The sequence below is a fragment of the Clostridioides sp. ES-S-0108-01 genome, from assembly GCF_020662285.1.
In the GTDB taxonomy this organism is placed as follows: domain Bacteria; phylum Bacillota; class Clostridia; order Peptostreptococcales; family Peptostreptococcaceae; genus Clostridioides.
Genome location: NZ_JADGMN010000014.1, coordinates 57672 through 103682, shown reverse-complemented (window position 1 = coordinate 103682; position 46011 = coordinate 57672). Strand labels below are relative to the sequence as shown.

Here is a 46011-nt window from a genome sequence, read left to right as displayed (position 1 = left end):
GATCAAACTCTCAAATAAAAGTTTATCAGGCTCAGATACTATTGTTATCAAAATATCTGGCTTTATGGTTTGTTTCTTGTTTTATAAATTAACCTACTGTTTAATTTTCAAAGTTCATTTTTTATGTTTGCCCTTTTCTTAGGTACAAGTAATACTATATCATCTTAAAAACATTTAGTCAATACTTTTTTTGTTTTTTATTTTAAAAAAGGTTATAACTCTTTGTTTTTTTAATAAACTTAATTAAAACTAATAGATATAACCCTTGATATTACAAACAATACATGCATATACACTTTTACCTATTTTGCAATTTTATTTTCATAAGAATATGAATTAGCTCTAACTCTATCTGCCCAAACGTTTATACTCTTAACTTTATTAACATTAGTTGTACTTTCAAAAATATCCATTGCATCTTTACAAAAATATATCATAACATCAAGAACCAAAAATCCAATACAAAATAAACATAAAAAATTAATTACTTGAAACATTAGACATTCCCCCAATAATTTTTTATATATAGTATTCTCATAAATTATTCCTTTTACCTTCTCAAAAATTACTCTAAATATTTTCATAATAAATTACTTTCAATCATATTTTCTAAATATAAAGTCTCAATCAACAAAAACTAATATCAATTTCTAATGTTTGTTGGGAATTTATAAATTAAATATATAAAAGGCTCTTTAAAGCATATAAAAAGCATTCTACATTGACATTTTAAATAAAATAAAGCTATTTATTGCTAATTTAATAGCTAAACTTTATTTAAAATTTAGTAGAATGCTAATGTTTCTTAGTTCTCTTCTTCTTTATTTGGATTGTTATCAATAGGTTTCATAGTAGGGAATAATAATACATCTCTTATAGATGGAGAGTTAGTTAATAACATAATTACTCTATCTATACCTATTCCTAGTCCTCCTGTAGGAGGTAGACCTACCTCTAATGCTTTTAGGAAATCTTCATCCATTTCAAAAGCTTCATCATCACCTAATTCTCTTTTTCTCAATTGGTCTATAAATCTTCCTTTTTGGTCAATTGGGTCATTAAGTTCAGAGAATGCATTAGCTAATTCCCACCTATTAGCAAATGCCTCAAATCTATCAGTTCTTCTTGGGTCTTCAGCATTTCTCTTAGATAATGGAGATACTTCAACTGGATGATGAGTTATAAATGTTGGTTGGATTAATTTATCCTCTCCAAATTCTTCAAAGAAAGCATTTATTACTTCTCCTCTTCTCATTCCAGGTTTTATCTCTATACCTTTTTCTCTAGCAACCTCTAATGCTTCTTCATCTGTATTTATAGTAGAAAAATCTACCCCAGAATATTCTTTAACACAATCTTCCATACTCATTCTCTTCCAAGGAGGTGTAAAGTTTATTTCTGTTCCTTGATAGTTAATTATCATACTTCCTGTAGCAACTTCAGCCATATGTGCAATAACATTTTCTGTTATTTCCATCATATCAGTATAATCTGAATATGCTTGATATAGTTCTATTGCAGTATATTCAGGATTATGTTTTAAATCCATACCTTCATTTCTGAACATTCTTCCCATTTCATAAACTTTATCAAATCCACCAACAATAAGTCTCTTTAAATATAATTCATTTGCTATTCTTAAATACATTGGTATATGTAAAGTATTATGATTAGTTATAAATGGTCTAGCATTTGCTCCACCTGCTATAGTATTTAATATTGGAGTCTCAACTTCTAAAAATCCTCTATCATCTAAGTATGCTCTTAATGCTTTTAATGCTTTTGTTCTAATTAAGAAAGCATTTTTTACTTCTGGATTTACTATCAAGTCAACATATCTTTGTCTATATCTTAGTTCTTGATCTTTTAATCCATGATATTTTTCTGGTAGAATCTGTAAAGATTTACATAGCAATACCACAGATTTAGCCTTTACAGATATTTCACCCTTTTTAGTTTTAAATATTTCTCCTTCAATTCCAACTATATCTCCAATATCATATGTTGAAAATACACTATATTCTTCCTCTCCTATAGCATCTAGTCTTACATAAGATTGAATTCTTCCCTCTTGGTCTTGAATATCTATAAAACCAGCTTTCCCTTGTATTCTCTTGCTCATTATACGTCCTGCTATTTTTGTAGTTTTACCTTCAAGAGAATCAAAGTTATCTTTTATCTCCATAGAATAATGAGTTCTATCATATCTACTTTCTTTAAAAGGATCTCTACCTGATTCTTGTAATTTTTTTAGTTTATCTCTTCTTACTTGAAGTACTTCACTAAGGTCTTCTTGAATTTGTGCTTCTTCATTGCTTTGTTGATTATTTTTCATTTTTTTCCTCCAGATTATCTTCTTATTTCTAATATTTCAAACTTAGCAACTCCATCAGGAACTTGCACTTCCACAACCTCTTTTACAGCTCTTCCTAAAAGTGCTTTCCCTACAGGAGATTCGTTTGATATTTTACCATCATATGGGTCTGCTTCTGTCGAACCAACTATAGTATATTCAACATCTTCATCAAATTCTAAATCCTTAACTTTAACTATTGAACCTATTGTAACAACATTAAGGTCTATTTTGCTTTCATCTATGATAACAGCTTTTCTAACCATATTTTCTAATTTTAGAATTCTTTCTTCAACTTGTGCCTGTTCCTTTTTAGCCTCATCATACTCAGCATTTTCAGATAAATCCCCAAAAGATATCGCGACCTTTATTCTCTCTGCAACTTCTTTTCTCTTTACAACTTTTAAATTTTCTAATTCTTCTTCTAATTTATCATATCCCTCTTGTGTCAATAAAAACTCTTTATTCTCTTCCATTATAAATACAACTCCTTCACAAATTTCTTAGGAATTTTCCTAATTATATTTTAAAAATTTTATAATCTTTTTTTAATTTATGCGCTATATTATAAGTCACTATTATTTTTATGTCAAGGAGTCTTCCATATAGTACTCCAATTTCGACACAACTTCTTGATAATCTTCTATTTTATTAATCTCGTCTCTTAATCTTGCAGAGTTTCTAAGACCTTTTAAATACCAAGCGATGTGTTTTCTCATTTCCCTTACAGCTACATACTCTCCATGTTCTTCTACTGCAAGTTTTAAATGTTTAATGGCAGTACTTATTTTTTCGTTAAGAGTTGGCTCTGGCAAAATCTCGCCTGTATTCATATAATGGTTTATTCTTTTAAATATCCAAGGGTTCCCTTGAGCACCCCTACCTATCATTATAGCATCACAACCAGTTTTGTCTAACATATTTATTGAATCTTCTATTGTAAATACATCACCATTTCCTATAACAGGTATGTTTAAATTTTTCTTAATCTCTGCAATTATATCCCAATCTGCTTTACCTGTATAAAATTGCTCTCTAGTTCTTCCATGTATTGCTAAAGCACTTATTCCACAAGCTTCTGCTATCTTTGCTATCTCAACAGCATTTACACTATTGTCATCCCATCCTTTTCTTATTTTTAAAGTTACTGGCTTTTTTGAATTCTTTACTACTGCCTTTAATACCTTCTCTGCAAGCTTAGGATTTTTCATAAGTGCTGAACCATCTCCATTTTTAACTACTTTTGGAGCTGGGCATCCCATATTTATATCGAGAATCTCATTTGAATAATCATTCATTATCTCTGCTGCTCTTCCCATAAAATCTGGCTCTGAACCGAATATCTGAACCGCTACAGGATGTTCTTCCTCTTCTATCTTAAGCATTTTTTTAGTATTTTCATCATTATAGCAAAGTGCCTTACCATTTATCATTTCTGTATATAAAAGTCCACAGCCTTGTTCTTTACAAATTAATCTAAATGGAAGGTCTGTTACCCCTGCCATAGGTGATAGAAAAACTTTATCTTTCAATTCTAAATTTCCTATTTTCATTGTTTTTCTCCTATTTTTCCTTTATTTTGTAATTTAACTTTAAATTCATATTTCCTCATTATAATATACCACACAAATCTAAAAATCTATCATAAAAAGGGAATTGGATATATAACCCAATTCCCTGTATACTAATTATTCTTGGTTTTTTTCATATATTATTCTCAATCCTTCTAGTGTTAAAAAACCATCTACATAATCTATACTTTTCGTCTCTGAAGCAATCAGTTTAGCTAATCCACCTGTAGCTATAACCTTAACATCATCACAATTCAATTCTTTCTTCATCATACTTATTATTTTGTCAACTAAACCAACATATCCATAAATTATTCCAGATTGCATGGCTGATACAGTACTCTTACAAATAGTCATACCTGGCTTAGCTAATTCTACTCTAGGTAATTTAGACGCACTTTGAAATAACGCCTCACTAGATATTTTTATTCCTGGTGCTATTGTTCCACCTAGATATTCACCTTTTTCAGAGATAGCACAAAATGTAGTTGCTGTTCCAAAATCAACAAGTATACTTGGTGCTCCATACTTTTCTATCCCTGCTACAGCATTAACTATTCTATCTGCCCCAACTTGTTTTGGATTATCATATTTTATATTTAGACCTGTTTTTATGCCTGGACCTACTATTAATGGCTGTTTGTTACAGTACTTTATACAAAAGTTTTCAAGAGAATGCATAACATTTGGAACTACAGATGATATTATAACATCATCAATATCATTTATATTTACATTATCATAATCAAATAAGTTACTTATTAGAATTCCATATTCATCAGATGTTTTTTCTCTATCTGTTTTAATTCTCCAATAATTAACTAATTTGTCACCTTTATATATACCTAAAACCATATTAGTATTTCCAACATCAAATACTAGAAGCATATGTCACTAACCTTCTTTCTATTTTTTGCTTTTCTTAAGTACAGTGGCAACAGCAGCTACTACTAAAGCTCCTACTATTGCTTCTGGCACTCCATTTGCTGCAGCAAGAGCCATTATTGCTTTTCCTGCTGAACCACTTTGACCCATTGCATGAAGATACTTGTCAGCATATAGGACATATATCATTCCTAAAACTCCAGCTGTATTTAACAGAGAACCTATGGCTCCTGTAATTAAGCCTGATATGTATACCTTATTTGTAGACTTAATTACTAGCTGATATACATAATAAGCCAATACACCTATCATAACTCTTGGTAATATTGAAACTAATGGATTTATAAAAACAAAAGATGTTACTGTTGAGTTTATTATAGCATTTAAGAGACTTGATATCCCAAATATAAATCCTATTGCTCCCCCAACTATTGGTCCCTCCATAATAGCTCCAATAATAACTGGTATATGCATTATAGTTGCTTTTGTAGGTCCAACTGGAATAAATCCCAATGGAGTCATAGATAGCATAATAGAAATAGCTGATAGTACTCCTATTATAGTCATCTTTCTTACATTTACTTTTCTTACTGATGCACTTGTGTTCATCATAAAAAATACACCTCCGTTCCAGCTCATTACGATGCCGGACTACTTAATTTTTTTGTCTTTTTTCTTGTAATTATGAGTCAAGCTACCATTGTAGGATGCCCGCTCTAACAAGAATAATTTTATCAAGATGAGTTGCTATTGTCAACAATTTGACAAGAAAAATATGCTAATTTCATCATATTTCTCATTTTTTTACTATATCTTTATATGCTATTATATTTTCTACACTATCCGCTTTTTTTACTGCATTTATTATACTTTTTTCCACAACCTCTACAGCCAATGAACCTACTAATGTTATATCTGCTTCTATTTCTTCTGTTGATATTGTGAATATTGTATCTCCATCATGAGGTGTATGGATAGGAAAAATAGCTTTAGCATATCCATCATGTCCCATTTGAGATATCTTTTTACATCCAGCTTTGGTTAACTTAGCATTTGTTGCAATTATCCCAATTGTAGTATTATCTATACTAAATCCACCCTTACTTTCGCCTTGTTTCATTAATTTATATGTATCAATTGTTTCTGTCTTTTTATCATTTAAAGCACCAGCTATAACCTTACCATTTTCATAAACATCTCCAAGAGCATTTACAGCAATTAATGCAGATACAATTAGACCATTATCTAATTTTATGGAATAACTACCTATGCCACCTTTCATAGCATATTCCTGACCTCTTATCTTTCCAACAGTGGCTCCACATCCAGCTCCATAATTTCCTTGATTTAAAATATCTTTACTTGCAACTTCACAAGCTCTATAACCCATTTGTAAATCTGGTCTACACTTAAAATCTCCTGCACCTAAATCAAATAAAACTGCTCCAACAACTATAGGTACTTTTCCAACACCTACATCAAATCCAATTCCTTTTTCCTCTAAGTATCTACTTACACCACAAGTAGATTCAAGACCATATGCAGAACCTCCAGCTAAAACTACTGCATGAACTTTTTGAACCATATTTACAGGGTCTAATAAATCGGTTTCTCTAGTTCCTGGAGCAGAACCTCTTACATCAACACCACAAGTAGCTCCTTCTTCACATATTACTACTGTACATCCAGTAAGACCATCTCTATCCTCCACTTGCCCAACCTTTAGACCTTCTACATCCAAAATATTATTATACATATCCTTTTTCTCCTCTTATAGAAACTTCACCTGAAATGATTTCTTTTACATTTCCATCACTACTTTGAACTAGCAGATTTCCATCCTCATTTATGTCCAAACATTTCACTAATTCCTTATCAGTGCCTTTTAATACATATATATTTTTATCTATAATTGCAGAATAATCTCTACACATTTTTAAAGTTTTTTCTCTAGAATTATTTACAATATAGTCTAAATATAATTTTTCAAATTCAGTCAATACATTTCTAACAATATCTACTCTAGATAATTTATATCCTTCTTTATATAGTGATGTAGCTTTTTCGGCTATTTCTGGTTCAAAATCCATTGTCTTAACATTTATTCCAATTCCAAGAACAACATAATTCGTTCTTTCAATCTCAGCAGATAACTCCGTTAATATACCACATATTTTTTTACCATTTAAAATAACATCGTTTGGCCATTTTATTAGGGTATTTGCTCCTAATTTATTTAAAGCCTTTGTTACACTTGCTCCTGCTATTAAAGTTATAAATGGTGCTTTAAATGGCTCCATATCTGGTTTCAAAATAATACTCATCCAGACTCCTTCATGAGGTTTGGATTCCCATGTTCTTCCCAATCGACCTTTTCCCATTTCCTGATGTTCACTTAAAATCACAGTTCCATCTATATTATTTGTAGCTATTCTTTTTGCATATTCATTAGTTGAGTCTATAGTTTCAAGATGTATGATATTCTTTCCAATAAACTCCGTATCTAATTTATAATAAATATTTTGAGGACTTAATAAATCAGTCGGGTTTTCTGATAATCTATAACCTTTCTTATTTACAGACTCTATATTATATCCTTCTTCTTTTAGAGCCTTCATATGTTTCCATATAGCTGCACGTGATACCCCTAATTGTTTTGATAATTCCTCTCCTGAAATAAATTCAGATTTATTATTTAATATAATCTCTATTATCTTATCTCGCATATTTCACCTCTAATATGACATGATTTCATGACTTATTTTCTTCTAATAAATAATTATACATTATTAATCTACTTTTAATACTATTAATTTTAAATTTCCTTTTTAATTATTATCATAGTTAGGTTTATATTTTATATTGATGATTTTATATTTTACTTAAATATTTTTAAAATAATAAAAAACTGAAAGTATCAATCAAATTAACATATGCAAATATACTTTGCTTATCAATTTAATATTATACTTTCAGTTTTAGTATTTAATCCATATCAGATAATATTCTTAAAATGGTCAATATTTTAAAACTATTTATCTTCATCAGATTTATCTTCTAAATTTTTATTTATATCAATAACATTGTTTCTTTCTTCTTCATCTTTTTCTAACTTTATAGTCAATTGCTCTTCAATTTCTTTAGAAGAATTTTCCTCTGTAATTGCATTTTCAATATCATTTAGTGGTAATTCTTTATTGAACGCTTTTACAAATTGCTCTGCATCTAGAGTTTCATATATAAGTAAAGCTTGTGCCACATACTCTAATCTATCCATATTTTCTTGTAATATACTTCTTGTCTTATCATATGCACCATCAACTATACGTTTTGTTTCTTGGTCTATCTCAAAAGCAACTTCTTCAGAATAATTTCTCTTACTTGAAAAGCTGTTCCCTAAGAATACTTCATCATCACTATCAAATGACATTGGACCAAGCTTAGAGCTCATTCCATATTTTGTTACCATACTTCTTGCAGTAGCCGTAACTCTTTCCAAGTCATTTGAAGCACCTGTAGACACATCTTTAAGTACTAACTCTTCTGCTACTCTACCTCCAAGTAAAACTACAATATTTTCTTTCATTTCATTTTTTGTAGCATAGAACTTATCTTCAACAGGAAGTTGCATTGTAAATCCTCCAGTTCTTCCTCTTGGTACTATTGTAACTTGGTGAACTGGGCTTACTTCCTCAAGTACATGGGCACAAACTGCATGCCCTCCTTCATGATATGCTGTAAGTTTTCTTTCTTTTTCACTTATTACTTTTGATTTTTTAGCCACACCTGCTATAACCTTTGTTATAGCTTCTTCTATAGTAGCCATCTTAATTTTCTTTTCTCTTTTTCTAGCTGTTAGTATAGCTGCTTCATTCATTAAGTTCTCTATATCAGCAGGAGTAAATCCTGGTGTTCTTCTAGCTAAAACATCCATTTTTACATCATCACTTAATGGCTTATTTCTTGAGTGAACTTTAAATATAGCCTCTCTGCCTTTTACATCTGGCGTACCAACAACAACTTGTCTGTCAAATCTTCCTGGTCTAAGTAAAGCTGGGTCAAGTATATCTGGTCTATTTGTAGCTGCCATGATTATTATACCTTGGTTTACTCCAAATCCATCCATCTCAACTAGAAGTTGATTAAGAGTTTGCTCTCTTTCATCATGACCTCCACCAAGACCTGCACCTCTTTTTCTACCAACTGCATCAATCTCGTCTATAAAGATTATAGCAGGAGCACTTTTCTTAGCTTGTTCAAATAAGTCTCTTACTCTCGAAGCACCAACCCCAACAAACATTTCAACAAAATCAGAACCACTTATACTAAAAAATGGAACTCCTGCTTCTCCTGCAACTGCTCTTGATAGATATGTTTTACCAGTTCCAGGAGGTCCTACCATAAGCATCCCTTTTGGTATTCTTGCACCCAATTCAATATATTTCTTAGGGTTCTTTAAGAAATCTACTACCTCTTGTAAATCTTCTTTTTCCTCATCTAGCCCAGCTACATCTTTAAATGTAACTCTAGTTTTTTCATCATCTTTATGAACCTTAGCTTTTGATTTACCAAAGCTCATAACCTTTCCGCCTCCACCTTGAGACTGATTCATAAACACGAACCAAAGAATTACCATGAAGAATATTAACAGTAATGTAGGCAACATTTCGACAAACCAAGGTGTAGATGGCTTAGCTTCACCACCAAAAGTTAGTTTTCCAGCCTTAGCTTGGTCTAGCACCTCATCTGCAAGTTTATTTCCCATCACTTCTGTTGGAACATATGACTTAAACTTTGTATTTGTATCTTTTATAGTACCTTCTACAGAAGTTTGATTTACAAAGTATAATCTTGATATATTCTCATCTGTTAATTCTCTATATACTTCAGAGAACTTTAAATCTTTTATTTTTTCTGTAGGCTTACCTGAGAATTGAACTATACCTACTATAATTATAAAAACAAGTAGATAAAAACCTGCCCCTTTTAGCAACTTATTCAATATAGAAGCCCTCCTTTCATACATTGCTTTGCTCTATAATTTGTTAAAATTAATTTTTAATACTTCTTTTGTTCTTTCATCAATTTTATAATTTTCACTGATTTTATAATCTCCAACACATATTATTCCTTCACTGTCTGTGATTATAGGAATTTTACATCTTTCTTCTCTTGGGATTTTTAAATCTATGAATAAATCTTTCACTTTTTTACTTCCCATAGCAAGCTTTATCTTATCCCCTTGCCTTCTGCTCCTTATTACTATACCCCCTTTTACCTTATTAAAATCAAACCCTTTAGATGAATTGTCTAATTTCATACTTTTATACCTATCTATACTCATTACTTGGGTCTCAATAATTTGTTTTAATTCTTTTATTTTAATAAACCCATTACTAGGTACATTGTAATAAAATTCAATTTCCTCATTAACAATTTCCTCATTGGTTAATATTATACTGTCTTTTTTTCTATAAACAAATATATTTCTTGGAAGAGTTAACATTTTATTTACTTTTGAATTATCTTCTAAAGACATTATATCTTCTATATGTCTTTGGTCAACAAAATTAGTATCTCCTAGTATATGTTTTATAGAATTTCTAAGAACCCTAACTTTGATAGCCTCATGTAAACAAACAAAATCGTCTAAATTTATCTCTACAAAGCCTTTTTCTTTTACATTTGAAACTTCTCTAAATTTAGCCTCTGCCTCTTTCTCAATATAATCGTTATCACTTTTTAAACTATTGCTCATCCTCACTATAGATTCTATTACATTTGAATTAAAATTATCCTTCATATATGGTAAAAGGTCTAACCTTATCTTATTTCTAGTGTATATATTTTCTAAATTTGTTTTATCTATTCTCGGATTTAAATTATAAGCTTCACAATACTCCTCTATCTCACTTCTTTCTACGTCTAATATAGGTCTAATTATGCAGTTATCTCTAATATAATCAATTCCCTTTAGACCTTTTAAACCTGTTCCTCTCATGATACGCATCATAACAGTTTCGGCTTGGTCATTGAGATTATGACCTATTGCTATTTTATTGGCTTTAATCTTATCCTTAATTTCATAAAACATTTCATATCTTAGCTTCCTTGCTCCTTCTTCTAATGATAATCCCTCATTTTCACAATATTTTGGTACATTAATAGACTTTACAAAGAATATAATTCCCATATCCTCACAAAGTTTAGATACATATAATGCATCTTTTTGAGCTTCTATCCCTCTTATTTGGTGATTTAAATGTGCTGCATATATTTCTATATTAAAATCTTTTTTTAATCTATTTAGTACATGCAATAAACAAACTGAATCAGGTCCTCCAGAAAGACCTAAAACTATTTTATCGCCTTTTTGTATTAAATTATGTTTATTTATAGTACTTAGTACCTTATCAAATATCATATTTATCCCTCTTACACTTAGTTTTATTCACTTTTAAGTATACTTTCTATAAAAAAACGCTAAACCCTTGTATCAATTTTAAGAAATTAAAGTTTAATATAAATATAATAATACCAAATAAATTAAATAAAAGGTAGTTTTTTCACTACCTTTATAAAATTTCTGGAAAATAGCTATAGTTATTATTTAATACCTATGTATATATCTATTTTATTCCTACCTAAAAATAAATCTTGTATCTTTATATTATAATCTATTTTCAATTTTATGTGTTCCCCTTCTTGTATATTTATATCTAATTCTCTTGTATCAATATCAATTAATAAAGTACCTTGTGGGGTCACATACTTCGTAGTACTACTCTCTCCACATTTAAACAGCATTGTTGAGTTAATAGCACCAAACTTTTTTATACTAACTTCATTTTTAAGTATCTTTATGGTATTAGTTATTTCTATGTTTTCTTCCTTTTCCTTGTAAATAACATATATTCCATCATTTTTATAAAAAATTTTACCAAAGGCAGTTATCTCTATGGTGTCCATATTTCCTTTTTCATCATATTGTCTAGTATTTATACTTATTTTTACACTCAACGATTTTTCCTCCATAGATTCTTCATATAAACTAGTATTTTTGTATTTCTACGTTTTGAATCTTATCAATTTTTTTCTTTAAAAATTCTCTCGCTATATCTGAAAATTTTTCATGTATATCTGATACATAATATTGATAAGTTCCATGAACTTCTGTATTGTTTATAATATTTTGCACCTCTAAAATCGTTTTTAAATCTTTAGCAGTCTCTTTAGCTGGATTAACTAGTTTTATATGTTCTCCAACTTCTTCACCGATTGTTCTCTTCAAAATAGGATAATGAGTACATCCTAATACTAAAGAATCTATATTTTTTTCTTTCAATTCTTGTAAATATATCTTTGCTGTCAATTTAGCTACTTCTGTATTTGCCCATCCTTCTTCAACAATAGGTACGAATAGAGGGCATGCTTTATTAACAATTTCTATACTTTCATCTATTTTAGATATTTCCAAGTTGTATGCTTTTGAACTTATAGTTCCTTCAGTTCCTATTATTCCTACAATTTTGTTTTTTGTAGAACTTACAGCCGTTCTAGCTCCTGCTTCTATAACACCAATTATTGGTATATCATATTTTTCTTTAGCTTCTTTTAAACTTCTTGCAGTAGCAGTGTTACATGCTATAACTATAGCTTTTACATCCTTTGTTTTTAAAAAGTTTATAGCTTGAAAAGTATATTTAATTATAGTCTCTTTAGATCTTGAACCATATGGTATTCTAGCAGTATCTCCAAAATATATTATATTCTCATTTGGCAATATCTTCATTATCTCTTTTAAAACTGTTAATCCGCCTAATCCCGAATCAAAAACTCCTATTGGTTTATTGCTCATCTTTATACAACACCTACTTTACATTTTTGTGTTTAAAAACAACTCGTTTATCACTAAAATTTTTATTTATATTCATAATTAATATATTATTACCTAAATGATTATTATAGTTTATTTTGCACAAAAAATAAAGGAGCTATCTCAAATTAGAAAATAATTTCTATAAAAAGACAACTCCTTTCACTACTTAAAAATTAAAATTTATTTTGCAAATACATGATTTCCTATTCTCATATACGGATTTAGTCTATTTATCCACTTACAAGTGGCTATTTCTGGATTCCAGAAATATACTGCTTTATTAGTTGGGTCAGTTCCATAAAGAGCTTCTTGAGCTGCTTTACATGCTGAGTCTGTTGGTGCCATCTTTATTGAACCATCAAGCACAACTGAGAAAGCATTTTTTTGATATATGACTTCTTCTATTGTGTCTGGAAATCTAGAATCCAATACTCTATTTATTACTACAGCTGCTACAGCAACCTGTCCCTCATAACTTTCTCCTCTAGCTTCTCCTGCAACCAACTTAGATAATAGCATCAAGTCATCATCAGATAAATTTATGACTTCTTTCTTTGCTATATTTTTTTCTTGTTTATTTACTTTCGTAATCTTCTCTGTTGGTTCATATGCAAATACCTCTTTAATAGGCATAAATATAAAAGTCAAAGCTAATAGTGTAGCCATCAGTTTACTCCACCTGTCCATGATTAAAACCACTCCTTACAATCTTATTTTTAAAATTTTTTCTCTAAATCCTTTACTACTTCAAGGACTTTAAACTTAATTTTTACTCTACTTGTTTTCTTCGGTGTATCTTGTTTTATTAACTTATATTCTTTATCAGTTAAAACTTCTTTCAACTTATCATCTGTAGATTTATCTATTACTCCATTAGACTCATCAACAAAGCATAGTGGAGGGAACATAACACACCACCAATTTTTTCCTTCACCTTTTCCAATAATAATCTTTAATGCTTTATATTCACCAGCTGGAAGAACTATATTAGAATATTGTTTAGTAGGAAAATTGCTATATTGTATACCTACCTTTACACTGTAATTATATCCATTTTTAAGAATAATATTTTTGCTTATTTCTTCCAAGCTACTATATTCCTTTTTTATAATAGCTTCACTTTCTTTTATACTTTTTGAATTTTGAAGCTTTGGTTGTAAATATTTTATTACTTCATCTCTAACTTTTAGTTTAAGTTCTTGGTCTTTATCTGTATTACTATTTGCTATAACATGAAATCTTATTAATTTATCTTTATAATCTTTTGATATATTGTCTACTTTTTTTACCTCACCATTTATTACTATTGTCATTATTGATATGACTGATATAAGACTTAATATTAATAGTCCCAATCTAATCTTAATTTTTCTCATTGCAAATTCCCCCTTAAGATAAATTTATATCATCAATTATGTCCAATTAAATTTAATTTATTCATAATATTTTTTAATATTAATAAAAGACTGTCGTATGAGCAAATTAAATTTATTCTGTGAGAGCTCTTTTGAACTTGGGATTTATTTTTTTATACAAAAAAAGGGCGTAGCACTATTTTCTAGTGTGACAGCCCCAATCCTTATATTTTATAAGTCTTTACTAATCATAGCCTTATCTATCATAAACTGCTCTGCTTTTTCTATATGCTCTGTAGCGTACTTCTTAGATAACTCACTATCACCTTTAATTATAGCATCAAGTAAATATCTATGTTCTTCAACAATATTATGTGATGTATCATAAGCAGACATGTAAGTAACTCTAAATCTATATACTTGTTCCCACAATGAGTTTATTAGTTGGATTAATTTTTTATTGTTAGTTGCTTTAAATATACATTCATGAAATTCTACATCAAGTTTTAATAACGCATCTACATCGGATTCTAAAGTACTTTTCTTGAATTCTTCTGATATATCTTTAAGCTTTTTAATATCTTCATCACTAATTCTTTCGGCGGCAAGATATGCTGCTAAGCCTTCTAAGCTTGCTCTTACTTCTAATACATCCATAATATCCTTTAATGACATATTTGCCACATACGCACCTTTCCTAGGCAACATAACAACTAAACCTTCTAATTCAAGCTTTCTTATTGCCTCTCTTACTGGAGTTCTACTTACTCCTAATTGTTCTGCTAGTTGCACTTCCATTAGCCTTTGACCAGGCTTTAATTTTCCTTCTAAGATTGCTTCTCTTAAATTCTCAAAGACTACATCTCTTAATGGCTTGTAATTATCCAAGTTCAGTTTAGTTAAATTCTCCACAAATTTCAACCCCTTTTTGACTGCTATTAACAACATACACCTGTTTATATTTTTTTAATAATTCTTTTTTTCCAATTAGAGCATCTTCTTTATTTTTGAATAGTCCAAAAACTGTAGGACCACTTCCACTCATCATAGAACCTAAAGCATTATTTTTCATCATTACTTGCTTTATATCACTTATTTCTTTATGTTTACTTATAGTAACATTTTCAAGAATATTTACCATGCTTTCTGATACAGCTTTTATATCTTCAGATTTTAAACACTCTATCAAATATTTATTATTTGGTCTTTTTTTAATATTATTCAAATCCAATCCTTGATAAACTTCTTTAGTAGAAACGAATAAGTCTGGTTTGCATATTAATATATTTATATCACATGGTAAACCTTTGATGTTTGTTAGCTTTTCTCCAACACCTTGAACTAAAGCAGGTCTTCCTGATATACAAAAAGGAACATCTGCTCCTAAATTAAATCCTATTTCTTTTAATTCATCTTCAGATAATCCAAGTTCCCATAGTTGATTTAGACCTACTAATACTGCGGCTGCATTAGAACTTCCTCCAGCCATTCCTGCTGCTACAGGAATATTTTTTTCTATGAATATTTCTACACCTTTTTTTATATAAAATTTATTCTTAAGTATTTTAGCAGCTTTATAAACAATATTATCTTCATCTAAAGGAATATCTAAACTAGTGCTTTTTACCTTTACTTCATCTTCATCTAATTCTTTTATCTTTACTATATCGTATAAATCTATCGTTTGCATTATCATTTCAACAAAATGATAACCGTCTTGCCTTTTTCCTAAGACATCAATGGATAAATTTATTTTTGCTCTACTCTTTAGTCTTATAAAATCCATTCTATCCTCCTTGTTTAAAGAATAATGCATCACTAACAATAATATTATACTACAAAAAATAAAATAATAGGGTATTATAATACCCTATTATATTTAATTACTTTAAATTTTTTAACATTAGTCTACTAATACGACTTTTTTTTCTAAAATAAGACACTTGCCAGGCTTAATTGGTTCGTCAAGTTTTATATCATTAAGTTCTGCAATCTCATTTTCTGTTGTATTGTATTTTTTTGCTATGTTCCAGAAAGTATCTCCTTCTTTACATATATATACGATTATGCTAGGAGCTTTAGATAAATCATATACACCTTGGTCTTCACCCTTGATAATAAAGTTTTCTGCTTTCTTATCTAATGCTTCAGTAAATCTCTTAATTTTTATAATCAAGTCTATCTGGTCTCTATTCAAATCAACCTCAACTTTATCAATACATGCTGTATTAAAAACAGATGCTGTATCAGTTAAGTTATCCATTTCTATATCATGTTCAAATGGAATTTCTTCACTAATTTTATAAACTAATTTTAAACCTTCAACTGGAACAAATAAAATTTCAACTTTTATGATTCCTTGTATAATGCTTTTATTTCCTTCAATATAGCTATTTTCTATAGACATAGTCGGACAAACGCTTACAATATCTTTTATTTGTATATCATCATTATCATTTCTTATGCCTTCTCTAACCATAAACGTTTCTTCACTATTTCTTAAAGTCTTATTTAATTGAATAGGTTTATGGTCAAATTTTATTATTTTTTGAGGAGAATATGCATCTTGTAATACTTCTCTCGTCACTTCATCTGTAACCTTTACTTTACAACAAACCACACAATCTATTTCTAAAAGCCCTGTATTACTTTCACTATTTTGTTTGAAAATATGATTAAAGTCTGACATAGACAACAATACTTCCTCAGTCATACCATCACTAACTCCCGGAACTTCTACAAATTGAGTAAACTCAATACCTACTCTATCCAACTCTACAAGTTCACCCTCATATGTACAAGCTAATGGATTTATTTCTAATACTCCACCAATAATAACTTTATTGTCAGTTACTCTACTTTCTTTTACTTTAACACATGGATTCAAACTTATTATAGATTGAATTTCTTCTGTGTTTATAGTTATAGTATCTCTTATAGAACTTTCTGCTTTTTCTATTCCAACTATATCTTGAAAACAGATTTCTTTTCTGTGTTTTTGTATGCCTTCTACCTGTGCCACATCTTTTACAATGTCTAATCTTTGCTTTTCAAACAAACTACCTCTTATATTCATAAGAGCTCCTACTTTAATTTTTCTCTCATTCATTATAGTACAATCCATATGCTCTACTTCTGAAAATAACATGTATTCCATATCTTGAACAACATTATCTTTTTCTATTACCTCGTTTATATCTACTTTTCCGTCTACATTAGAAATAGTATTTTTGTCATCTGCAATATAGATTACATTATAATTAAAACTTCCTCTACAAAGTATCTTCCCATCTGCCATCTCAATTTTTTTAAGTGATATGTATCCTTCTGTTTTTACAATTTCATATACATCTAATTTTTTGTCTGGTACAACTGCCTCCGCCTCGATGAATGTTTGAAATTTTCCAAAGTCTATTCTATTGTCAACCTTAATTACATCTTTAATTAATTCCATAGCTTACCTCCTTGAGTATTATAAAAATATCACACTATATTTATATTTAAGGAGCAAAAAAAAAATTACACCTATTTTTAATAGGTATAATTTTAACTTATCTGTAATTTATCTTGATCTCTAAAAACTTGCAACTTTACATTAGATGTTAATAAGTCTGAGTAACTATAAGATACTCTAGGATACCCATTAATTTCATCATCTAATTTTATAACAAACACGCTTGGATAAACTTTTTCTAGTATACCCTCTTTTGTAATAATCTGCTTTCTTCCTTTATTAGCTTTCAACAATATTTTCTTTCCTATATGTCTCTCTAAGCTTACTCTTATCTTGTCTAGAGTTTGAACAGTAGCCACAATATCACCTTCTTTAACGTTTATATGTTTACATAATATCACATATAAACATTTTTGTCAAATGTTTAAACTAATTATTTTATATATTTTTTGCAAAAATGTCAATACTATTTTTGAAGATATACAGTATAATTATGCTAATTTTTGTTAATGTAGTATTGTTTTTGGCATTGCCCATCTAAATTTTCCTCTTGTTTCAGAACCACCAATACCCTTAACACCTGTAATAGTCTGCTCTATAACCTCATCAATAGGCACTACTACATCAATTCTTGAACAAGCAATTTTCTCCACTACAAAAACAGGGTCTAAAGCATGTATCATTATTCTTCCAGGTGAACTTGCATAATTTGCTCCTGCACTTATTATTTTTTCATAATTTGATTGGCATGCTCCTGCAAATATAACAAGATTATCCAAATTTGGTTGCCATTTACGTGCTTCTTTTACTGTTTTAATAAAATTTAAAGAGTTTCTATAGTTACTCATATCTTCTATATCACCTCTTTTTATTGTCATTGCATCATGACCTGTTATTACTAGTATATCCGGATTATATTTTTCTAGTAATGCTCTTACTTCTTTATACTGATTTTGTTCTGAGACGGCTACACCTACTGCAGGTATTCCAAGTTGAGCATATATATCCAAGCAAATTTTTAAATATTCCTTATCTCCATCTATCTGTAATACCTTTCCAGGCATTCCATATGTGTTAGGATTTAATTGAAGTTTTGGAACTGCTCTTGTCATTCTTTTTTGTCTTTCTTTAGCTTTTCTTACTGACTTATATAATAAATTTTCTACATTTTTATCTATTAATATATCTTTTATATCAGGTGCTTTTACTAGTTCTAAGTCATCAATATAAGCATCTGCTATTACTCTAAATGCAATTCCCTTTAGTATAGCTATTTTCTCATTATTTTCATCTACACCAAAAGAGACTATTTTAAATACTATATCTTTGTTATGTGACTTTCTAGCTACAATGTCTCCTACCTTCATAGTTAAACCTCCAATAAATTTTTATCTTAGTTTATACTATGTTCGATATAAAACTTTGTTTCCTAATGTCAAAAAAACATTTCTTATAATACTTCTTTTATCACTCTTAAAGCATTTTTATAGTATATCTTTTCTATCTCATCTTCACTAAATCCTTCTTTTTTTAGAGGTTCATACAATTTACCCATCTGAGATATATCTTCAATCTCAACCTTTGAATCTATTCCATCAAAATCTGAACCTAGAGATACAACATCTATTCCTCCAACATTTACAATGTGTTTTATATGTCTAACCATATCTTCAAGTTTACTTTCGCTTTTATTATCACTTAAAAATAAATGGAAGAAATTTATACCTGTAACTCCACCTTTATTTGCTAATACTTTAATCATATCATCAGTTAGATTTCTAGAATGATTCATCATTGCTCTTGAATTAGAATGTGTAGCAATTATTGGTTTAGAAGAAAGCTTTGCAATTTCATAAAATCCACCATCTGAAATATGAGAAACATCAACTAGCATTCCCAATTCATTCATTTTATGTACCACTTCTCTTCCAAAATTAGTAAGTCCTTTTTCTCTATATTCTACTTTATTATGAGGAAAACTCAATTCATTCACATGATTCCAACTTATTGTCATCATTCTAACCCCTAAGTCGTAAAATTTCTTTAAATTTTCTAGTTTACCTTCAAGTACTGCACCTTCCTCAATAGATAAAAGTGCTGTAAGTTTACCTTCTGATTGGTTTTTCATAATTTCTTCATAGTTAGTAGCTAAAGCTATTACATCACTATTTTTTTTCATTTCCTCATGAAATTTATTTGCCATGCTCATACAATAATCAAAAGGATGCTTTACTTCTTCAGTATCAACAAAAAGAGCAAATGTTTGAGCTAACGAATCCCCCTTTTTCAATCTGTCTATATCAACAGAATATTTATTAGACTTAAGTTCACTTGTTTCTACATTTTCCATTAATTTTGCTATAGTATCACAATGTAAATCAATAAATTTCATATTTATACCCCCTGCATATTTTATATTTATATCTAAAAATAGAAATAGCTGTCCTTATAGACAACTATTGACAACTATTTTTTAATATTCTTTTTTATATTACTTAATCTTATTCTTCTTTTAAATTAGGTATTACTTTTTTAACTTCTTCAATTTGATGCCATGTTTTATCTATATCATTTTCACTAATATATTTTTTTAAATCAGTTAAAGATGTAAAATCTTTAACTGATAAATTGTCATCATCATCTGCAAATCTTAAAATAAACATGATACTACCTTACTTTCCACAACATTTCTTATATTTTTTTCCACTTCCACATGGGCATGAATCGTTTCTTCCTATTTTTGCTTCTTTAACTATTGTTTTAGATTTCTTATAAGCCTTTATTATTTCTTTTCTTTGGTCTGCTGGTAGTATATCTTCCCAACCTTGTAAATTATATAACCAATGAGCTTCAACAGTTACCATATTGTTATATAATTTTTCCCAATCTATTTTTATAGAAACTTCTTTATCAGTTTCTACATCTTCTAAAACTATATCTTCTTTTAAACTTTCACTTATTCCGTCTATGAATCCCATGAAAAATTCATTAGTAGTTCCAAACTTTTCAGCTAATTCGCTTACTTTACCTTCAACAACATCCATTTTATTATTTAATATTTCATTGTATATTCCAGCTTCAACTTTTAAATATTCTTCCCAAAATTTTACCTCTTCTTCTTGACTTTCATGATTATCACTTAAATTTCTCCATTCAGTATATAAACTCATACTTTTTCCTCCTAAGTATACCTATATTTTTATAGTTTTTATAGTATAAAATCTTTTAGTTAGATTGGAAGTTTCTTCTTTTTTAATTATACCATATTCTATTTAAAGTTAACTCCTATATTATATCATAATTAAACAATTCTTTTAATACTTTTATAGCATACTCTTGGTTTATAAAGTAAGGGCTTGTAGCAATTGTTATTACTTTAGCTTTTTTAATTAAATTTTGTATCTTTTCTAGCTTAAAATCAAATGGTATATAATCCATATCGCTTGAAAATATATCTAAATCTATATCAAGAACAAACTCTGACTCTATATCTAAATCAAATCCATATGAACTATCTATTATTATTAATTCTGAAAATACATTGTATCTTAGTGCTGGCTTTATAAAACTACCTACATTTAAAACTTCATTTGTATATCTAAATACATCCCTCATATTATTTATATCTACATTATAGTTATCAGGCTCTCTAGTATCCTTATGCTGATCCACATGTACTAACTTACACCCCTTTGTAAACTCATTTTTCATCAGAGACCTTATCCAAAAATAAAATGCATGGTTATGATTATCAAACACATATATCTTTTTATTTCCCAGGACATATTCAACCATATTCTCCAGACCTTTTGCTTTTATCTCTTTACCCTCTTCAATCTCATTAAATACTACTTCATCACCTAACTTCACATCATTCAATGTTCCACTTATAAGTTTTGGAACATATATACTCTTATCTTCTCGTGTTTCATATGAAAACACATTATTTCCAACTGGTTTTTTTATATGAAATCCAATATATTCATAGTTTTCCATAAAAATTAAATTCCTCCATTGTTATAATATATAAGCATAAATTCACCTATTTTTATATTTTCCTCATAGATAAATTTATAACCTCTCATAAGAAATCTCTTAAATTTATAATTTTATTTTGTAACACCTAAGACTCCTTCTACCTGAATAAAATGATTCATTTTAAGTAAAACTCCTAATTTACTTTTAATATTATCTTGACTATGTTCCTTAAGTTTAGTGAAAACTTTGTAACATTCAATCCTTGCAAACCACAAAGTCATTTCCGTCAGTCAAAGAAATATCCATTTCATTTATTTTCACCACTTAAAAAAAGAATAACAATACAAACCAGGCAAAGCAATATATTTATATATTTTATTCCAATTTTTATAGGTATATTTGAGGTATCCATAAATTTTCTGCTTTATTTGTATCTAAATTATGGTAGGAATAATTTATAAATACTCAATACATAATAAAACATATAGGAGTGGTATTATATGAAAAAGAGCACCATATGTTTTTTATTAGTTGCAGTAGTTAGCTGTATTACTTCATATACATTAATTGATTTAAATAATTCATCACCTGTATTTAGTGATACACAAAACAATACATCGTTAGAATTGATGTACTTTAACAAGTGGAAGGGCAAGTCATGGATAACTCTAGGTGATAGTATAACAAGGGCTAATGGATATCAGGATAAACTTAAGAACATATTAGGGTTCTCAAGAATTGATAATATTAGTAAAAATGGTCAAACAATGGCATCCCAATCTAAAAACAAGTCAACATATACACTTGGAAAAACAATTGATTATAAAGTATACGACTTGGCGACAATTTTTATTGGAACGAATGATTTTAGGTATAATAAAAAGCTTGGAAAAATTAAAGCGAGTGGAAGTGCTAAGTTTGATGAAACTACCTTTACAGGATCATATCAGCTATTAATAGAGAAAATATTGTCATCAAATCCTAGTATAGATTTGGTTTTGATTACTCCTCCCCAAAGAATTCGTGATGGATATGATATTAACTTTACCAATGAAGTTGGAAGTAAGCTAATAGATTATGTAAATGTTATAAAATCTTTAGGTGAAATGTATTCGCTTCCTGTATTAGATTTATACTCTGAAGGCGGTATATCAAAAGAGAATATGAGTACATTTACAAGAGATGGTCTTCATCCAAATGATGTTGGATATGATCGTATATCAGAGAAAATGTATAGATTTTTATTAAGTATATAACAAAGAGAGAAGATTAACTCTTCTCCCTTTGTTCTTTCATTACATCTATCATCATTTTAGAATCCCTTGTATTATACATAAACATTACTAAATCAGCATCACTATCTCTTATAATATCATCAATAGATATATCAAGTTTATCAATATATCTAGGATCTACTAGTTGCACCTCTGAGAATATGTCCGCGAATAACCATGATGTAGGAGCTTGATATGAATCTCTTATGATAAGTATTTTTTTATCAGATAATGCATCTTCATTTCTAATTTTTAAAATAGAGCAAGCATTACCAAACATATATGCACCACCATATAAAATATCTTCTTCATTTTTACGAGTAGCTATAACATCTTCTTCCTTGCATTTTGTTTCTGTTTTTCCATCAAATTTATAGTATTCGTAATTAGGCTTATCCTTTAGATGAACGTATGGAATAGTCTCATCTTCTTTAACTAGTTTATTTAAATTTTTATTGTAACTTCCTAGAAAATATCCTTTATCATACATTGTTTGAGTATAGTTATCCCAAGAAGCATTATTTACTATATTCATATCTTCAATTATAAATTTAAAGCCTTCATAAGCTCCTATTCCATTCCAGTGATGGTCTGTTTTAAAATACAAATCTTCTCGTTGAGATTCATTAAATTCTTTTAGAAAATGTTCATCTACATCTATATCGTTTATAGTTTCTAAATCCAAATAACTTTTGAAAGCATTTTTATTATTAATATCATTTTTTAGCCCATCAGTATATTTTGGGTATAAATGTGCTAGCATACTTTCTTTATTTGGAGTAGAAGTATAATAAACTTTTTTATTTGAATCAGCTGCTATTTTGGATAATTCATTTATTTCATTTGCAGCATCTTTTAATTCTTTTTCAGACATTAATTTTGATGGTGTTGGCATAATCCAGTTATCATCTAGTAGATAATAGCTTTTAATTTTATTCTTACCAAGAACTATTTGTGCCCTAGAGTATATTTCAGATAACTCTTCTCTAAATGGAAACTGGTCTGAAAAATAACTTTCAAATTTGCTTGTATATTTTCCAGATTTGCAATCTTGTAGGGTTGGTTTTTGAGCCAACGTTCGATTTTCAGATTCACTAATTTCTTTATCTTTACTTATTATGTGTATAAAGAATATTCCTATTATTATAACTACAAAAGGAATGGATATCCATTTTGATTTCTTATTATTCATTTTAATTTCCTCCTCTAGAATCTGAAGTATAAAAATGGATTATATGTAGAATTTATCAATATTACAACTACTATAAACATTAGTGACACTAAAAAAATTGAGTGAAGTGCATATATAAAATTACTTTCAATCAGCTTTTTAGCTTTTGATTTTAATATTGACTTAAGTTTAGGTATTATAGGTATTGCAAATATAATAGATAAAATTATAATATATCCATACTCATTTATATACATAATAAAGGAGTTATTGTATATTGGACTTGAGCCAACTCCAAATAAAACTTGTATAAATTCAGATGCTTGTACCATATTATCTGCTCTGAAAAAGACCCATCCAATCATTACTATTAGTACTAAGTATATATGTCTAAATATCTGTGGTACCTTTTTTAGTAATTTACCTAAAAATACTTTTTCTATACTAATTAAGATTCCATAATATATACCCCATGTAAGAAATGTCCAATTAGCTCCATGCCATATTCCTGTTAAAGACCATACCACAAATAAATTTGTATATTGCTTAATAGGAGAAACTCTATTGCCACCTAAAGGTATGTATACATAGTCTCTAAACCAACTACTTAGCGATATATGCCATCTTCTCCAAAATTCAGATACAGATTGCGATATATATGGATAGTTGAAGTTTTCAAGAAAATCAAATCCAAACATTTTACCAAGACCTATAGCCATATCACTGTAACCTGAAAAATCAAAGTATATTTGAAGTGTATAGCATATTATTCCCAGCCACGATTCAGCTATTGAAAGATTAGCTATATTTGCTGAAAAAACTCCATCTGCTACCACACCAAGTTGATTTGATAAAATAACTTTCTTAGCTAGACCACATACAAATCTATTTACTCCAACTGCAAATTTTTCATTAGAGTGAGTCCTTTTACTTATTTGATCATCTACTGTTTGATACCTAACTATAGGACCTGCTACAAGTTGTGGGAATAAGCTTATATATAGAGCTAAGTCAAATATATTTCTTTGAACATTTGCGTCTTTTCTGTACACATCAATTACATAACTCATTGTTTGGAATGTAAAAAATGATATACCTAAAGGTAGTGCTATTGTTGGAATGCTTATATGAATATTAAATAACGCATTAAGATTGTCTACAAAGAAATTAGAATATTTAAAAATCACCAATAATGATATGTTAAAAATCACAGATAATGTTAACCATAATTTCTTTTCTTTCTTATTATCTGAAGATATTTTAAGTCCAAATATATAATTGGCTGCTATAGACCCAAGCATTAAGAATATATATCTAGGTTCCCCCCATGCATAAAAAAATAGGCTTGCAAGTAATAACACAAAATTTTTAAGTTTATCATTAACTAAATAGTAAAGTATAAAAACTACAGGTAAAAACGCGAACAAAAATGTTAAGCTACTAAAAATCATATTTTTATATCAATTTAAATCCCTTTAATTGATATATTCACCTCCTTTAATTGACCCATTTATAGACCTATTTTATTGTATAACTACATTTGAACAAACTTTGTTTTAAAAAAATGTATAGCGGTGGACTAACATAGTTATATTTAGGTACGAAATGGGTTGGCTTGTAAATTTAAGTAATAGTAGGACTTAATTTTATAATTAAATCCATCGCTTGATAATCATAAAGGTTATTTTGGACATACTTATAAATATGTACTGATATATACGCATAAAATCACAATATTTTTCTTGCTATGAGCCTATCTACATTAATATTATAACTTAACATAATAAAATAAAAAATATATTTTGCAAATAGTTTCAATCTAATTGTAATTATTTACATCTCTTTTATCAAAAATATACTTTATACATCCCCCTCCCGACACAAAACCTTATAATAATGAGTAGCGTCTAGAAGTTTTTGAACATAGTATATATGCATAAACTAAAATTAGGTTAAGTAGTCTTACTGAATCATCCTCTATAATAATTTTTTAAATGTCTAATGGAAATACCACTTATTTATAACACCCGTATTTGCTATAATCATAATATTGTTTTTGCTTTTTCACAGAACAATTATCACATAGAAAAGGGGCTCTTAGAATCCATTTTCTATTTGTTGTACAAAAAAGTAAAAGGAGATGTCTCAAAATTAAAATCTGAGTCATCCCCATATAAATAATTATAAGTATTTAAGCAATCTTGTTATTAAACAACCTTGTTCCCCAAATTCCTATTTTTCTCTTTTATTTATTTTATTTAAAGCATAAGTAGCAAATATACCTATAACTGCACATACCACAGATAAAATGAATATATACGTATAACCTGTTTGTCCATATTTATCTAACCAATTACCTGCAATAGTATAATAAAACGCATCTGGAGAAAATCCTATAAATGAAGCAAATCCAACTACTGCTCCTGTAGTTTCTAAAGATATATTAGACTCTGAAACAGATGCAAAGTATATACCTCTAAATCCAAATAATATTACACTTAGTATTATCATATTTATTACAGCTATCCATATAAATCCTGCACTCTTAGGAATCACCAAGTAAGCAGCTGTACTTACTGTCATTAGTATAAATCCTACAAACATTACTCTTATAGATGACCCAACTTTATCTGTTATGACACCAGCAACTGGAGATGCTCCCATTTTTATAACATAAGTTCTGATTATTGATAGAGCAGAAACTAGAGTCATTGGCATTACATAAACTTCTGATAAGTATGGGCTTAAATAAGTTAAGCTTGAGAATACTAAATAAGTGGAAAATATTATAAGACCAATTAACCATGCCTTTGGCATTGTAACTACTTTTAGTAATGATTTAATGCTTAATCCTTCATCTGATGCTCCACTATCTTTTTTCTCTTCTACTAAGAAAAATAGAAGTATACCACATATTATAGATGCTGCAGAATATAACCATACTACATATTTAAATCCTACTGTTATTTCAGCAAATTTACCAAAGAAGTAAAGACCTATAAAAGAAATTAATGTACCTGATACGCCTGATAATCCTTCATAAAAACCAAATATTCTTCCTTGCTCTGACTCACTTCCTTGCATTCTAACAACCTTAACAGATGCTGAGAAGAAAGTTAATATTGTTGTAAACCCCCATAATACAAATATTAAAAGTATCATAGTATATGATGGGAATGTTGAGAAATAAAACCCAAGTACTCCTGAAGCAATTAAAGAAAAAGTTATCAGTTTTCTAACTGAGAATCTATCTGCAAACCATCCTCCTATAAAATAGGATACCATTCCTACTAATCCATATAAACTTAATAAGTTCCCTATTTGTGTATGACTTAATGCTAAAGCTTGTTGCATTGGGTCATAAAATGATGATTTCATATATGGTAAACTATACATAGCTGTTGTTCCAAATGCCAATATGAATATTATCAAAAATCTTTTAACATTACTTTTGTTTTCCATTGATTTTCCCTCCTTAAAATTTTATTGTTTATAATCTTATTCATATAGTTTTATTTTAATTTTTCTATTGCTTGTTTAAAGTCATTTATTATATCATTCGAAGATTCTAATCCAACAGCTATTCTTATTAGATTTTCTCCATTCATTTGAACCAATGTATGTTCCTCTCCTAGACTTGTTGCTATTGTAGCAAGCTCTAAAGAGTTCATTAATCTTCTACTAGCTTGGTCTCTTGTCAAACCATTGATACCATCCTTAAGTTTAAATGAAACTACACCTCCACCTAAACCATTCATTTGAGTTTTACAAAGCTCATATTGAGGATGAGATTTTAATGCTGGATATTTTACTAATTCCACATTTTCTTCTTTCTCTAAAAACTCTGCCACTGCTAATCCATTTTCACAATGCTTTTTCATTCTCATATCTAACGTTTTCATACCTCTTAAAATCATCCATGCACTCATTGGTGGTAAAGATGCTCCTGTAAAACAACATAGACTTGGCCATCTAACTAAATCTATTAATTCTTTTGAACCTGCTACTGCTCCCCCTAGAGTATCCCCATGTCCGTTTATAAATTTAGTAAGACTATGTATTACTAAATCTGCACCTAAATCTATCGGTCTTTGTATAATTGGTGTGCCAAAAGTACTATCAACTATAGCTAAGCTTTTATTTTCATGAGCAATTTCTGCTATTGTTTTTATATCTACTAAATCTAATGATGGATTTAAGGGACTTTCTATATAAACTATCTTAGTATTTGGTTTCATTGCATCTTTTACATTTTGTGGATTTACTGCATCTACAAATGTAACTTCAACTCCAAATTTAGATAACAACTCAGACATAAATAGTTTAGTGTGTGAAAATATTCCATCTGAGCTAACTATATGGTCTCCACTTTTTACTAATGCCAATATAGTAGATGTTATTGCCCCCATACCTGATGTACTAGATATAGCGCTTTCCGCATTTTCAAGCATAGCTAATTTATCCTCTAACTCTGTAAGTGTAGGATTACACTCTCTTGTATAAACATATCCCCATGTCATACACAACTCTTCAAAATGTTCTACTGTCTTTGCAGCAAATGTTGCTGTTTGACATATTGGTGTAGCTAATGCACCTGTTGTTGGGTCTGCACTATGTCCCCAATGTATTATTTTTGTCTCTAAATCTTGATTAATATTATTACTCATTTTGATTCCCTCCCGTTTCGGCTTATTTATACAACGTTTTCCCTGCCAAATTTCACCAATTTGGCTTAATCTTAATAACTTTTTTCAAGTATACTTTTATATTTGTTATAATTACTAAAAATCTAACACTTATTTTGTCTTTTTACAGTTCTAATTATAAACTCTATAGTAACTATAGAGTCAATATGTTTTTGATATTTTTTTTACAATGTTTAAAATACTTAGTAAAAAAATAAGTATATCCTAGAATAACTAAAGTCATTCTAGGATATACTTATTTTTTACTATATATTAAATAATTTACATAAAGCATTTACTTTTTATAAATACATAAATTTCCCAATACTAATATAACCAAAACTTTCTGTGATTATATTATACTGTGTTTGATTATATTTGAATATATTCTTAATTACTACAAGATTCCTCCTTGTATTATAATTGTGTTTAGTAAACCTATACTATATCATATTCAACGAGTTTTTTTTATTTTTACTTAATATTTAGATGCTATTTTCATAGCTATCTTATAAAATTTTTGAGCTGTATTATCAAAAAAGTCATAGTATGCAGAACAAAAGTAATTTAAACTATCTTCTTGATTTTCCCTATACCTTCTACATCCTCCACGACACAACTTAACATATTTACAAACCTTACACTTAATTGATGTATTAACTGAATTCTTTATAAATGAAATTGTATTCTCTTTATTATGAATTTCTTCGAAATTTTCATATATTATGTTTCCTATTCTAAGATATTCATATGTATAAAAGTCACAAGGATAAACACTTCCATCACTTTCAATAATATTTTGACATGAACAAACTCCATTCATATCACAAGATTCATAACTATATCCTAAAAATACACCTAGAATATTATCAAAAAATCTTATACTCATAAATTCATCATTCATTATATCCCTATACCATAAATCAAATAACCTATTTAAAAAAATCCCATATTCTGAAGAAGATAATGAATATTTATCTTTACTTTCTCTATTCTTTAATGGTTCAAGATACGGTATAAACTGCAAGTACCTAAAATTCTTTTTCTTAAATAAATTATAGCAGTTATCTATTTTTTTTCTAAGTTCTGATGTAACAACAACAAGTATATTAAAATCAACATTATATTTTTCTAATATTTCTGTTGCCTTAATAACCTTATTAAAAGTTTTTCTGTTTAAATGATCTACTCTATTTATGTTATGTACTTCTTTGTTCCCATCTAAAGATATTCCTACTAAAAATGAATTTTCCTTGAGAAACTTTGCCCACTCATCATTTATTAATATTCCATTAGTCTGTAAAAAATAATTTATCTTTGTTTCTTTGTTATATTTTTTAACAAGACTTATTAGATTTTTATAAAAATCTAAACCTATTAAGGTTGGCTCTCCGCCTTGAAATCCTATAGTATAATTCCCATCTCCACAATATGAAATAGCCTTTTTTACAATTTCCTCTAATACTTCTACTTTTATAAATCCATAATCTTTAATATCTCTTTCATCTGAAATAGAATTATAAAAACAATATTTACATTTTAAATTGCACTTACTTGATGCTGGTTTTATCATTAAACTTAAATTTCTACCCAATTTTTCACTTCCTTAAATTAATATGAATTTTATTATATTAAATATATTAATTACTATTAAAATCCACAATATGATTAAAAAGAATTTTTCAACATTCTCATCATTCATTTTCTTAGATTGTTGATTTCCTTCTAAAGCCCCTAAAACTCCTCCTAAGCACATTACAATCAAAACAAGAATATTAAAGCTAGGCATTTTGTTATTTATAATTGTATTTGCTAAACTGAATACTTGAGAAAATAATATTATAAATAAAGAATTTATAGCTGCTTTCTTTGGTGACATTGATAAGAAATAATATAAAACTACAATATTTAAAGGTCCTCCTCCAATTCCAAGGAACGCTGATATTAGTCCTAGTCCCACTCCTAATAAAACAAATATAAACTTATTCTTTATATTTAATGTCTTTATATTGCTTTTATTTCTAATATATATCATTATTATTATATTTATCAAAAGTAACATAATAGACTGTGTAACCCCAATTGAATTTTCATTTTCAACTTTGCTTTTTAATATATTAAAAATATTATTCCCTAAGACTCCTCCAATAGCTGAACCTAAGGCTAAGTATAATGTTATATTAATCTCTACTTTTATATTTGACTTTCCCATAACATTTTTTAGTAAAGAAACACTAGCCATTGTAAGAACTGTAATTACTGATAAAAAACTAACAGTTGAAACTTCCATTGTTCCGATACTATCTATTAATGGTTTTATTATCACGCCTCCACCAATTCCACTAATTCCTCCGACAAATGAGGAAATACAGCTTACTAGAAGATATATTAATATCATTATTCTAGTACTTCTCCGTTTGTTTCAATAACCTTTTTATACCAATCAAAACTTTTCTTTTTACTTCTTTTTAAAGTTCCATCCCCATAATTATCCTTATCAACATAAATAAATCCATATCTCTTCTTCATTTCTCCAGTTGATGCTGATATTAAATCTATACATCCCCAAGATGTATATCCTATAAGGTCAACTCCATCAATCTCAATAGCTTTTTTCATTTCCTTAATGTGTCTTCTTAAATATTCAATTCTATAATCATCATTTATAAATCCATCATCATCCACAACATCTTCAGCACCAAGCCCATTTTCCACACAGAAAAGTGGAATTTGATAACGATCATATAAATTATTCAAAGCAATTCTAAATCCTTCTGGATCTATTTGCCATCCCCAATCTGAAGCTTGTAAATAAGGATTCTTAACTCCTCCTAGCATATTCCCTAAACTCTTCTCTCCATCATTTCTTGATGTTTGTACAACAGTCATGTAATAGCTAAAGCCAATAAAATCAACTGTTCCATCTTTTAGTATCTTCTCATCATCATCTTCCATTTTTATATTAATATTATTTCTTTCAAAGAATTTTTTAGCTTTATTTGTATAGTATCCTCTAACTTGTACATCTGTAAATAAATATGTATTATCCATAAACTCATTAGAAGCTTGGACATCTTTGGGATTACAAGTTTCTGCATATGATTGCGGGAATAGAATCATACATCCAATTTTAAAATCAGGATTTATATCCTTACCTAACTTTACTGCTAAAGCACTTGCAATAAATTGATGATGTGCTGCTTGATAACATACTTGTTTTTCATTTTCTCCTTCTTTAAACTTAATTCCTGCTGGAATAAATGGATGAATAGAAATAACATTTATCTCGTTAAAAGTCATCCAATATTTAACCTTATCTTTATATCTTTTAAATATAGTCTTACAATAATTCATATAAAAATCTACTAATTTTCTATTTCTCCATGAACCATATTTTTCAACTAATGCATAAGGCATCTCATAATGAGAAATTGTCACTACTGGTTCTATTCCATATTTTAGACACTCATCAAATAAATTATCATAAAATTTTAATCCATCTTCATTTGGTATTTCTTCATCACCATTTGGAAAAATTCTTGTCCAATTAATTGAAGTTCTAAAACATTTAAATCCCATTTCTGCTAATAAAGCTACATCTTCTTTATATCTATGATAAAAATCAATCGCTTCATGTGATGGATAATTTTTCCCCTCTACTATTCCATCTGTGTACTCTCTCTGTTTGCTTAGACTGCCTGCTGTCGCAACATCTGCTGTGCTTACTCCTTTCCCATTAATATTCCACGCACCTTCACATTGATTAGCTGCAACTGCTCCTCCCCACAAAAATTCCTCTTTAAATCCTAAACTTTTCATACTTATTTCCTCCTATATTTAACTATCTTTTGTCTCTTTTATTTGGTACAAAATCTGTTGTTTCCATATAGTATTTTAAAAGTCTTTCTTTCATGCTTAAATATACTTCTCTATATTCTTTATTATCAATAATATTATTTAGCTCCATTGAATCATTATCTAAATCATAAAGTTCATCTTTTTCGTACAATCTAATAGTAAGTTTAAAATTTCCCATTCTGATCATACATGCTTTAGTATGTTCAGGTCCTTCACTACACTGTGTACTTAATCTCGGCCAATAAGGTGATTCTGGACCATGTCCTCCCTCCATAGCTTGAACTTCTCCATGTATTCTTCCCCCTTCACAGAATACTGCATCTTTATGAATTTCCTCTCCTTCTAAAGAGGAAATTAATGACTTTCCAAATTGAGTATATCCAAGAGAAACTCCTGCCATTTCAGCAATAGTAACTGGTATATCTAAAAGTTCTACTAATGCTTTAGATATTCTAGGTTTAACATTAATATTATTTGCTGGCTTAATTAATAATGGAACTTTTGAAATAGGATCTTCAAATGAATTCTGGGCTTTTTCTGTTATTGAGTAATCTCCAGTAAAATCTCCATGATCACTAAATACAAATATATTAGTATCATCATATTGATTCGTTTTCTTTAATTTATCAACAACCATCCCAAATTGATAATCAAACCTTGAAACCATTGCTAGATAAGTAGCCCTTAATTCATCAAATCTTTCTTCTGACCACTCATTAAGTCTTTGCTTTGAATTTATTGCATAAAGCATACTAGCTTTATTTTTTAAATTATTTATATTTTCTCTTCTTTTTGGAAGTTTCTTTCTATCTATACTTGAATACCATGGTTCTTCACAAGCATAAGGAGGATGTGGAAATGAAAGAGTACAATAAATAAAAAAAGGTTTCTCATCATCTCCTTTACTTTTTCTTTCAATTATCTCTAGTGCACGATTAACACAATTCCAATCAACTTTACCATATCCTTCTCCATCTTTAAGTTTTCCACTGTAAAATGAATAATAATTGTCACTATCTTTCTCTGATATTTCTAAATTTCCCATATATTTCTTAAAATCTGCACCTGGTCTAATCTCATCTCTTGAATTTTTATCTGAAATGCCATCATAATACTCATCACAATAATTTGTTTTTCTTCTATCTGCTGGAACTACATCATTTCTTCCAACCCAAAAAACTTCATATCCATTTTCCTTCATAGTCTTTAAAATATTAGGTTCATCTTCTCTTTGTAAAAAATGCATTGTTCTATGTCCTGTAGTATGAGGATATAATCCTGTTAAAAAACTACATCTTGATGGCACGCAAACTGGATTTTGACAATAGGCATTTTCAAAAGAAACACCATCATTTACTACTTCATCTAAATTTGGTGTAATAGATGCTTCATTTCCTAAATGTGCAAGTGAATCACTTCTCATTTGGTCTGCTACAAACATTAATATATTCTTTCTTTTCATATTATCCTCCTAAATATTATATTGATTGATTAGGGATATACTTACTAAACATACTTAATTTATTTAAATACTATACTATTACTTTTAATAACTCCTCTTCTTGAGAAACTTCCTTTTCATCAGTCTCTATAATATCCAAGTAATTTTCATAATTTGTAACTAAAACTGGTGTAATTAAAGAGTACCCTGCCTTTTTAATTTCGCTTATATCAAACTCTAATAATAAATCTCCCTTTTTAATCTCATCATCTTGTTTTATTCTTGGAATAAAATGTTCACCATCCAATTGAACTGTATTCATTCCTATATGTATTAAAATTTCTATTCCATTTTCACTAGTTATTCCAATTGCATGTCCTGTTGGGAATAACGTAGTTACAACACCATTTACTGGCGAATACACTTTACCTTCACTAGGATTGATTGCGACGCCCTTTCCAAGTATTCCTTTCGAAAATGCTTCGTCCTCAACTTCTGATAAATCTTTAACCTCTCCTTGAATTGGAGCTAATATAGATTCTTGCCAAATATTTTTCTCAACACTAGTTTTTGATTCATTTCCTTCTTTTATGTTGTTATCTTTTTCATCTTTAAATCCAAATAGATAAGTTAAAATAAATCCTAAAACTGTAGCTGTACCAACGGCTATTAAATATGCATAAAATCCACTGTCTATTCCTACTTCAGGATTGATGAAATTTGGTATTGCAAATACTCCCGTTGCTCCAAACACATATGATTTAGCTCCTAACATTGCCATTATCATCCCTGCAACGGCTGAACAAATTATAGTAATAATAAAAGGTTTCTTACGAGGTAATGTTATTCCATATAAAGCTGGTTCAGTAATACCACATATGCTTGAAGCTAGTGCTGGTATAACAATATTTTTAAGACTTTTATCCTTTGTTTTAACTAATATAGCTAATAAAACGCCTGCTGTTGTTAGTGGAATTGCTGTCCCTAAAATAATTACATTATCATACCCTAAAGTTGCTAAATTATTCATACCTATTGGCACAAATCCCCAATGCAATCCAAATAGTATAAATATTTGCCAAAATGCACCTATAAATACGCCTGCAAAAATCGGACTGAAATTATAAAAACTCATTGCTAGTACACCTAATAAAGTACTTAACCATGTTGATACAGGTCCAATTATAATAAATGTTATTGGAATTATAGTTACTAAAACAATTACAGGTACCATTAAATTTCTAACTACTTGTGGGATAATTTTAGTCATTTTTTTTTCAAGTTTTGATGCAAAATAAGTTGCAAAAATTACTGGAATAACACTTGATGTATATTTCCCCATAATTAATGGAATCCCCATAAATGTACTATACACAGGTGACTCAAATGCTGTTCCTTGAAATAATATAAATAATGGATTCTCAGTAGATAGTTGATTTAATCCTGGATAAACTAATGCAGCACCTATAGCCATCCCAACAAAAGGTTTCAATTTAAATTTTATAGCTGAAGTATATCCTAAGAATATTGGAAAGAAGTAAAATAAGCTATCTCCAATTGCATTAAGTACTTGATATGTCCCTGTATCCTTAGAAATAATCCCTGTTGCTAAAATAATAGCGTTAATTCCTTTAATTACCCCTGTTGCCATAAGGACACTAATTATTGGAGTGAACACACCTGCTATAATATCAATAAATTTATTTAAAACTCCCTTAACCTCTGCTTCCTCAGAATTTTGTGAAGATGATAATTCTGTAAGTTGCATAATTGTTGCAAATACGTCCGGTACATGATTACCAATTACAACTTGATATTGCCCTGCACTTTTCATTACAGTTACAACCCCATCCATGTTTTTTAATGTATTTGTATTTGCCTTACTTTCATCTTTCAACTTAAATCTTAATCTTGTTAAACAATGAACTAAACTAATAATATTTTTCTTACCACCAACATTTTTTATAATCTCTTTAGCTAAACCTTCATACTTCATAACATCATTTCTCCTCTTACCGTAATTTAGTACTATAAAATTTAAAAACTAGTTTTTAATTAAACATGAAACATATTTCTTATATATAAAAAGACGAAACCTTATAAATGAACTAAGACTACTAATCTCAAATTTCATTTATATTGGTTTCGCCTGCTTTACCAGTAACAATCCTTATATTAAATTATACACTCGTTACACGTTGTATATGTAATGTTAAATATAAACGTTCTGACGAATCAAGATTTTTTTCTAAATATTTTTCAATTTTGTTCACACAATTATATGCTTTTGGATACTTTACCTTTATCTGATTTAATAAGTTATCATCATCTAAATAACTTTTCTCATTATTATATATCCTTTTAAAGAAAAACCTTAAATGTGTTACAAATCTTTCATAATTAAGTGAATTTTCATCCAATTCTATATTATATGTATAGGTAACAATGTTTAATATCTCAGAAACCATTTTTGTAATTTTTATTGCATCTTCCACTTTATTTGAAGTTCTACTAATTTGTGCATTCATTAGATGCAATGCTATATTTGCTGCCTCATCTTCTTCAAGTTTAATTCCTATTTTACCTTCTATAAACTCTAAAGATTTAATTCCTATTTTAAATTCTTTGGGATAAAACTTTTTAATTTCCCAAATAAGAGCATTTGGTCTTTTTAATCCTTCACTGGCTAATTTAATTGCATAACTTATATGATCAGTAAGAGTAACATATATATGATCATTCATTTCAACATTTAAGATATTTTTTGAATATTCAATAATATCATAGCTTAATGAAACATGCTCTATTGGAATATCTTCTAACAATAATTTAAACTTTTCTGAAGCTTCGTTCTGTTTAAGAATAAATGTTTTTTGAACTAACTTTTCATCCACTTTTTCTCCAACACTTTTTTTAAATGCTATCCCACAGCCCATTACAACTATTTCATTTTTTGATGTATCCGTTGCAACAACAGCATTATTATTGAAAATTTTAGTTATATTCACTTTATCACCTCAAAACTGATCTTTATAATTAAGTTAACTACATAAAAAAACCTTAATTAATCAATAGAAATCAAAAATTTCATACTCATCAATTAAGGTATCGCCTGATCGTATCAGTAACAATCCATATATTCATTTATAAGTGTTTAATTAAATTATATTTACTTCTTTTTATTTTGTCAATATTAATAATATTATTAATTTATTGATTTTTATATTATTAATATATATTTAAATTAATTACTCTATAGGAGGAAGTAAGATGGCAAGAATTATAGAAAGATTTCATGTTAAAAAAAGGTATTAAGAAATAAAAGATATAGATACTTTATTACAAAAGCGTTACTTTTAATAACATAGTAATTCATTTATAATTTGTTTGACTATGTAAAAAATTACCAATATAATGAAATTAATGAATTTATACAAATCGGAGGAAATAATATGAATATTCTGTTAAAAGATGCAATAGATGAATTAAAAAACATCCATTGCGGAGAAGTTTTTTTATTAAAAGAATTGTTCAAAGGCTATGAATGGAACAGATTGGAGATGAATATCAGATTAAAGTTAGGAAAACTTTTCTTGTGTGAAGTAGTAAGTAATCCCAATTTAAATGTAGAAGTCATCAATAAAAACTCTGCTTATCAACAAATGTATAAAAAAAAATAATGGTTTAAATATATATAATAATATAATCTTCTCGTTGATTCAAAAGTTAAAGCTTTCAATACAAAACAATTGTGCTATTTTAACATTTATCAATATATCTAAATTTATATAATTAACAAATATAAATAGTACTGTTTAAATTATGTTATTTAGGATAGATAAATCTTAACCCTACTCCAGCATAAGTACTAAAATAGGGCTTAGAATTATCTATATTTTTATCCCCTAAAATGTTTAGTTCTTACTCTTGATTGAACATATATGTCTGGAGAAATACAATATATGCGTGAATTTATAAAGTTTCCAAAATCAGAAAATTTAATTTTGAACTTAGGTATTCCAAAGCTTTCGGGTGCTATCTCATCAACACCAAAATAAACAACAATTCCATCATCTGTAATATAAAAAGCTTGGTCCTCAGGTATGACTAGTTCCACATTAGAATAGTACATATCTCTATTTTCATTTATTTGAGATTTTATATAATCAGTTATTATATTTATATAATCAACCCCATCTCTAAAAATATCCCCAAGCAAAAGTTCTTTTCCAGTTGTCAAATCTATATTGTAATTATTCAATGTATTATACTTAGGTCCAGAGTTGCTAGTAAAAGCCATAAGACTTAATATCATACTTAGCACATAATTTTTATTAAAAGTAACTACATAACTAGTAGATACCCAATAACTCTGCTTTGGAAGTGAGTTTTGAGAAGCTACATTATTATATTCTTGTTCTTCTTCCTGTAAACCATTTTTAAAATTGTTTACAGTCATTTTTACAGCATTGTTTATGTTATTTAAAATCACTGGATTTACATAGGTAGATTGATTTCTAATATTGTATATAACAGGATATTTTACATCATATGAAAAATACTTACTTCTTTCAAAGTCTTCATTAAATTGCACATATAGTATATTATATGTACAAGTATTTGTAGATTGATAATTTTCCATTAAAACCCTCCCCTTTTATTAAAAAAATCAGATACAATATAATATGCTTAAAACAGTAATAATGTTAATAGTAAATGTAAAGAATAGAAAGTATCTAAAACAACAAAAAATGACTAATTTTGTGGTATAATACATAGGATTGAGAGTTATTTTATAGGAGGAAGTATATGTTATTATTAGCAGATAAATGGAAAGATTATGAACTTATAGATATGGGAAATGGAGAAAAATTAGAGCGTTGGGGTAATTATGTACTTAGAAGACCAGACCCACAGGTTGTGTGGCCAATGGAATCTGAATGGGCTTTGTGGAAAAACCCTCATGGACACTATCATAGAAGCAATAAAGGTGGAGGTCAATGGGAACACAAAAAAAGATACCCAGAGCAATGGACTATAAATTATAAAAACCTAAAGTTTCACATTAAACCAACTGGATTTAAACACACTGGTTTGTTCCCAGAGCAAGCAGCCAACTGGGATTGGATGATAGACAAAATAAAGAAAGCTAACAGACCTATAAAAGTGTTAAATCTTTTTGCATATACCGGTGGGGCTACTGTAGCTTGTGCATCTGCTGGTGCAGAAGTATGTCATGTTGATGCTGCAAAGGGTATGGTTAATTGGGCAAAAGAAAACATAGAATTATCAGGTCTTAAAAATCAAACAGTAAGATTTATAGTAGACGATGTTGTAAAGTTTGTTGAAAGAGAAATAAGAAGAGGTAAAAAATATGATGCAATAATAATGGACCCACCTTCTTATGGAAGAGGTCCTAAAGGAGAAGTATGGCAAATAGAAGAAAAGTTATATAGTTTTGTAGATTTATGTATGGGAGTTTTATCAGATAATCCTTTGTTTTTCTTGATTAATTCTTATACAACAGGGTTTTCTCCAATAGTTCTTGAAAATGTATTGTCTACAACAATAGGTAAGAGGACAAATACAGGATATATATATGGTGGAGAATTAGGAATACCAGCTTCTAGAGATGGTAAGATACTTCCTTGTGGTATATTTGGAAGATGGGAGAAAAAATAATGATAAAAGTCATATATGAAGATAACCATTTATTAGTTGTAGAAAAACCAGTTAACATATTATCTCAGGGGGATAATACTAATGATAAGGATATGGTAAATCTTTTAAAAGACTATATTAAAAAAAAGTATAACAAACCTGGAAATGTATACATTGGTTTAATACATAGATTGGATAGACCAGTAGGTGGAGTTATGGTTTTTGCAAAAACATCAAAGGCTGCTTCTAGATTATCTGAGCAAGTAAGAAATAAGACCTTTAAAAAAACCTATCTAGCTGTTGTTCATGGTAGGATAAAATCTAATTCAGATACATTAAGGGATTTTTTATATAAGAATAAAAAGACTAATATGGTAACTGTAGTGAAAAAAAATCATAAAGATGCCAAAGAAGCTGAACTCAATTATAAGGTATTAGACTTTAAAGAAAATTTAAGCTTAGTTCAAGTTGATTTAAAGACTGGTCGCTCTCATCAGATAAGAGTTCAATTTGCAAGCAGAAAACATCCATTATACGGAGACCAAAAATATGGCAAAGAAATAAATAAAGTTGGACAACAAATATCTCTTTGGTCCAATAAGATAGAAATCTACCATCCTACTACAAAAGAAAAAATGGAATTTACATGTCATCCATCGGATAAATATCCATGGAATATATTTTAAATCTCAAATGAGGTGATTGTATGAGTAAAAAATTTTCAATAGGCGAAATGTCAAAGCTTCATAAAATAAGTATACAGACACTAAGGTACTATGACCAAATAGGTTTATTTAAGCCTGTTCATGTTGATCAAGAAAGCAATTACAGATATTACTCAATTGACCAATTTTCACAATTAGATATTATAAAATACTTAAAGTATTTAGGTATGCCTTTAAAAGAAATTAAATCAAAGCTTGATGAAAATAATGAAGAAATTCTAAAGCTACTGACTAATAAAATTAATATAGTGGACGAAAAAATTAAAGAATTAGAACTTATAAAAAAAGTACTAAGTACAAAGAAAGAAACAATGGAAAAAGGTATGAAAGTAGATGAAGTTGGCAAAATAGTGAGAAAACATATTCCACGAAGAAGTATCTTATCTATAGAATACGAAGAAGGATTAAGTAGTGAAGAAACTATGGAACTTTCCAGAAGACAAATAGCAAATATATTAGAAGATAATATATCTGTGTTTTATGGTGGAGTAAGTGGACTTGTATCTATAGATAAATTTTTAAAAGAAGATAAAGTTATTTATGATAATAGTTTTGTAACTGTTGAAAGAGATTTATTTGATATAAAATCACAAAAATATATAACAGAAATTTCATCTGGTGACTTTATTTGTATGACATATAAAGGACCTTACAGAAAAAATTATACTGCTTTTAAGAAGCTGGTTGATTATGTTGAGTATAAAAGAATACCTATTGAAAATTATATATATGAAATACCTATAATAGACCCTTTGTCTACAAACAACGAAGAAGAACTTCTAACTGAAATTCAGATACAAGTTAAAAAGAGAGAAATTGACTTAAGATGTTTAGTGTAATTGTCTTCTCTCAGTAAAATTTCTAAGAAAACATGTGGGAACATAGCTAATGCCAATTTCCACATGTTTTCAGTATAAATATTTGAGAATGTAAATAAATTTGTGTAAAATATAAAATTTATCTAGAATCTTTTGTTGTATAAAATTTATAATCTCTTATATAAAAACTTTATCACTTCTACTCAGCTATATTGTAAACTTTTAACTTGTCTTTATTTAGGTGTTTCTTCTTAACCTCTACTAAAGCTTTTAGTGTATCCAAGGATGTCATTATTTCAGTAGAGAATTCAATAGCCGTTCTTCTCATTTTAAATCCATCTCTTGTAGAGTCATTTCCTTTAGTTGGTGTATTTATTACTATATCAACTTGTTTATTTCTTATAGCATCTAGTATATTTGGTCTAGGCTCTTCAATTCTATTTACTATATCTGCCTCTATTCCATTTTCTTTTAGACTCTTAGCTGTTCCTTCTGTAGCAACAAAAGTATATCCTAACTCTTTCATATCTTTTGCTATCTCTATAAACTCATCCTTGTCATGATTATTAACAGTAGCAAGTACTACTCCTCTTTCATCAGACATATGTCTACCTGCTGCTAAGAATCCTTTGTATAAAGCTTCTTCTAAGTTTTCTCCTACACCTAGAACCTCTCCTGTAGACTTCATCTCAGGTCCTAGACTTACCTCAACCTTAGCTAATTTAGACATTGAGAATACTGGCACTTTTACTGATACTAGTTTTGGCTCTTTGTAAACTCCTGTGCCATATCCTAAATCCTTTAATTTAGCTCCTAACATGCACTTAGTCGCTAAGTCAACTATTGGTACTCCACTCACTTTACTTATATATGGAACTGTTCTACTAGCTCTAGGATTAACCTCAATTATATATAATTCATTTTGGAATTCTATAAATTGTATATTAACCATACCAAGTACATTAAGCTCTAAAGCCATTTTTTTAGTGTATTCTACTATCTTTTCTTTTATCTCATCAGATATATTTTGACTTGGATACATTGTTGTACTATCTCCAGAGTGAACTCCAGCTCTTTCCAAATGTTCCATTATACCAGGTATTAATATATCTTCCTTATCACATATAGCATCTACTTCTATTTCCCTACCAGTTAGATATTTATCTATAAGTACTGGATTCTTGTGGTCTCTATCAAATGCATCATCCAAATACTGAATTAATTTTTCTTCGTTATAAGTTATTTCCATACCTTGACCACCAAGTACATAAGATGGTCTAACTAACACTGGATAACCTAACTCCTTAGCAATCTCAACACCCTCTTTAGTCGTCCATACACCTTTTCCTTTTGGTCTATTTATGTCTAGCTTTTCTAGTAAGTCATCAAATTTTTCTCTATCCTCTGCTGCATCTATATCATCAAAATCAGTTCCCAGTATAGGGATATTTTTTTCATGTAAGAACTTAGCCAATTTTATAGCTGTTTGTCCACCAAACTGTAGTATTACACCTTCTGGTTTTTCTTTTTCGATTATATTTAAAACTTCTTCTTCTGTTAATGGTTCAAAATATAACTTATCTGATGTATCAAAATCTGTACTTACTGTTTCAGGGTTATTGTTTACAATTATAGTTTCTATTCCCATTTTTCTTAAAGATTTTACACAATGAACTGAACAATAGTCAAATTCTATACCTTGACCTATTCTTATTGGACCAGAACCCAATACTACCACTTTTCTCTTATCACTAACAACTACCTCATCATATTGCTCATAAGTTGAATAATAGTAAGGTGATAGAGCTTCGAATTCTCCTCCACATGTATCAACCATTTTATAAACTGGCTGTATATTATATAAACCTCTTAATTCATATAGCTTTTCTGGGCTTATCTTCATTAAGTCAGATATACCTTTATCAGAGAATCCTTTTTTCTTTAATTCATGTAGATACTCTTTATCTAGGTCTTCTATTTTTAGAACTTTTAATTTTTCTTCTTGCTCTACTATCCATTTAAATTTGTTTATAAACCACTTATCAACACCAGTTATTTCTGATATCATTTCTACTTTATAGCCTCTTCTTATCATTTCAGCTAAGTCAAATAGTCTCTCATCATCAGGTACTACAACTCTAGCCTTTAATTCTTCTAATGTTCTACCTTCTGATGGTGCATGAACCAACGAATATTTTCCTGTTTCAAGTGATCTTATCCCTTTAAGAATAGCAGCCTCAAAGTTACTACCTATACTCATTATTTCACCAGTAGCCATCATCTTAGTTCCTAATTTTCTATTAGCATGTCTAAATTTATCAAATGGCCACTTTGGTATTTTTACTACTACATAATCTAATGTCGGTTCAAAACAAGCATAAGTCTTTTTAGTTACTGCATTTTCTATCTCATCCAAAGTGTAACCTAAAGCTATCTTAGCTGCTACTTTTGCTATTGGATATCCTGTAGCTTTTGATGCTAAGGCTGATGACCTACTAACTCTTGGATTTATTTCTATTATTGCATACTCTAAACTATGTGGATTTAAAGCTATTTGAACGTTACACCCACCTTGAACTTCTATTGCATTTATTATGTCTATTGATGCCTTTCTAAGTAATTGATACTCTTCATCACTTAGAGTTTGACTTGGGGCAACAACTATACTATCTCCTGTATGAACTCCAACTGGGTCTACATTTTCCATATTACATACAGTTATACAGTTTCCATTTCCATCTCTCATTACTTCATATTCTATTTCTTTCCAACCTTTTATACTCTTTTCCAGAAGAACTTGTCCTACTGGGCTTAATTGCAATCCATGTGTAAGAGTTTCTCTTAATTCTTCCTCTGTATCAGCTATACCTCCACCAGTTCCACCTAACGTATATGCTGGTCTTACAACCACTGGATATCCTATTTTATTGGCAAATTCAAGACCTGCTTCTAAGTTTGTAACTATATCACTAACTATTACTGGCTGATTTATTTCTTTCATTACCTCTCTAAATAAATCTCTATCCTCGCCCTTTTTTATAGACTCTATAGATGTCCCTATAACTTTTACATTATATTTATCTAATATACCAGCATCATGTAATTCTACAGCTAAGTTTAATCCTGTCTGACCACCCATACCTGCAAGTAAACTATCTGGTCTTTCTTTTTCTATTATTTTTTCTATAAATTCTATTGTTAATGGTTCTATATATATTTTATCTGCCACTTCTTTATCAGTCATTATCGTAGCTGGATTACTATTAACTAATACAACTTCAATTCCCTCTTCTTTTAATGCTTGGCAGGCCTGTGTTCCTGAATAATCAAACTCTGCCGCTTGACCTATTATTATTGGTCCTGACCCTAATACTAAAGTTTTCTTTATACTATCTAATTTAGGCATAACTCTTTCTCCTTATCTAAACAATTTTCACAGCTCTTATCTTCATCATCTATATAATCAATTTTAATTACTTTATTTCATTTTAAATTTAAGTTTACTCATTATATACATCTATGTTAATTAAATCAAACTTTTTTGATTTAAGTTATTCTTATTTTCTAGTTATACATTCTAATACTATTTATTTTGCTAACTCTAAAAATTTATCAAAAATATAGTCGTTATCTTTTGGTCCTGGACAAGCCTCAGGATGGTATTGAACACTGTATACATCTAGCTTCTCATGTCTCATTCCTTCAACAGTATTATCATTTAAATTTATATGCGTCACTTTCATTTGTTCAGGAACTTCTGAAACATAGTATCCATGATTTTGAGAAGTTATAAATACTTTTCCCTCTTCTAAATCTTTAACTGGATGATTTCCACCTCTATGTCCAAATTTAAGCTTAGCAGTTTTTCCTCCAAGAGCTAAAGCTAAAAGTTGATGTCCTAAGCAGATTCCAACTATAGGCTTTTTACCAATAAGAGCTTTTATATTTTCTATAACATCTTCTAGGTCTTCTGGGTCTCCAGGTCCATTTGACAAGAATATTAAGTCAGGATTTATACTTAATACATCTTCTGGAGATGTTGTAGCTGGAAATATTGTTATATCACATCCACGAGCTATAAATGATTTTAATATATTTCTTTTAACTCCAAAATCCATAACAGCTACTTTTGGACCATTTCCTTTTATATGCTCTACTTCTTTTCTTGTAACTGTTCTAACTGCTTCTGTATTTGAAAACTTATCCAATTTATGTTTAACATCTTCTAACGTACTGTCTTCTAATGTAATTATCCCTTTCATTGTTCCATTATTTCTAAGTATTTTAGTCAAAGCTCTTGTATCTATTCCTTCAAAACCGATAACTTTATTTTGTTTTAAATATTGGTCTATATCAATTTCACATCTAAAATTACTTGGAGAATCACTTTTTTCTCTTACTATAAATCCCTTTACTTGCACTTTTTCAGACTCTGCTGATGATAAATTTATACCATAATTTCCTACAAGAGGATAAGTCATAGTAACTATTTGACCATAGTAAGAAGGGTCTGTTAAAACTTCACCATATCCTATCATAGAAGTATTAAACACTACTTCTCCTACACTTTCTTCTAAATATCCAAATGCCTTTCCTATAAAAATTGTCCCATCTTCTAATATTAACCTTGCTTTCATATTACAGTACCTCCTATAATTCTCTTTAGGCAAGCTAAAGAACATTAACTAAATATAAGCTTTTAAATATCTATATCTATTTTTCACTTTTACATTCTAGTTTTATACTTATTTACATTTATTTTTTATCTTTTTCTATTATACTACAAATTTCTTAAAAAAAAGAAGTTATCTCAAAAGTAAAAACTCATAGAAAAAATAACCTCTTTTTTTTAATTTAATAATTAAGTTATTGAACTACACAATCAACTTAATTTCTATTCAGC

42 protein-coding genes (1 of these 42 cut by a window edge) are annotated in these 46011 nt (G+C 28.8%); 5 read left to right on the top strand and 37 right to left on the bottom strand.

Annotated features, from left to right (window positions below; genetic code table 11):
* Positions 1-302: 302 nt before the first annotated feature.
* The 23 genes from IR152_RS13630 to IR152_RS13520 all read right to left on the bottom strand — a co-directional run bounded on the left by IR152_RS13630 (position 303) and on the right by IR152_RS13520 (position 21493).
* Complete coding sequence (locus IR152_RS13630; RefSeq protein WP_227452492.1) at positions 303-497, bottom strand: hypothetical protein; 195 nt, start codon at positions 495-497, stop codon at positions 303-305.
* Between the two features lie 308 nt (positions 498-805).
* On the bottom strand, positions 806-2335 hold the full coding sequence (gene lysS, locus IR152_RS13625; protein ID WP_227452491.1) for a lysine--tRNA ligase: 1530 nt from the start codon (positions 2333-2335) through the stop codon (positions 806-808).
* Positions 2336-2349: 14 nt separating this feature from the next.
* Entirely contained in the window at positions 2350-2829 is a 480-nt protein-coding gene (gene greA, locus IR152_RS13620) for a transcription elongation factor GreA (RefSeq protein WP_021386470.1), read from the bottom strand.
* Between the two features lie 108 nt (positions 2830-2937).
* Positions 2938-3906: a tRNA dihydrouridine synthase DusB gene (dusB, locus tag IR152_RS13615; RefSeq protein WP_227452490.1), complete on the bottom strand. Its 969-nt coding sequence runs from the start codon at positions 3904-3906 to the stop codon at positions 2938-2940.
* Positions 3907-4041: 135 nt separating this feature from the next.
* Positions 4042-4812 carry a type III pantothenate kinase gene (locus IR152_RS13610; protein WP_227452489.1) on the bottom strand — a complete coding sequence of 257 codons (771 nt, stop codon included), beginning with the start codon at positions 4810-4812 and terminating at the stop codon, positions 4042-4044.
* 18 nt (positions 4813-4830) lie between these two features.
* Positions 4831-5421, bottom strand: coding sequence for an ECF transporter S component (locus tag IR152_RS13605; RefSeq protein ID WP_227452488.1), 591 nt, complete (start codon positions 5419-5421; stop codon positions 4831-4833).
* Positions 5422-5605: 184 nt separating this feature from the next.
* Positions 5606-6565, bottom strand: coding sequence for a P1 family peptidase (locus IR152_RS13600; protein ID WP_227452487.1), 960 nt, complete (start codon positions 6563-6565; stop codon positions 5606-5608).
* Complete coding sequence (locus IR152_RS13595; protein WP_227452486.1) at positions 6558-7535, bottom strand: biotin--[acetyl-CoA-carboxylase] ligase; 978 nt, start codon at positions 7533-7535, stop codon at positions 6558-6560. The genes IR152_RS13600 and IR152_RS13595 overlap by 8 nt, the downstream gene beginning before the upstream one ends.
* 305 nt (positions 7536-7840) lie before the next feature.
* Positions 7841-9811, bottom strand: a complete 1971-nt coding sequence (gene ftsH, locus IR152_RS13590) for an ATP-dependent zinc metalloprotease FtsH (RefSeq protein ID WP_227452485.1) — start codon at positions 9809-9811, stop codon at positions 7841-7843.
* 33 nt (positions 9812-9844) lie between these two features.
* Positions 9845-11233, bottom strand: coding sequence for a tRNA lysidine(34) synthetase TilS (tilS, locus tag IR152_RS13585; RefSeq protein WP_227452484.1), 1389 nt, complete (start codon positions 11231-11233; stop codon positions 9845-9847).
* A gap of 182 nt (positions 11234-11415) precedes the next feature.
* Positions 11416-11844, bottom strand: coding sequence for a DUF1934 domain-containing protein (locus tag IR152_RS13580; RefSeq protein WP_311315445.1), 429 nt, complete (start codon positions 11842-11844; stop codon positions 11416-11418).
* Between the two features lie 16 nt (positions 11845-11860).
* On the bottom strand, positions 11861-12667 hold the full coding sequence (gene murI, locus IR152_RS13575; protein WP_227452482.1) for a glutamate racemase: 807 nt from the start codon (positions 12665-12667) through the stop codon (positions 11861-11863).
* A 201-nt stretch (positions 12668-12868) separates the two neighbouring features.
* Positions 12869-13354, bottom strand: coding sequence for a cell wall hydrolase (locus tag IR152_RS13570; RefSeq protein ID WP_227452481.1), 486 nt, complete (start codon positions 13352-13354; stop codon positions 12869-12871).
* Positions 13355-13404: 50 nt separating this feature from the next.
* Positions 13405-14064 (bottom strand): stage II sporulation protein R, encoded by a 660-nt coding sequence (spoIIR, locus tag IR152_RS13565; RefSeq protein WP_227452480.1) that lies wholly within the window; start codon positions 14062-14064, stop codon positions 13405-13407.
* Positions 14065-14274: 210 nt separating this feature from the next.
* Positions 14275-14955, bottom strand: a complete 681-nt coding sequence (locus tag IR152_RS13560; RefSeq protein ID WP_227452479.1) for a GntR family transcriptional regulator — start codon at positions 14953-14955, stop codon at positions 14275-14277.
* Positions 14939-15829: a 4-(cytidine 5'-diphospho)-2-C-methyl-D-erythritol kinase gene (ispE, locus tag IR152_RS13555; RefSeq protein ID WP_227452478.1), complete on the bottom strand. Its 891-nt coding sequence runs from the start codon at positions 15827-15829 to the stop codon at positions 14939-14941. The genes IR152_RS13560 and ispE overlap by 17 nt, the downstream gene beginning before the upstream one ends.
* 117 nt (positions 15830-15946) lie before the next feature.
* Positions 15947-17497, bottom strand: a complete 1551-nt coding sequence (locus IR152_RS13550; protein WP_227452477.1) for a DUF3794 and LysM peptidoglycan-binding domain-containing protein — start codon at positions 17495-17497, stop codon at positions 15947-15949.
* A 92-nt stretch (positions 17498-17589) separates the two neighbouring features.
* Complete coding sequence (locus IR152_RS13545) at positions 17590-17856, bottom strand: Veg family protein (protein WP_227452476.1); 267 nt, start codon at positions 17854-17856, stop codon at positions 17590-17592.
* 147 nt (positions 17857-18003) lie between these two features.
* A complete protein-coding gene (gene yabG / locus IR152_RS13540) occupies positions 18004-18864 on the bottom strand; it encodes a sporulation peptidase YabG (RefSeq protein WP_227452475.1) in 861 nt (286 codons plus the stop codon).
* Between the two features lie 83 nt (positions 18865-18947).
* Entirely contained in the window at positions 18948-19889 is a 942-nt protein-coding gene (locus IR152_RS13535; protein WP_227452474.1) for a dipeptidase, read from the bottom strand.
* Positions 19890-19998: 109 nt separating this feature from the next.
* Entirely contained in the window at positions 19999-20160 is a 162-nt protein-coding gene (locus tag IR152_RS13530; RefSeq protein WP_227452473.1) for a hypothetical protein, read from the bottom strand.
* Between the two features lie 9 nt (positions 20161-20169).
* Positions 20170-20667, bottom strand: a complete 498-nt coding sequence (locus IR152_RS13525) for an SEC-C metal-binding domain-containing protein (RefSeq protein ID WP_227452472.1) — start codon at positions 20665-20667, stop codon at positions 20170-20172.
* A 115-nt stretch (positions 20668-20782) separates the two neighbouring features.
* Positions 20783-21493, bottom strand: a complete 711-nt coding sequence (locus IR152_RS13520) for a UPF0489 family protein (protein ID WP_227452471.1) — start codon at positions 21491-21493, stop codon at positions 20783-20785.
* A gap of 482 nt (positions 21494-21975) precedes the next feature.
* Here IR152_RS13520 and IR152_RS13515 point away from each other — a divergent pair, with 482 nt between their 5' ends.
* Positions 21976-22731, top strand: a complete 756-nt coding sequence (locus tag IR152_RS13515) for an SGNH/GDSL hydrolase family protein (protein ID WP_227452470.1) — start codon at positions 21976-21978, stop codon at positions 22729-22731.
* 13 nt (positions 22732-22744) lie between these two features.
* Here the strand turns inward: IR152_RS13515 and IR152_RS13510 are convergent, their stop codons facing one another.
* From IR152_RS13510 to licT, 10 genes are all read right to left on the bottom strand, one after another.
* The gene (locus tag IR152_RS13510) at positions 22745-23941 is read right to left on the bottom strand and encodes a DHHW family protein (RefSeq protein WP_227452469.1); all 1197 of its coding nucleotides are present in this window, start codon (positions 23939-23941) and stop codon (positions 22745-22747) included.
* 14 nt (positions 23942-23955) lie between these two features.
* Positions 23956-25371, bottom strand: a complete 1416-nt coding sequence (locus IR152_RS13505; protein ID WP_227452468.1) for an MBOAT family O-acyltransferase — start codon at positions 25369-25371, stop codon at positions 23956-23958.
* Between the two features lie 781 nt (positions 25372-26152).
* The gene (locus tag IR152_RS13500; protein ID WP_227452467.1) at positions 26153-27382 is read right to left on the bottom strand and encodes an MFS transporter; all 1230 of its coding nucleotides are present in this window, start codon (positions 27380-27382) and stop codon (positions 26153-26155) included.
* Between the two features lie 50 nt (positions 27383-27432).
* On the bottom strand, positions 27433-28587 hold the full coding sequence (locus tag IR152_RS13495; protein WP_227452466.1) for a trans-sulfuration enzyme family protein: 1155 nt from the start codon (positions 28585-28587) through the stop codon (positions 27433-27435).
* A 496-nt stretch (positions 28588-29083) separates the two neighbouring features.
* Positions 29084-30199, bottom strand: a complete 1116-nt coding sequence (locus IR152_RS13490) for an anaerobic sulfatase maturase (RefSeq protein ID WP_227452465.1) — start codon at positions 30197-30199, stop codon at positions 29084-29086.
* Positions 30200-30211: 12 nt separating this feature from the next.
* The gene (locus tag IR152_RS13485) at positions 30212-31003 is read right to left on the bottom strand and encodes a sulfite exporter TauE/SafE family protein (RefSeq protein ID WP_227452464.1); all 792 of its coding nucleotides are present in this window, start codon (positions 31001-31003) and stop codon (positions 30212-30214) included.
* Complete coding sequence (locus IR152_RS13480; protein WP_227452463.1) at positions 31003-32424, bottom strand: 6-phospho-beta-glucosidase; 1422 nt, start codon at positions 32422-32424, stop codon at positions 31003-31005. The genes IR152_RS13485 and IR152_RS13480 overlap by 1 nt, the downstream gene beginning before the upstream one ends.
* A 22-nt stretch (positions 32425-32446) precedes the next feature.
* Positions 32447-33925, bottom strand: coding sequence for a sulfatase-like hydrolase/transferase (locus IR152_RS13475; RefSeq protein ID WP_227452462.1), 1479 nt, complete (start codon positions 33923-33925; stop codon positions 32447-32449).
* Between the two features lie 70 nt (positions 33926-33995).
* On the bottom strand, positions 33996-35900 hold the full coding sequence (locus IR152_RS13470; protein WP_227452461.1) for a beta-glucoside-specific PTS transporter subunit IIABC: 1905 nt from the start codon (positions 35898-35900) through the stop codon (positions 33996-33998).
* Positions 35901-36084: 184 nt separating this feature from the next.
* Complete coding sequence (gene licT / locus IR152_RS13465) at positions 36085-36912, bottom strand: BglG family transcription antiterminator LicT (RefSeq protein WP_227452460.1); 828 nt, start codon at positions 36910-36912, stop codon at positions 36085-36087.
* A gap of 444 nt (positions 36913-37356) precedes the next feature.
* Between licT and IR152_RS13460 the strand changes: the two genes are divergently transcribed.
* Positions 37357-37584, top strand: coding sequence for a single-stranded DNA-binding protein (locus IR152_RS13460; RefSeq protein WP_227452459.1), 228 nt, complete (start codon positions 37357-37359; stop codon positions 37582-37584).
* Between the two features lie 218 nt (positions 37585-37802).
* Here IR152_RS13460 and IR152_RS13455 read toward each other — a convergent pair whose 3' ends face one another.
* Positions 37803-38546 (bottom strand): DUF3298 and DUF4163 domain-containing protein, encoded by a 744-nt coding sequence (locus tag IR152_RS13455; RefSeq protein WP_227452458.1) that lies wholly within the window; start codon positions 38544-38546, stop codon positions 37803-37805.
* Between the two features lie 167 nt (positions 38547-38713).
* On the opposite strand from IR152_RS13455, the gene IR152_RS13450 reads away from it, so the two are divergent.
* The 3 genes from IR152_RS13450 to IR152_RS13440 are packed head-to-tail and all read left to right on the top strand — an operon-like array spanning position 38714 to position 41129.
* A complete protein-coding gene (locus tag IR152_RS13450; RefSeq protein WP_227452457.1) occupies positions 38714-39586 on the top strand; it encodes a class I SAM-dependent methyltransferase in 873 nt (290 codons plus the stop codon).
* Positions 39586-40251: an RluA family pseudouridine synthase gene (locus IR152_RS13445; RefSeq protein ID WP_227452456.1), complete on the top strand. Its 666-nt coding sequence runs from the start codon at positions 39586-39588 to the stop codon at positions 40249-40251. The genes IR152_RS13450 and IR152_RS13445 overlap by 1 nt, the downstream gene beginning before the upstream one ends.
* Before the next feature lie 20 nt (positions 40252-40271).
* The gene (locus IR152_RS13440) at positions 40272-41129 is read left to right on the top strand and encodes a MerR family transcriptional regulator (protein ID WP_227452455.1); all 858 of its coding nucleotides are present in this window, start codon (positions 40272-40274) and stop codon (positions 41127-41129) included.
* Positions 41130-41307: 178 nt separating this feature from the next.
* Here the strand turns inward: IR152_RS13440 and carB (IR152_RS13435) are convergent, their stop codons facing one another.
* The 3 genes from carB (IR152_RS13435) to carB (IR152_RS13425) form a co-directional block, all read right to left on the bottom strand.
* The gene (carB, locus tag IR152_RS13435; protein WP_227452454.1) at positions 41308-44514 is read right to left on the bottom strand and encodes a carbamoyl-phosphate synthase large subunit; all 3207 of its coding nucleotides are present in this window, start codon (positions 44512-44514) and stop codon (positions 41308-41310) included.
* Between the two features lie 181 nt (positions 44515-44695).
* Positions 44696-45745, bottom strand: a complete 1050-nt coding sequence (gene carA, locus IR152_RS13430; RefSeq protein WP_227452453.1) for a glutamine-hydrolyzing carbamoyl-phosphate synthase small subunit — start codon at positions 45743-45745, stop codon at positions 44696-44698.
* A gap of 257 nt (positions 45746-46002) precedes the next feature.
* A protein-coding gene (carB, locus tag IR152_RS13425) for a carbamoyl-phosphate synthase large subunit (RefSeq protein WP_227452452.1) crosses the window boundary here: on the bottom strand, positions 46003-46011 show its 3' end. Its footprint extends 3198 nt past the window's final position; the window shows 9 of its 3207 coding nt (coding positions 3199-3207); its start codon lies off the right edge, out of view; it ends in the stop codon at positions 46003-46005.

What these genes read in the sequence shown, in the direction of transcription:
- IR152_RS13630 (WP_227452492.1), bottom strand. Translation starts at nt 497, where the DNA reads ATGTTTCAAGTAATTAATTTTTTATGTTTATTTTGTATTGGATTTTTG.
- lysS (WP_227452491.1), bottom strand. Translation starts at nt 2,335, where the DNA reads ATGAAAAATAATCAACAAAGCAATGAAGAAGCACAAATTCAAGAAGAC.
- greA (WP_021386470.1), bottom strand. Translation starts at nt 2,829, where the DNA reads ATGGAAGAGAATAAAGAGTTTTTATTGACACAAGAGGGATATGATAAA.
- dusB (WP_227452490.1), bottom strand. Translation starts at nt 3,906, where the DNA reads ATGAAAATAGGAAATTTAGAATTGAAAGATAAAGTTTTTCTATCACCT.
- IR152_RS13610 (WP_227452489.1), bottom strand. Translation starts at nt 4,812, where the DNA reads ATGCTTCTAGTATTTGATGTTGGAAATACTAATATGGTTTTAGGTATA.
- IR152_RS13605 (WP_227452488.1), bottom strand. Translation starts at nt 5,421, where the DNA reads ATGATGAACACAAGTGCATCAGTAAGAAAAGTAAATGTAAGAAAGATG.
- IR152_RS13600 (WP_227452487.1), bottom strand. Translation starts at nt 6,565, where the DNA reads ATGTATAATAATATTTTGGATGTAGAAGGTCTAAAGGTTGGGCAAGTG.
- IR152_RS13595 (WP_227452486.1), bottom strand. Translation starts at nt 7,535, where the DNA reads ATGCGAGATAAGATAATAGAGATTATATTAAATAATAAATCTGAATTT.
- tilS (WP_227452484.1), bottom strand. Translation starts at nt 11,233, where the DNA reads ATGATATTTGATAAGGTACTAAGTACTATAAATAAACATAATTTAATA.
- IR152_RS13580 (WP_311315445.1), bottom strand. Translation starts at nt 11,844, where the DNA reads ATGGAGGAAAAATCGTTGAGTGTAAAAATAAGTATAAATACTAGACAA.
- murI (WP_227452482.1), bottom strand. Translation starts at nt 12,667, where the DNA reads ATGAGCAATAAACCAATAGGAGTTTTTGATTCGGGATTAGGCGGATTA.
- IR152_RS13570 (WP_227452481.1), bottom strand. Translation starts at nt 13,354, where the DNA reads ATGGCTACACTATTAGCTTTGACTTTTATATTTATGCCTATTAAAGAG.
- spoIIR (WP_227452480.1), bottom strand. Translation starts at nt 14,064, where the DNA reads ATGAGAAAAATTAAGATTAGATTGGGACTATTAATATTAAGTCTTATA.
- ispE (WP_227452478.1), bottom strand. Translation starts at nt 15,829, where the DNA reads ATGGATTTTATAAGACTAAAGAGTAGAGCAAAAATAAATTTATCCATT.
- IR152_RS13550 (WP_227452477.1), bottom strand. Translation starts at nt 17,497, where the DNA reads ATGGAATTAATTAAAGATGTAATTAAGGTTGACAATAGAATAGACTTT.
- yabG (WP_227452475.1), bottom strand. Translation starts at nt 18,864, where the DNA reads ATGAAGGTAGGAGACATTGTAGCTAGAAAGTCACATAACAAAGATATA.
- IR152_RS13535 (WP_227452474.1), bottom strand. Translation starts at nt 19,889, where the DNA reads ATGAAATTTATTGATTTACATTGTGATACTATAGCAAAATTAATGGAA.
- IR152_RS13530 (WP_227452473.1), bottom strand. Translation starts at nt 20,160, where the DNA reads ATGTTTATTTTAAGATTTGCAGATGATGATGACAATTTATCAGTTAAA.
- IR152_RS13525 (WP_227452472.1), bottom strand. Translation starts at nt 20,667, where the DNA reads ATGAGTTTATATACTGAATGGAGAAATTTAAGTGATAATCATGAAAGT.
- IR152_RS13520 (WP_227452471.1), bottom strand. Translation starts at nt 21,493, where the DNA reads ATGGAAAACTATGAATATATTGGATTTCATATAAAAAAACCAGTTGGA.
- IR152_RS13515 (WP_227452470.1), top strand. Translation starts at nt 21,976, where the DNA reads ATGAAAAAGAGCACCATATGTTTTTTATTAGTTGCAGTAGTTAGCTGT.
- IR152_RS13510 (WP_227452469.1), bottom strand. Translation starts at nt 23,941, where the DNA reads ATGAATAATAAGAAATCAAAATGGATATCCATTCCTTTTGTAGTTATA.
- IR152_RS13505 (WP_227452468.1), bottom strand. Translation starts at nt 25,371, where the DNA reads ATGATTTTTAGTAGCTTAACATTTTTGTTCGCGTTTTTACCTGTAGTT.
- IR152_RS13500 (WP_227452467.1), bottom strand. Translation starts at nt 27,382, where the DNA reads ATGGAAAACAAAAGTAATGTTAAAAGATTTTTGATAATATTCATATTG.
- IR152_RS13495 (WP_227452466.1), bottom strand. Translation starts at nt 28,587, where the DNA reads ATGAGTAATAATATTAATCAAGATTTAGAGACAAAAATAATACATTGG.
- IR152_RS13485 (WP_227452464.1), bottom strand. Translation starts at nt 31,003, where the DNA reads ATGATATTAATATATCTTCTAGTAAGCTGTATTTCCTCATTTGTCGGA.
- IR152_RS13480 (WP_227452463.1), bottom strand. Translation starts at nt 32,424, where the DNA reads ATGAAAAGTTTAGGATTTAAAGAGGAATTTTTGTGGGGAGGAGCAGTT.
- IR152_RS13475 (WP_227452462.1), bottom strand. Translation starts at nt 33,925, where the DNA reads ATGAAAAGAAAGAATATATTAATGTTTGTAGCAGACCAAATGAGAAGT.
- IR152_RS13470 (WP_227452461.1), bottom strand. Translation starts at nt 35,900, where the DNA reads ATGAAGTATGAAGGTTTAGCTAAAGAGATTATAAAAAATGTTGGTGGT.
- IR152_RS13460 (WP_227452459.1), top strand. Translation starts at nt 37,357, where the DNA reads ATGAATATTCTGTTAAAAGATGCAATAGATGAATTAAAAAACATCCAT.
- IR152_RS13455 (WP_227452458.1), bottom strand. Translation starts at nt 38,546, where the DNA reads ATGGAAAATTATCAATCTACAAATACTTGTACATATAATATACTATAT.
- IR152_RS13450 (WP_227452457.1), top strand. Translation starts at nt 38,714, where the DNA reads ATGTTATTATTAGCAGATAAATGGAAAGATTATGAACTTATAGATATG.
- IR152_RS13445 (WP_227452456.1), top strand. Translation starts at nt 39,586, where the DNA reads ATGATAAAAGTCATATATGAAGATAACCATTTATTAGTTGTAGAAAAA.
- IR152_RS13440 (WP_227452455.1), top strand. Translation starts at nt 40,272, where the DNA reads ATGAGTAAAAAATTTTCAATAGGCGAAATGTCAAAGCTTCATAAAATA.
- carB (WP_227452454.1), bottom strand. Translation starts at nt 44,514, where the DNA reads ATGCCTAAATTAGATAGTATAAAGAAAACTTTAGTATTAGGGTCAGGA.
- carA (WP_227452453.1), bottom strand. Translation starts at nt 45,745, where the DNA reads ATGAAAGCAAGGTTAATATTAGAAGATGGGACAATTTTTATAGGAAAG.